Annotated in this window: 31 protein-coding genes; 24 read left to right on the forward strand and 7 right to left on the reverse strand. The window is 51.3% G+C overall.

Annotated features, from left to right (window positions below; translation table 11 throughout):
- Positions 1–799 precede the first annotated feature (799 nt).
- A complete protein-coding gene (locus AC52W5_RS02310; protein WP_495669817.1) occupies positions 800–1,111 on the reverse strand; it encodes a DDE-type integrase/transposase/recombinase in 312 nt (103 codons plus the stop codon).
- Positions 1,112–1,498: 387 nt separating this feature from the next.
- Between AC52W5_RS02310 and AC52W5_RS02315 the strand changes: the two genes are divergently transcribed.
- From AC52W5_RS02315 to AC52W5_RS02430, 24 genes are all read left to right on the forward strand, one after another.
- Positions 1,499–2,086 (forward strand): Pvc16 family protein, encoded by a 588-nt coding sequence (locus tag AC52W5_RS02315; RefSeq protein ID WP_495669818.1) that lies wholly within the window; start codon positions 1,499–1,501, stop codon positions 2,084–2,086.
- Positions 2,083–2,742 (forward strand): hypothetical protein, encoded by a 660-nt coding sequence (locus AC52W5_RS02320; RefSeq protein WP_495669819.1) that lies wholly within the window; start codon positions 2,083–2,085, stop codon positions 2,740–2,742. Before AC52W5_RS02315 ends, AC52W5_RS02320 begins: the two co-directional genes overlap by 4 nt.
- 16 nt (positions 2,743–2,758) lie before the next feature.
- Positions 2,759–4,378: a phage tail sheath family protein gene (locus tag AC52W5_RS02325; protein ID WP_495669820.1), complete on the forward strand. Its 1,620-nt coding sequence runs from the start codon at positions 2,759–2,761 to the stop codon at positions 4,376–4,378.
- A gap of 61 nt (positions 4,379–4,439) precedes the next feature.
- Complete coding sequence (locus tag AC52W5_RS02330; protein ID WP_495669821.1) at positions 4,440–4,904, forward strand: phage tail protein; 465 nt, start codon at positions 4,440–4,442, stop codon at positions 4,902–4,904.
- 36 nt (positions 4,905–4,940) lie between these two features.
- Positions 4,941–6,527, forward strand: coding sequence for a phage tail sheath subtilisin-like domain-containing protein (locus AC52W5_RS02335; protein ID WP_495669822.1), 1,587 nt, complete (start codon positions 4,941–4,943; stop codon positions 6,525–6,527).
- On the forward strand, positions 6,524–7,045 hold the full coding sequence (locus tag AC52W5_RS02340; RefSeq protein ID WP_495669823.1) for a phage tail protein: 522 nt from the start codon (positions 6,524–6,526) through the stop codon (positions 7,043–7,045). Before AC52W5_RS02335 ends, AC52W5_RS02340 begins: the two co-directional genes overlap by 4 nt.
- Complete coding sequence (locus tag AC52W5_RS02345) at positions 7,045–7,233, forward strand: putative phage tail protein (RefSeq protein ID WP_495669824.1); 189 nt, start codon at positions 7,045–7,047, stop codon at positions 7,231–7,233. Before AC52W5_RS02340 ends, AC52W5_RS02345 begins: the two co-directional genes overlap by 1 nt.
- On the forward strand, positions 7,233–7,895 hold the full coding sequence (locus AC52W5_RS02350; RefSeq protein ID WP_495669825.1) for a CIS tube protein: 663 nt from the start codon (positions 7,233–7,235) through the stop codon (positions 7,893–7,895). Before AC52W5_RS02345 ends, AC52W5_RS02350 begins: the two co-directional genes overlap by 1 nt.
- Positions 7,896–7,899: 4 nt before the next feature.
- Complete coding sequence (locus tag AC52W5_RS02355) at positions 7,900–9,045, forward strand: phage late control D family protein (protein WP_495669826.1); 1,146 nt, start codon at positions 7,900–7,902, stop codon at positions 9,043–9,045.
- Positions 9,045–9,590 (forward strand): phage baseplate assembly protein V, encoded by a 546-nt coding sequence (locus AC52W5_RS02360; RefSeq protein WP_495669827.1) that lies wholly within the window; start codon positions 9,045–9,047, stop codon positions 9,588–9,590. The genes AC52W5_RS02355 and AC52W5_RS02360 overlap by 1 nt, the downstream gene beginning before the upstream one ends.
- A gap of 16 nt (positions 9,591–9,606) precedes the next feature.
- On the forward strand, positions 9,607–10,374 hold the full coding sequence (locus AC52W5_RS02365) for a hypothetical protein (RefSeq protein ID WP_495669828.1): 768 nt from the start codon (positions 9,607–9,609) through the stop codon (positions 10,372–10,374).
- Positions 10,371–10,787, forward strand: coding sequence for a GPW/gp25 family protein (locus tag AC52W5_RS02370; protein WP_495669829.1), 417 nt, complete (start codon positions 10,371–10,373; stop codon positions 10,785–10,787). Before AC52W5_RS02365 ends, AC52W5_RS02370 begins: the two co-directional genes overlap by 4 nt.
- Positions 10,784–12,988, forward strand: a complete 2,205-nt coding sequence (locus AC52W5_RS02375; protein ID WP_495669830.1) for a baseplate J/gp47 family protein — start codon at positions 10,784–10,786, stop codon at positions 12,986–12,988. Before AC52W5_RS02370 ends, AC52W5_RS02375 begins: the two co-directional genes overlap by 4 nt.
- Positions 12,985–15,012, forward strand: coding sequence for a putative baseplate assembly protein (locus AC52W5_RS02380; protein ID WP_495669831.1), 2,028 nt, complete (start codon positions 12,985–12,987; stop codon positions 15,010–15,012). The genes AC52W5_RS02375 and AC52W5_RS02380 overlap by 4 nt, the downstream gene beginning before the upstream one ends.
- Before the next feature lie 416 nt (positions 15,013–15,428).
- Positions 15,429–17,039, forward strand: a complete 1,611-nt coding sequence (locus AC52W5_RS02385) for a phage tail protein (RefSeq protein ID WP_495669832.1) — start codon at positions 15,429–15,431, stop codon at positions 17,037–17,039.
- Between the two features lie 59 nt (positions 17,040–17,098).
- A complete protein-coding gene (locus AC52W5_RS02390) occupies positions 17,099–18,523 on the forward strand; it encodes a hypothetical protein (RefSeq protein ID WP_495669833.1) in 1,425 nt (474 codons plus the stop codon).
- Between the two features lie 157 nt (positions 18,524–18,680).
- Positions 18,681–20,699 (forward strand): hypothetical protein, encoded by a 2,019-nt coding sequence (locus AC52W5_RS02395; RefSeq protein ID WP_495669834.1) that lies wholly within the window; start codon positions 18,681–18,683, stop codon positions 20,697–20,699.
- Positions 20,696–21,844 carry a hypothetical protein gene (locus AC52W5_RS02400; RefSeq protein WP_495669835.1) on the forward strand — a complete coding sequence of 383 codons (1,149 nt, stop codon included), beginning with the start codon at positions 20,696–20,698 and terminating at the stop codon, positions 21,842–21,844. The genes AC52W5_RS02395 and AC52W5_RS02400 overlap by 4 nt, the downstream gene beginning before the upstream one ends.
- Before the next feature lie 23 nt (positions 21,845–21,867).
- Positions 21,868–22,401 (forward strand): hypothetical protein, encoded by a 534-nt coding sequence (locus tag AC52W5_RS02405; RefSeq protein ID WP_495669836.1) that lies wholly within the window; start codon positions 21,868–21,870, stop codon positions 22,399–22,401.
- Between the two features lie 103 nt (positions 22,402–22,504).
- Positions 22,505–24,328, forward strand: coding sequence for a hypothetical protein (locus AC52W5_RS02410; RefSeq protein ID WP_495669837.1), 1,824 nt, complete (start codon positions 22,505–22,507; stop codon positions 24,326–24,328).
- Positions 24,325–26,445, forward strand: a complete 2,121-nt coding sequence (locus tag AC52W5_RS02415; protein WP_495669838.1) for an ATP-binding protein — start codon at positions 24,325–24,327, stop codon at positions 26,443–26,445. Before AC52W5_RS02410 ends, AC52W5_RS02415 begins: the two co-directional genes overlap by 4 nt.
- 333 nt (positions 26,446–26,778) lie before the next feature.
- Positions 26,779–33,582: a hypothetical protein gene (locus AC52W5_RS02420; RefSeq protein ID WP_495669839.1), complete on the forward strand. Its 6,804-nt coding sequence runs from the start codon at positions 26,779–26,781 to the stop codon at positions 33,580–33,582.
- A 24-nt stretch (positions 33,583–33,606) separates the two neighbouring features.
- Entirely contained in the window at positions 33,607–34,620 is a 1,014-nt protein-coding gene (locus AC52W5_RS02425; RefSeq protein ID WP_495669840.1) for a hypothetical protein, read from the forward strand.
- Positions 34,621–34,636: 16 nt separating this feature from the next.
- On the forward strand, positions 34,637–36,202 hold the full coding sequence (locus tag AC52W5_RS02430; RefSeq protein ID WP_495669841.1) for a formylglycine-generating enzyme family protein: 1,566 nt from the start codon (positions 34,637–34,639) through the stop codon (positions 36,200–36,202).
- A 12-nt stretch (positions 36,203–36,214) separates the two neighbouring features.
- Here AC52W5_RS02430 and AC52W5_RS02435 read toward each other — a convergent pair whose 3' ends face one another.
- From AC52W5_RS02435 to AC52W5_RS02460, 6 genes are all read right to left on the reverse strand, one after another.
- Positions 36,215–37,255: a sigma 54-interacting transcriptional regulator gene (locus AC52W5_RS02435; protein ID WP_495669842.1), complete on the reverse strand. Its 1,041-nt coding sequence runs from the start codon at positions 37,253–37,255 to the stop codon at positions 36,215–36,217.
- Positions 37,256–37,424: 169 nt separating this feature from the next.
- Positions 37,425–37,943, reverse strand: a complete 519-nt coding sequence (locus AC52W5_RS02440; RefSeq protein WP_495669843.1) for a hypothetical protein — start codon at positions 37,941–37,943, stop codon at positions 37,425–37,427.
- Positions 37,936–38,919: a hypothetical protein gene (locus AC52W5_RS02445; RefSeq protein WP_495669844.1), complete on the reverse strand. Its 984-nt coding sequence runs from the start codon at positions 38,917–38,919 to the stop codon at positions 37,936–37,938. The genes AC52W5_RS02440 and AC52W5_RS02445 overlap by 8 nt, the downstream gene beginning before the upstream one ends.
- 1,101 nt (positions 38,920–40,020) lie before the next feature.
- Positions 40,021–40,680, reverse strand: coding sequence for a LuxR C-terminal-related transcriptional regulator (locus AC52W5_RS02450; protein WP_495669845.1), 660 nt, complete (start codon positions 40,678–40,680; stop codon positions 40,021–40,023).
- Positions 40,681–41,493: 813 nt separating this feature from the next.
- The gene (locus tag AC52W5_RS02455; protein WP_495669846.1) at positions 41,494–42,906 is read right to left on the reverse strand and encodes a tyrosine-type recombinase/integrase; all 1,413 of its coding nucleotides are present in this window, start codon (positions 42,904–42,906) and stop codon (positions 41,494–41,496) included.
- Positions 42,907–43,207: 301 nt separating this feature from the next.
- Positions 43,208–43,957: a site-specific integrase gene (locus tag AC52W5_RS02460; RefSeq protein ID WP_495669847.1), complete on the reverse strand. Its 750-nt coding sequence runs from the start codon at positions 43,955–43,957 to the stop codon at positions 43,208–43,210.
- Positions 43,958–44,090 lie beyond the last annotated feature (133 nt).

The following is a 44,090-nucleotide window of genomic DNA, read 5'->3' on the forward strand; positions in this document are numbered from 1 at the left end:
GCTCAACACCGGTTACTACTTCAATACGTTCAAAACCCGAAGCACTATGCATAGCACCAGGCATATGCCTATCTCCTGTCATCAGTGCATCTGTGTCCGGTTCAATTGGGGGCTACTACAAACTCATCGTATTTATAGCTTTTCCGAGAGTTAATTTCAGGAGACAGTTTTCGTAGGTGTTTTTAGTCAGGTTGGGACTAAGCCATCCCGTTTTTCAAGCTCTCTGAAAAACCACCGTTTACGGGAGGTTGACGAGGAATGACTCGATAGGGCCTGGAAAAATGACTGTATCAAGAGCCAGGCTTACTGCCGTTGCAACTATGCTTTCAATACCCACAAGGTTTTCATTGCCTGCTCTGCAGGCTTGACTGTCGATTCTTGACTGTCGATTCTTGACTGTCGATTCGCTTATCCGCCGCACGAGCAACATGCTTTCGAGGCAATACGTTATGACACGACGGGTTATCTGGATGCAGCGTAACAACAGATCAATGGGGATCGTGCCAACGCAACGGTGTGTAGCCTTATTTGGTACGGAGATGGCGTTGGCAGGACTGAGGCGCTGATTCAAACTTTTATCGCAACTACCGATGATAAACTTCCTGAGCTCAAGGCTTATTAATATGACTAGTGCTCAAGCACCATTGCTAATTTCTGAGGATGTTACCCCCGCCAATGGTGGTATTTGGTCTTCCAGTCGTTGTAGCGCCATAACTATTGGGTAGCGGTTGCTGGGCATGTGCAATCGATTGGAAGATGGCGTGATCGCCATTCTTGTCGGACTGTGCATTGACCCACTCTACATGGCATTTTGCGCAGGCTCGACGGGTTGGATAAACCATAACTTGATACCCCGGTCTTCGATCCACTGCCGGAATTGATGGCTGATGTATTCCGACCCGTTATCCAGCCGTAGCGCTTTTGGCTCTTCCAATAATGTGCTCAAGAGGCTGGGTGGTTTGGACAGAAAGCAACAATACATCAACCTCGATTCCCTAAGCCCCTCGCGATTGAAGTCATCGATCACGTTAAAAGCGCGAAAGCCGGCCATCCGATAAGCGTCGTGCATGAAATCCATCGCCAGCCATGCCCCTTGCCGTTGCGTAGCCACAGAAAACACAATCCGAATCCCCAAGTGCGCTGCACATAGGCCAGGTGCAACAACCAATTCTGAAGTCTTGGTTCTTCGCCAGCTGCATCTTGCCAACGAGATGCTGCTCACTAAAATCAGGTGTACCTCCTTGATGAGGTAGCTAATCAACTGCCGAATCTGCTGCTCATCCAAGAGTGATTCCTCAGTACTTGCAAATCCGTGCTAGCCCCTTTCAGTTTCGGGATCCAGGTTCAATTAATCCTATTTTTAGGATGCAAATCTCCTAATTATTTTCGATGATGTTTTAAAGAAGACGTAATAGCAGGAAACATAAGCATATTTATTGTCAGTATTCTTGGCATCTTTCTTGCTCAACATAAAGTGTTGATGTTCTGGATGTGAAAAATGCCTGATTCATCTGTTATCTCAGACGTTTCCGAAACTTTGCAGTCCGTATTGACTGATGCTTTGAGCATTCTAGTACCTGCCCCATCCCCTGTTGCCGAAATCCACGACTTACAAGGCAGTATCTCTACGGCACCCGCCCGAATGACGATTTTTTTATTCGAGGTTGTCGAAGATGCTACGTTAAGAAACAGGCCTCCGGTACGTTCTTATGTACCCCCGGATCTGACAATGACTCGGCCGGGAATCCCATTGATATTACGTTATCTGCTGACTCCTTGGAGCGGTGATCGGCTTACTGACCACAGGATCATGGGGCGAGCTTTGCAAGTTTTATATGATGACGCAATATTAAGCGGTCCACAGTTACGAGGAGGATTGGCGGGCACGAGTGAAGCAATCAAATTAAAGCTCGCGAGATTAACTTTGGAAGAGCAGACACGTGTCTGGCACGCTGTGCAAAGGCCTTATCGGCTTTCAGTTACTTTTGATGTTCGGGTGATCAATATCGACTCCAATGCTAGTGAACGACGCATTCCGATTCGGTCTCGAAATTTAATACCGGCAGCAGGGGAAGTAAGCATATGAGGTGGCGCTCGATCCCCAAAGAGCAATGGCTTTTGTACAGCCACGTCGGGCTTTTCCTAATAGACGAATTCACGGGTAAACCGCCTCAATATCCGGTCTATTCGGACCTGGAATACCAGGACGGATCTGCCGTTTGGCATCTGCTGAAACGTGATCCAGTCGTAACTCCCGGCGGTGTTATTTCTTACCCAGCTCTGGGACGTAGTGCGCAGGCGACAACTCAAGGGATTCTGCGCCACCGGATTCTGTTGCGTTCCAGCTTTTACAGGCCTGAATACTTACGGAGTGGCGATGGTATTGAATTTGATGTTCATCCCTATGACGATTCCACGCCGGCAGCGGTAGTCCCGACGCACCCACAAACCGTGTTGATGCTACCTAGCGCAAACTACAACTACTCAAATCATGTGCGGGTAGTCCACGGGGTTGTGCGGGATGCTGCCGGTGATCCGGTTGCTAATGTAGAGGTGAGCGAGGGAGTGCGTGAAAGGGTGCTAACCGATGAACGGGGAGTGTTTTCCTTGCCGCTGCGGTGGCCGATTCTAACCACATCCGTGCTGCTGGACGCTCTAGATTACCGCACTGCTCGGAGCGACAGTATCACGATTAATCTACCCGCTGATTTATCAAAGAGTCATTTTTTCACCATTATGTAAGCGCGAGGAAAATGCCATGCAAGAATATCTAAGTCCAGGTGTTTACGTTGAAGAAGTCCCAGCGGGGCCCCGCCCCATCCAGGGTGTCGGTACAAGCACCGCCGGGTTTGTCGGATTAACGGAGCGTGGACCTACCACGCCAAAACTTACTACCAGTTGGGGTGATTATGTTCGGTGGTTCGGCGATGTCATAGACGAAAGCATTTCATTCTTGCCCTATTCTGTCAGAGGCTTTTTTGAAAATGGGGGCCAACGCTTATTTATTTCCCGTGTCGCCCGCAGTGATTCCACCATAGCCTCTATGGATTTTCCTACTACGGACGCAGGACAAAACGTGCGTATCGCCGCTAACGGCCCCGGAGTTTGGGGTGATAGGTTATACGTACGAATAGAGGATAGCACCCGCACCGATTCGGCCGGAGCACCCGTAGGTTTTAAAATTACAATCTTGTATTTTCGTAAGGCCCCCAACCCGTTTGTCGATCCACTCCATCCCGATAACATTGGCAATCCCAACCGAGTTGACCCGGATATCATTGAAAACTACGACGACCTAACTTTCGAACCAACCGACGGCAATTATTTCATCAACCGCATCACCGCCAATTCCACACTGGTGACGGCACAGTGGACAGCGCCAGCAGCAGCGCCTGCCCGGCCCAATAATGCCGCCTTCAGCCGTTTAACCGGTCAGGCGGGTGATGACGGCTCCAACCCGATAACTGCAACTGAGTATGAAGGTAATCCTGCTTTAACACCAGATCAGCGCACCGGTCTTGCAGGGCTTGAAATCATCGATGAGATCGCTTTGCTCTGTGTACCAGACGAAGCACATCCTGTATTGGACGCGGCCAACCAAAACCGATTGATGAATGCGGTTGTCACACAATGCGAACGTTTACGCGACCGCTTTGCGATTCTACAGTACCCCAGCAGTCAGGGTAATGTGCAAAACATTTTTCCACCGCGAGATACGTCTTATGCCGCAATTTATTATCCATGGGTAAGAGTATTCAACTCGCGAACACGGGATACTCTGCTGGTGCCACCAGGGGGTCATGTGGCCGGCATTTTTGCGCGCACCGACCGTGAGCGAGGTGTGCATAAGGCGCCAGCGAACGAAGTAGTGCGCGACATTATTAACCGCGATATTAACAGCACCCGTAAACCACTCGAATTTACCGTCGACAAAGGTGCACACGATATTTTAAATCCTCGCGGGATTAATGTGATTCGTGACTTTCGCGCCGATCGCCGTGGAATTCGTGTCTGGGGCGCCAGAACGCTTTCCAGCGACCCGCTATGGCGTTACATCAACGTGCGTCGGCTATTCCTTTTTGTCGAGGAGTCCATTGACGAAGGTACCCAGTGGGTCGTTTTCGAACCTAACGACTTCTCCACCTGGGCCAGGGTGCGGCAGGTGGTAACCAACTTTCTCGTCACTGTTTGGCGCAGCGGGGCCTTACTGGGCAACGCGGAGGAGCAGGCTTTCTTTGTGCGCTGTGGACCGGAAACAATGACCCCTGCGGATATCGATGCCGGACGATTGATTTGCGAAGTGGGCATCGCTCCGGTGAAACCTGCTGAGTTTGTAATTTTCCGTATTCAACAAAAAACGGTTGAATTAACAACCTGAGATTTTACGAAATGGTTTATTAAAGGCTCTTTTTTTAAAGACACATCATGAGGAGTTAACGATGCCTAACATTATTCGTCCCGATCCTTACGGGGGTTATAACTTTCTTGTCACCATCAGCGGGGTCAATAACGACGGAAAGGATATGCACGGTGCCTTCAGCGAAGCTTCTGGTCTGGAGACAGAAGTAAGTCCCATCGAATACCGCAATGGCAACGAAGATATCACCGTACGCAAGATTCCGGGGTTGAAAAAATTTACTAATATCACGCTCAAGCGGGGTTCCACTGGCGATCTCCGTTTTTGGGATTGGATCCGTACCGCAATGAAAGGCGAAGTGCAACGAACTGACGGCAACATAGCACTGCTTGATGAAAAAGGCGATGAGGTGATGCGTTGGAATTTCAAAGACGCCTGGCCTTGCAAATACACGGGTCCAGGGCTCAATGCTTCCAATAATGAGATATCCATGGAAACGCTGGAAATTTGTCACCAAGGTTTGTCCATCGATGGAGAGAAGAAATAAGGAAGGCATCCCGGGCTAAGATAAGAAAAATTGCATATGGCCAATATCGATTTAAAAGCGCCGGGTCTGTATTTCGAATCCACAAAAACGCCTGCGGATATCGAAACCCTCCGCACCGATATTGCCGGTTTTATTGGATCGACTCTGCGCGGACCTGTTGGTCGGCTGACCAGGGTCGAGGGATGGCGCGACTACGTGAATCAATTTGGTGGTGAAACCCATGCTTATGATACACCCTTCTGCCTGCGGGGCTATTTTGAAAACGGGGGAGAAATCGCTTATGTAGTTAGAGTACTTGGAGTTCGGAATTCCAGCGCGAGTGCAGTTTGGCAAATCGGCGATCTCGACCCAAACACACACCAATGGCTGCCCAGCGCACCGGCAGCTGCAGGGTTTTTGTCTTCTCGTTACATCATTGAAGCCAGCAGTCCGGGCGAGTGGGCAAATGGTTCGCGAGTGACTATCAACTATCTGTTGCGTGGGCGACTAGGGAAACCCGAGTTAACTATCAAAGTGGAGTCACCGTACGGTTTGCCAGAATATTTTTCGAACGTTTCACCAGCTCTGCTGCAACAGCAAGTAGCGGAGAGATCGAATCTGATCCGTATAACGGCTGTCCCCGATAATAAACCGATACCCACTCCACACCAGGGACCTGTGCGGATGACCTGGGGACCAATCGAATTACAAAACGGCAGTGAACAGCAAGCGGATTTGAACCAGTACCTGACAGACGTGGAGCACTTGCTGACTGAGCCAGAAGTTGCGTTGATCACGCTGCCTGATATGTACCGATTGCCAGACCCGCCCAATGATTCCTATCGTCTGCTGGCACAAATCGCCGCACGCGCCGACGCAGCTCTGGATCGTCAAATCATTGTAACACCTCCATTGTCCGAAGTGGGTATGAACGCTGCCCGCGGGTGGGCAGAACGTCGGCGCGCACAACTCGCTTCGGTCAGCGCCCGCTCAGTTGCGGTTTATCAGCCTTGGTTAGATGTTAAAAATCCTACGGGCGGAGTGATTGAACCCTTACGTCGAGTGCCGCCGGTAGGACATGTTGCAGGCTTGATCAGCCGGCTGGATCGCGAGCGTGGCGCCCATCATACACCAGCAAATGCTGCTTTGTTTGACGCTGTCGACACCAGTCAAGTCTACAACGCTTTTGAACAGGCGAGTCTGGTAGAAAGCGGGTTAAATCCTTTGCGCTGCGGCCAGGGGCGTGGGATGGAAGTCTGGGGTGGACGTACCCTCGCAGACCCGAAATCCAATCCTGAAGGGCTTTACCTAGCGCATCGCCGTTTGATTCATCGCTTGGTGCGTTCGATTCGTCGGGTAGCGGATCCCCTGGTGTTCAGCGACAACGGCCCACGTCTATGGCTAGTGCTAGTGCGCGCGATTACCACCGTTTTACTGCAGGCCTATCGTGCCGGCGCGTTAAAAGGTGAAAGGCCGGAACAAGCTTTCCGTGTCATCTGCGATGAGTCCAATAACCCCGTGAATTTACAGGATCTCGGTCAGGTGCACTGCGATATTCAATTGGCGCCAGCCGTACCCATGGAGTTTATAACTCTACGTATCGCTATGAGCCGCGAGGGCCGCCTGGAGGTAATCAACCCGTGACGGATTTACTACCCGTATTTCGGTTTATTGTCACTCTGGATAAAGCCGATGCTTATTTACCTCCGCAACAAGCGCGTCTGTTGCCGGAAGTTGGCGCCGGCGCATTTCAGGAAGCCAATGGGTTGGGCGGAAAACTGGAAGTTACCGCTTATCCGGAAGGGGGTGTTAATGACTTTGTACACCAATTACCGCTGCGCCATAGCTGGAACACCATCACTTTAAAACAAGGTTTTATGCGCAACCCCATTTTGTGGCAATGGTATCAAATTGGCTTGAGCCAATCACTTGGCGCGCGACGCGACGGTTCGATTATTCTGCTAGATCACCATGGAGAGAGAGTGATGGCCTGGGAATTTCGCGGCGGACTCGCATCCGGCTGGAGGGGTCCGGATCTCAATGCTATGGAAAATGGGGTAGCAGTGGAAAGTCTGGAAATTGTGCACCAAGGATTGACTCTTGCCGGTGGCATCTTTGATATCGGCAATGCAATAGACACAGTCGTGGAGGTATTCAGCTAATGATTTCCATAGAAAATCTGGAAGTGCAATTTGATGTAAGTGGCGAGGACGATGCACAGGTTTTCGCACGATACTTTGCTCGCTTTATCAATGAATGGGCTCAAGCTCAGGAGCAACAACAAGCTCTCAGGCAGCGTTTGCGCCGGGATCAAATGTTGGGCGACAGCTATCAGGAAGGAGACTTGTGATGTTAACACCGAGCAATAGTACGGGTCCGGATAGCGGTAAAGCGATTCTGGAAATACTCGTACCCAGCGGTGAAGAGGACCCGATTATTCCATTACGCTTCAATCCTACCGAGTACCAGCTGCAAAAAACCAACAATTTTGCCGATATGGTCATTCCCGGGTTGGAGACTCCACCAATTCAATACGTACATGGCGCAGCGGAAAAACTGAGCGCGGAATTAATAGTGGATACGTCAGACACGTTGGAGGATGTGCGTACGCGATATACCAATAAGTTGCGTCATTTGATGAACATCAAAAGTGAAACACATGCGCCGCCTATTGTACGTTTTGTCTGGGACGGAGAAATCTTTAAAGGCGTTGTGGAAAGTCTGAATATCACTTACGTGCTATTCACGGCCGAAGGTATTCCAATTCGTGCAAAACTCAATCTGGTATTAAAGGAATATCGCACTGTGGAAGATCAGGTATCAGAGCGGCCGAGATTTTCGCCCGATGTGGAAAAAAGCCACGTGGTGCGGCGGGGGGATACCCTGGCCAGTATCGCCGCTCTAGCTTACAACGATGTGACCCGGTGGCGTGAGATTGCCCGCAATAACGGAATTGAAGATCCCCGCCGTTTGGAGCCGGGTCATGTATTGAATCTGCCACGCTTGCGTTAATCCAATGCAGACGCCCATCCAACTATCCGGACTACCGCATACCGACTATTACGCACCCGGTTTTCACATTGAAATCGATGGGGAGGATCTGTCGCCTCAAACCATTGCCGATATTCTGAGCATCAAAGTGAACATGGACATGGACAACATGACAAGTTTTGATCTCACCATTGCAAATCCGGACCAGGGCGTGCTCGGTTTTAAACACAGTGACAACAGCACGTTCGACATGGGTCGGCAGGTGCATATCAAAATGGGTTACGCGGACCGTCTGGTATCCATGATGAGTGGTCAAATTACCAGCATGGCACCAAAGTTTCCTCAGCAAGGTGCTTCAACGGTCACGATAAGCGGCCTGGACGGTATGTTCCGATTAAAAAACCGGCGACCTGAACAAGGTGAAGAAACAAAATATACCAATAAAACGGATTGGCAAATCGCCGAAATTATTGCTTTGCGCAACAACCTCAAGGTTGAGGTCACTCGTGGGGGCGAAACTCATGCCGAAGTTGTGCAGAAAAACCAGGATGACGCCCAGTTCCTAATGGAACGGGCGAAACGTATTGACTTTGACTGTTTCCTGCTGACAGAGCCGGAGTCTTCCGAAACCACTCTGTATTTCATTCGACCTACCGATGGTAGAGATAGCGGCAGGGTTAGAAATTTTGCTTTGCGTTGGGGCGAAAATCTAATGAGTTTCATGCCCACCATCAATGTTTCTGAACAAGTGGGCAAAGTCACTGTACGGGGATGGGATCCGGCCACCAAGCAGGCTATTGTCGCCAGTGCGGGTCCAGATGACCTGCCACGAAATGCTCTAGCTGGAAACAGCGGCCCTCACGCATCACAACGATCCCAGCAGAAAAGTGACGTGGTGGTGGATGCGCCGGTTACCAGCCACCAGGAAGCTTTTGAATTGGCAAAAAGTTTACTGCTGGAGCGGGCCTATCGCTACATCACTGCAACAGGCCAGATTATCGGCCTGCCGGATTTGCGTCCCGGGGACAACCTGGCGCTGTCTGGTTTGGGATCGCGATTTGACGGCGACTATTACGTGAAAAAAGTTGAACACAGCCTTGACAACAACGGTTTCAAAACGCAGTTCGAGGTGCGGCGTATGTATGAAGGCCTCAGCAGAGGGCAGGCATAATGAGTAATCAGCCCCCGCGATCACGTAGTACCGATCGGCGCTTTTACGGCGTTGCCGAAGCTCTGGTGACTGACGTGCGGAACGACGGCATGGTCAAGCTCACCTACCCGTGGTTTAACGACCAAATGGAAAGTGAATGGTGCCGTGTTCTGCAGTTTTTCGCTGGCCCGAATCACGGTGCTTTTTTTATTCCGAAAATTAAAAGTGAAGTATTGGTTGCATTTATTCACGGTGATATGCGTTTGCCAGTGGTTTTAGGGGGCCTCTACAACGGTCAGGACAAGCCACCCGGAACCGGCACTGATCTGGATACCCATGTTCGGCATTATCGGATTCAGACACCCACCGGACATCGCATCAGCATGCTGGACCCTGAGGATTCTGGGGCGGTAGGTGCTGTTGTGGTGGAAAACTCCAATGGCGATTCCATCACCCTCTCCACCAACGGCACTATGTCTATCAAAACCAGCGGTGTTCTAGAGCTGGAAGGCTCGGTAATCACCATAAATGGACGGGTAGTGGCACCGAACCCGAATACGATTTAAACGTCAAGTTAACGTTATGGCTAATGTAGATATACCGGTACCTGACAAGCTGCGCGAAACCCTTAGTGCGCCGAAGTGCGTGGACCTAAGGTTGCCGGAACCCAAGAAATTAACCGTGACATTACCATCCGGATTGACTTTATCGTCATTAAACAATGCCGGACAGAATATTCCCAATGATTGTTCGCTCACATTTAGTCTGATGCTGCAGGTCGCACCACTGATGGGCAGCATGGAGTGTGTGCTTAAAATTCTTAAACTCCTCAAACCTCTAAGTGACGCGATTACCAGTCCGCCCCCGACGCCGGCGATTATCAAAGAAATCGTTGAGGCTGTGGCTGATCTGGCTCCTTGTTTTTTAATGCTCACGCCGGCCGGAATGATTCCTTTTGTCAGAGATATTCTCTGTTTAATCCTGAAAGCTTTGAATTGTTTAATCGGGTCACTGAAAACCTCTCTTGAATTGATGAGTGGCCTCAGCATCAAGTTGGAAAAAGCGAAGGCCACTGAAAATCCTAATCCTGAATTGATTACTTCTCTGGAATGCGCCCAGGAAAATGTATTGACTTCTATCGGCCATTTGATGCAAGGCTTCGAACCCCTTCAGGCAATTCTGGATTTGGCCGGACCTTTTATGAGCATCGCGGGTGTCCAGGCGATTAAATTACCAGCGCTGGGGAATGCAAAAGATACGGAGGCATTGAATCAGACTTTAAGCACTTTGGAAGAAGTCGTTGCCACCGTGCAGCAGATTGTTGACGGGCTGGGAGGATGTCCAGAATGAGCGCGAATTTCCTTGGCCGCGGTTTTGCCTTTCCGATTCAGCCAAATGCCACGGGTGGGATAGGGTATACGGAAGGTGAAGCACATGTCGAGCAGTCACTGAGAATATTGCTTATGACTGTATTAGGTGAGCGAGTAATGCGGCCGGGTCTGGGGTGTAAGGCTCCGAGTTTCGTGTTCACGCCCGGTAGTATTAAATATCTCCGTTTACTGGAAACCAGCATACGTGAAGCCGTACGCGATTGGGAACCGAGAGTTGAATTAACAGCCGTGGCGGCAGAAGCAACGACGGGAGGCGAGAATCGCATTGTGGTCAATGTTGCTTACAAAATTCGCGGCAGTAATGCTCGAGGTAATTTGGTCTTTCCTTTTTATCTCGGTATTGATTTTGCCTCAGAGGACCGCTGGCTATGAGCCTGCAACCACTGCAACTTGACGATTTCACGTGGTCCCAAATGGTTGATACCATTCGCGCACGTATCATTGCCGACTCCAATGGGGAGTGGACAATGCATGGACCGCTTGACCCCGGTGTTACCCTACTCGAACTGTTTGCGTATCTATTTGAACAGCGCCTGTACTGGCTGGATCAGGTTCCGGATCCGCTGATGCGGGCCATCTTGGCGTTGCTTGATGATGCACCGTTCGCCGCAACCAGCGCAAATACTTTGTTGGCCTTTCACTCCATGGAAGACGGTTTGCCACGGCAAATAAGCGCTGGAACCGTTTTTTTTCCTCGCGATCACGCGTTACTGTTGCCCTTTACTACTATGGAGCCCGTTACGGTGCTACCTATTGGTGGCGCGAAACCGAGAATTGAATTAATTACCGCGTACGATGATCGCAGCGCCGATTTACGTGCGGGCCGCCTGGTATCCCTGTTTCCAGCGAACGGCCGTGCCGCAGAACTGCAACTTATCCTCTGGTTGGACCGGCACTTGGTAGCTGATGAATTCAATGGCAACTTCAACGTGTTTCTTGATTTGGATACTGATACAGCCATAGCGCCTGAATGGGCACCTTTGCCGAATGATATTCAGTGGTTCGATCGAACTACGCAGACAGGTTACATACGCGGTCAGATGAGTGGAAAGGGCTTTGTGGATGGCAGTTGCGATTTGGCATGGGTTCAGATTGATTCGGGAGCCGGTCATTCAGATAACCGTGCGCAATCGAGTGAGCCGCCGATCTGGATCAATGACTTCATTGCTCCAGAATGGAGTCGTCGACACCTGCTGGCGGAGGTGCCAGCTGTACTTAAGTGGCATTATAGTATCGGTGGCGGTTCCAGAAAAGCGTTCGGCTCCGAGCAGCTTGAGGATGGCACAGGTGGTCTACGGCGTTCCGGATTGGTACGCATCAAGATCCCTGCGGATTGGAAACCGATAGCGACGTCGGCAAGCGGCTTAGGCTATGCCATTTGGGTTACCTGTGAGGCCTGCACCTATTCCGCGCCACCACAGTTGCGCCGCATCATTCCCAATGCAGCTCTTGCTCGACATGCGCTCTCTGTCGAGATGGACTGGTCGACGATAAAACCCCAATTGGCTAATTGGCTACGATTGCCCGGTCAGATTCTGCAACTGCCCCTCGACAAACCGGAGCCGCTCGAAAAGTCGGTGCGTCTGCGTTTCCGCGAGAATGCCGATGAGTGGCATGAGTGGCGGCTCACGGATCATTTTTATCACCATGGACCCGAGGACCGGGTATTCGTAGTCGACAGACAGCGCAAACGGCTATTGTTTGGCGATGGTTTGCGGGGACGGATACCAGTCCTTGAGGGGGGTATCGAGCCTTGGGCTCAATTATGTTATTCGGCTGGGGGTGGTAGCCAGGGTAATGTCGGTGAATTGATCTGGGTTTCACCGGCAACAGATTTTCAGCCTCTGAATCCAGTTGTCGGTATTGGCGGCACCGAGGCGGAAACCCTGGCAGAAGCCAAAGCTCGAATGGGGCGCGATCTATGGCGACCCGAGCGTGCGGTAACATCCGAAGATTTTGAATGGTTAGCGAAGACCACGCCGGGCATTGCTATCGCCCGCGCACATGCGGCTGTTGGTTTTCATCCAGGTTTTCCTTGTCATCCAGTTGCCGGTGCCATCACCATTTTTATAGTACCGCGTGTGCCGCGAAACACCGCCCTTTTTGCAACAGGGGAAGCGATTCTGGCACCGCAAACAGACCCCGGCGCCTTAGCCGAAGTAGCGCGGCAAATTGATACCCGGCGTCTGCTCACCACTGAAGCATATGTCCGTACAGCGCCTTATCGCGCTGTACGATTACTGGTTGAATTCCAGGGAATTTTTGCCAGCGAGGCGGATTTGCAAACGAATATGGCGCTAAGGCTCACCGAATATCTGGACCCCTTGATCGGGGGTGATCAAGGGGATGGCTGGCCGTTTGGTGGCACCTTGCGCCCCACGGCTTTAATCAAACAGATTCAACAGCAGCTCGACGTCGGTAATGTCGTCAAGCGTGTCGCGATTGCCCTGGATTCAAGCACTATTTTTGAAGACTGCCGCGATGTAACTATCGGAGCGCACGAACTTGTATATTTACAGCAGGTATCGTTCAGCTTCGACCGAACCCCGGCGATGCAAGGAGGTTTGAGATGAGCGCGGTGTGGTGGGGCCGTGAGTCGATCAATACAATACTCCCCGGTTCAGCGAGGCCGCCTTTGTTGTTGAAAGGAGGCCGGCTTTTTATCCGTCAGGATGTGGCCGCCAAAGTAGCGAACTTCACATCGGAGTGGACCAATATCCAGGAAGGAGATGCTGGCTTCGCATTGCTAAAACTCCATGCTGAGCTGGCTGAACCGCTGGTTCATCGGCTTAATCGGCTGCCGGAAAAAACCTTGATCGAATATCTGCGTGTGGCGGCAATAGCGCCGACACCGGCCCGACCCGCACGCGCGTTATTGGCGTTTACCGTGTCCGATGCTGCGCCGCAGTCCGTATTGGTAGCGGAAGGCTTTCAGGTTTCCGCCAGCCCCGCTGATAGCTCGGGCGCGACCGTTATTTTTGAAACAGAGCGCAGTCTGTTTGCCGCGCCGGGTGCGATTAAGCTTAGTTTTGTACAAGAGGGTAAGCGCTTTTATGAGGTGGAGCTAGGTGGTAGCGATCCCAGCAATGCAGAACTAGCCTTCGGCGCCAATCCCAGGCAGGGTTCAGCCTTGTTGCTGGGCTTAAATATGGGTATCGAGCCCAAACCTAGTATCTCCCTCGGAATTCAATTATCTGCGCAATCGGGCGCACCATCGGCAGTTGCTACGGGTGGGGTGGAACCTGTTACGGGTTTGCCACAGCCATTTTTACGGTGGGAGTTTTTTGACGGCAGCAGTTTTGAACCTGCTGAAGTGATCCAGGATGAGACCAATGGCCTGTTGCAAAGTGGCATCGTAGAGTTGCGTTCTCCCAAACGCTGGCGAGCTGGCACCCCTGCTGGATTGCCCTCGGATAAGCCGTTGCGATGGTTACGTATAAAAGTGGTATTTGGTGAATTTCCCTCCCCGCCAGCAATCGCCTTTGTACGTCTGAACTTCGTAGCGGCTGTAGCTGCCAGAACCATGCGCAACGAAGTCCTGGAATATGTCCCTGACAGCGGTGGGCGGCGGCTCCGACTCAGTCAAAAACAGATACTGGCTGGCTCCTTGCGACTCACCGTTAGGGAAAGTGAAGTAAATTCCACAGCGCGACCAAGTTCCGGTGAACCCACCGTCAGCCCCATACTCTGGCAGCAAGTCGATAACATTAACGCTTATGGTCCCGATGATCGGGTGTATGAGCTGGACGCCGTAACAGGTGAATTGCAGTTCGGCGATGGGATACATGGCGCCAAATTACCTAGGGGGTTTCGCCATGTGGTGGCAGAACGTTACCAGGTGGCAACCGGGCTTGCTGGAGCGGTGGATGCGGAACAAATCACTGGTCTGGTTTCTTCCGCTCCATTCCTCGTGGGAGTTAGCAACCCATTACCGGCCAGCGGCGGCCGAGACCAGGAAAATCTCGAACAAACACTTCTGCGCGGGCCACAGCAGATCCGCGCCAGAGGGCGCGCCGTCGCCACTGCGGATTACTCGCTCTTGGCGCTTCAGGCTCCCGGAGCCGATATTCGCCGTGCGTATGCGGTGTCCGGTTTGCACGCTGGCTTTAATAGTGCGAGAGCACCTGGCACGGTCAGTGTTTTTCTCCTGGGGCCTCCACGTGTCGAAGGACCGCCCTATCCAGACCAAGGCAGCCTCGATGCCGTTAGCCGTTACCTCTCTGAATCTCTTGCCCCGGCGGGCATCGAAGTAGTAGCGGCGGCCCCCCAGTTCCACCGCGTCGGCGTCCGGGCATCCCTGGTAATTGCCCTCCTTGCCGACAAAGGCAATGTGATTCGTCAGACTCTGAAAGAGCTGGACGAATTTCTCGACCCGATTTATGGCGGTGAGCAGGGGCAGGGTTGGCCATTTGGTGGCACAGTGCATCACAACACCCTGACGCGGCGTTTGCTCATGCGGGTAGATGGTTTGGAAGCTGTGTCTACACTCAACTTCATCGTTGATGGTGAAACCCTGCCGGCCTGCACCGACTATTTGACGCCTCTCCATAGTTTGCTCTGGCCGGACATTCATGAGTTGCGGGAGGCAGTCTTATGAACTGCACTCCAAATCTGTCTCGATTTCGTCTGCTCAATTACCTCGTTGGTTGGGATGAGGAGACGGTAGAAGGGCTAGCTGGATTAAACTCGGTTACTGGCTTGCAATTGCAACCAGTCACTAATGCGGATGACAGTCTCAGCGAGTCTGCTCTTTCGCTATGGTTTCCGCCATCGCGGTTGGCAAAAAGCTGTGGCACTTGTGAATGGTATTTGGTAACGCCCGGTCCACCACATTCTCGTTTGCTTAAGAGAGGCGTATGCGAACCCTGCTGGGCAGAGCCCCAACCGGGCGCTCGCACTGGACTTCAATATGCCCGTGCGTTGGCCGTCTCCCCTCACCGTATTGCCGTTACTGACAGTACCGCCAGATCAATCTTTTTCTTTGCGAACGGGGACTGCCGGCAACTTGGTCAGGTGCCATTCAGTCAACCTGGTGCCATTGCCTATACCGGCTGGGGCGAATGGCTAGTGGTGGATGAGCAGATGGGAATTTTACGGTGCCTGGATCTGGCAGGAGTTGATCTTGGTCCCTTTGGGGTGGCTCTGCCGCCTGAGGCACGCGGAGCAGTCGATCGTTTGGCGGTGGATGAAAAATATCGTGTCTGGATCGCTGTTAAAGGGCCAAATGGGTATTACAGACTTTGGTGCGCGAATCAGAACGGCAGTAAGTTCAACAAGGCAACACTGGCTGAATTACAGCAGGCTTTCAAACCAAGTGGACTTGGACAGGTAACAGATGAGGGTTTTTGTTTTGAAGATGACAGGGATCCAGATAATAAACCGAGCTGCGGCACTTGTTTTTCCTGGTATGGCCGTCCGCTGGATTCGCCGCCTATAGTTACTATATCTCCGCTATTTGTCAAGCAAGGCCAGATTTTAACTTTGGCCATAGATAGCGGCATCCCGCGTTGTCGGTGGCATCGGGTACGTATGGATGCGGACATGCCTTCGGGTACCACGGTAGCCATAGCGGTTTCCACCAATGAACAATCGAATCCTACGCCGCAGGGAGTGGCGGCAGGGGAGTGGAGTACCTTTGCTCCCGGAGTGCCTCACCCCGCGGACTGGCAGGAAGCGGTACTGAACAGCGACGATTTTCTGGTCCGGCAACCGCCGGGGCGCTATCTGTTTCTACGCATCCGCTTGACGGGAGACGGTTTACGAACCCCGCGTGTACAACGGCTACGCTTCGATTTTCCCAGACAGACCAGTCTCGACCAATTGCCTTCCATTTATCGAGAAAACCCCGAAACAGAGGATTTTACGGAACGCTTTTTGTCCCTGTTTGACGCCTTTCTTGAAAATATCGATAGTGCCATCGAGCGATTGCCGGCGTTGCTGGACAGCGACGGCGTGCCTGAATCCCTCCTGCCATGGCTAGGCCTTTTTCTCGATATCGCAATGGATCCGAGCTGGGACGCCGGGCGCCGCCGGCGTATTCTGCAAGCTGCACCAAAACTTTACCGCATGCGCGGCACTGTCGACGGTATGCGCACGGCTATCCACTTGGTTTTTGATGTGGACCCGATAATTCAAGAACCGCCGCTCGAGCGACCTTGGGGAGCGGTTGGCGGAATCCGGCTGAATGGTGGAACGCGCTTGTTCGGCCGCTCCGTCTGGCGTTTTCGTTTAGGGCACTCCCAGTTATCCAAGGCTCCGCTGCGAAGTTTTGGCAACCCCGACCGGGATCCGTTTAACGCATTAGCCCATCGCTTTATTGTGCTCGTCCCCATGGTACTGAATACCCAGTCCGTAAAACGCCTGCAACAACTGATCGATGCACAAAAACCCGCTCATACAGTGGTGACGCTGCGAGGAGCTGGTAACGCTTTTATTTTAGGCAGACCGATCAGCCTGGGCATCGACACTGTCTTTAAACCCTTTGCGCCTTCCGTATTGCCAACTGGCGAGCAGGAACTTAGCCTGGGGCGAGAAACAGTGTTATCAGCGGCGCGAGGGGAATCTGGCCAAGGGTTAAGGTTGGGACAGGGTGCGGCAGTGAGTGTTAAGGGGACATTGAGATAAATAGTCTGAGAATTCTCTGCGACGCATTCAGGCGGGATTAAAGTTAATTGGGAGGAAGCATGAAGGATATGACCGCACGATCATCAGCAAAGACGCAAGCCTGTACTTCTCTGCCGAATTTTGAACGACTTAATTTTTATTTTGGTCAGGCGTTAGGTGTTGCCGATTTTCAAACTGAACAGAGTTATTTCCGGGAAAAATTGCGTCTTCACAACCGCTGTTTTCATGGCTATGGCATTGTCTGCGGTCTGGAAGTGGAGCCGCTGCCCAGTCAGGAAGATTGTGATACCGGCATCCACCGTCAGCGAGGGGAAATGGAAGAAGCCGTAGCCGCTATCGATGGGGAGATCGAGCGCTTACAGCCCCCCCAGAAGCAAGAAGAGAAGGATGAAAATGCTCAGCCAAAATTGAAACAGTTACAGTCGGAAAAAGAATCTTTACAACGTCGCTTGGAGCAACTGCCAGACTGCTATCCCAGAGACGAACCGGTCCCGGCCCAAATTCTGGTCAACTGCGGTTGGGCAGTTGACTGCGAAGGACGCGAAATTATCGTACACCAGCCGCAACGACTTGATCTATGGTCACTGTTATCCGCGGAGCAGATGGGTCAGATCAGGCAGAACCACAAGGCCAGGTGTAATGACATCTTGGTGGAACTTGCCCTGTGTTACTGCGAACAGCCAACCTACCCCTCGCGTCCCATGATGACGGACGCCTGCGCCCCAGTTTCCAAATGTGTGTACGGGCGTACGCAAGAAAGCTTCAAATTCCATATCAGTCTCACGCCTCTTGAACCGGATAAGCGTTGTAACAATTGTTGCGAGACTTGTGAAAATTGTTGCGTCGTGCTGGCCCATATCCACTGGGATCCAACTCGTTCCATCACACTTCAGGATATCGACTGGCGCCCAAGGCACGGCCTCAGCCTTTATCAGGCTACCGTGATTACCGGGATCAGCTGGGTACACGGCGCCACTTACACCTCGGATAAAGCCAAAGACGTCCTCGGCACCAAGCGCTATAGCAGCTCCGGCAGCGGGCGTACCGATGGCATAGAAGTGACGTTTTCAAAGCCGGTTTATGCGGAAACACTCCAGCCCGGTGTGGTAGATATTTTGTGCTACCGAGGCGGAAGCGGCCTACGGGGGGCGATTACCCATATAGAAGGTAGTTTTGTGGACAAACCAGACGCCGGCTTGATCAACTCTTTTAAATATCGTGACGATTCTGGCGAACACCTTGACAGAGGGGATCGAATACTGATCCTTATCCGCGGTAATTTTATTCTGGATTCCTGTTGTCGCCCGATCGATGCCGAGCATGTCGGGGGACTGGTGCCTCAACTCGAAAATTATCGAAACCAGGATATCGCCCCATGCAACTTGCCACCAACTCTTCCATGTGCAGAAGCCCGCCATCAACTCTGGACATCGGGTAACAGTCGCCCCGGGGGGAATTTCGAAAGCTGGTTTTTCATCGAGTAAAGCGAGGGAGAGCGTTATGACTAGGCAAACATCAGTTGTAAACACCAAGCCTTGCGCAAACAAGTCGGACGGTAGGAGCATTGATTATGGTTGCAGTAGCGGCAATTGTCATTGTGGTTCAAGCAATGGTACTTGTGGGTGCAATGAAGGCCTGTTAGTGCAACCGCATTTCTTTGCGGGGCAACTGCTAACCGACGCGGATTTGCAAGCATTGACCAATTACATGGTCACCAAACAACGCCTCCATAACCGCTTCCTGGTCGGCAGTGGTGTCAGTTGCGGGTTGGCCGTTACCTGCCATCCTTGCGGTCAGGGGAAGGTCATCATACAGCCCGGTTACGCCATCGACTGTTGTGGCAATGAAATTTTAGTGCCCTGCGCGGTTGAACTGGATATCAACACCATGGCGCGGGAATTGAAGTTCAGGGGCTTAGGTCACGATTGCGGTGATCCCTGTGCAGATACCCCCGCAACAGGTCGCGCGGGAACTCGCAAAGACCGCCGTGATTCTGCCGATCGCTATTGCCTGTACCTGCGTTATTGCGAGCAATCGGCAGATCCAGTAGCCCCCTACATTCAGGATGAATCCTGTAGCACCAACTGCCAGCCGAGCCGGCTGCGCGAGGGCTTTAGTTTTGAGCTCCGCTGCCCCGATGAGGAAGATTGCCCACCCAGTTTTGTGGATCGCATTCGCTGTTGCATCGGCGATCTGGATGAAGCGGAATTGCAAGCTAGGAATTTTGAGCGTAGTCAGTTATATCTTCAACGCGCTAAAACCGGCTTGCGCGCCTACAGCCTGGACCAGATGGCAACATTTACCGATGATGATGTCATGCTGGTTTCCGTCACGTATAAACAGCTAGATGATTTCCGTTCATCACCGACTAAAGATATAAGCGATAAAAGCGAAATAAGCGGAGAAAAAGCTCTACGTCGGTCCCTTGACAACGTGCAAACCCTTGGCTCCGCTATTGCTCGATGGAAACTGCTGGATAAAGATAAACAAAATGATTTTCTAAAAAAGAACAAGGACCTACCTGATATTATTAGAAGGAGTCCAAATTTACTGAATGAGGTTGAACAGAAAATCCGTAAACAAGCACGAACGTTTTCGACTTCGATTGAGCTGGCTGCCGCAAATGCAACGCTTGACAATACGTTGCAGTATATCGACCCGAAGCTGCAGAAGGAAGATCTCCGAACCAAGGAGGCGGTTTTATACACCTATAACAGCAGTACAAATCGGGCATTGAACAATGAGATCAATAAAGCGCTGGAAAACTTTAAAAACTGGCTATTGCGCAAAATGCACCGATGCCCTCCTACCACGGAATGCAGTCTGATAAAAGAAGTCACCGCAGTGGCAATTCCCATGGACGACACGATCAGTGAAGCGACGATGATCGTCCAGGAAACGCTTGTGCGCGCTTTCACACGCTATTTGCTGGATTGTATCTGTTCGGCGTTGATACCTCCCTGTCCCACCTGTGAAGACCCGGCGGTCAAGCTGGCGTGCCTTGAAGTAAAAGACTGCGAGGTGGACAACGTCTGTAATCTGGAGCGAAGCTTCTTGCTTACCCAGCACAATTTGCGATATTGGCTACCGTTCCTGCACTGGTTTGGCGAAGCACTTGAAAAAGTGTGTTGCGAGTTTTCAAAATCGTTTGATTACCTCCCCACTTATCAGCCTCAATTGAACCGCAACACAGATTACTTTGTTTTAGGGCAACAAGTGTCCAAAACCATTGCAGCGGAACCTGCCTATCATCATATACTCCGAATCACCGGGTTATCCGGCGCTTCGGTCAACTCCACCATTAACCTGGGTAACAGCCTAAGTAATGTTTTGGTACACCAACCTCAAATCACCGGATTGTTTGAACCGTTTATCCGACAACCGCGGGTTAAAGCAGTGACTCCGGCAGAGACTGAAAACGAGTTCCGTGAGATAGCAAAGCTAGCCAACCGCATTGAAGTAGCCGAGGATGGGCAGGAGCGCTCGAATGCGCGGCTCAAGAAATTGGAAAACGTCGTGAGCAGCTTGCCCACGACCAGCAAACTCGCATCAACCACTGTGATTAGGAACTTGCAGGCATCGCTGCATGCAGTGACGGAAGCCAACAAGGAGTTGCGCGAGCGTCTGGAAAAACTTGAAAAAGAGGACCGCGAAAAATGAGTACACAGGTCTTGCGTCCGGTTTTTAGTGAGAACCAGATCCTTAGCGCGGCGGACGTTAACAGTATTGTCAACTATTCGAGGGATGCACGCGCCCGTCACAACCGTTATCTCCACAGCTGGGGTATTGCAGAAGGCCTGCAATTGCAGGCAGAGAATCGGGAAGATACTTCAGGCCCTTACGTAGAAGTCAATGTAACGCCTGGGGTGGCGATTGATGGTAATGGGCGAGAAATTGTGGTGATCGAGCCATTTCGCCTGAGCGAGGACCTATTCGATCAGTTAAACGTGGCTGAAAGTGCCTTTGATCCAAACAATCCTCCGAAATATCCGGTGTTTATCTTTGGCCGTGATCAACAGCAGCAGGGCGCGGCAATGGGAATATCGGATTGTCTCAGTAGCGAACCTACCCGTATAACGGAAGGTTTTGATATCACCTTTGGTCGTGTCGGTACAGCCGCTGAATTGGATACTCAGGCTGGTTCTTTGCCCGGTCAGGGAATCTCAGTATCAGCTAATGGCGCCTGGAAAATCCTGCTGGGGTATGTGGAATGGGATGGTAATCACTTCAGTGCCGTTGCTAAAGAATACGCTGGTGTTAGACGTCGTTATGTGGGCGTTAAGGCCGAAGAAGTCAGTGCGCAAAACGATAGGCTGACACTTCGCTCCGCCGATCGCAATATCGGGGATAAAGCAGCACTAGCGATTGATAATGAAAACGGTGGTGAGATGCGCTTTGGCCTGCAGGATAGCAATGGAGGTGTAGTACCCGTCTTTACTGTAAACGCTAAAGGCGATGTCAAGGCGGAAGGAAAGATCCTCGGGGCCATTGCCGGCGGTGTGCAGATCGATTCCGGCGTGATCACCGATGGCGCATTGGTACCACTACCAGCCGGTATTACCCAGCAACAGCTCGATAGTGGCGAGGCGAGTATCCAGGTCCATCTTAGTCCCAGGTATCAACAACCGGCTTCCTTGCCTCCGATAGGCAATGAATACTGGCTGATGCGACCGCTGGAGTGCTATGTGCAAGGCCGGAGGGTAGTATGCCGAGTACGCTGGGAGGCCACCTCCCCTGTCCCCCCTGCGCCGTTTGTGTTGCCCGGCGTGTGTGACTACCAGGTATTTGGTTTTGTCAAAGCGTAAGGAGGTACACGCTAATGGAAAAAATGAGTGTGATTACCTTTTCCAGGACGGGCCATCTGCTGGGGGTGGTAACCCGGGCCAGTCAATCGCAAGCTGCGGTGACGGTAGCGCAGGTAGCGGCCGACGGCTTCAGGTTGCGCGGCAGTTATAGCGGCGCAGCCGCCGATAACAGCACTGTCGTTCTGGATATCCCCGAAGACGAAATCAGCGTGACTTTGGTGGATTACGATACTCGGGTGCTATACCGTCCGCACCTGTTTGCGTTGTCGGAGGGTAAACCCGAGCAGAAAGAAGAAGGCGCCATTTCCATCGGGTTGGATGGAACCAGGATTACAGCCACTTTGCCCATTAATGTTTCCGATTCCACCGCTGTTTGGTGTCAGATATCCGGTGGCAGTTTAACAGAACCCATTGTTCGTTCCGTGACAATACCTGGAACCAGTGATAATCCCACAAAAACGGGTACCGAGGCGCTGAGTCTCTCGGCTGGAGAGTATCGTGTGGCAATGTTTGCACCTGGGTACGCCCTCGCCGTGTTTAAAGCCACAGTTCCGTAGAAGACTGGTCGTGGTGGATCAAATACGCATTCGCCACTGTAAATTGCATCTGCGTCGTACGAGCGGGTGGAGTTGGGGGCCTGATCCGAATCACTTGCTGCAAATGGCAACCCATGCCCTTCCCGAGTTGATAGCTCGCAGGTTGATGCAACTATTGGCTGATCAACAGGAACCCCTGATTATCAATCGGCTGAGCATCAAAGTTCCAATTAAACTATCAGAGTTAACCGAGTTTACCGCCGTCCCTGGTAAGGACAATCATCTTTCATCTTTATCCGACCGGATTTCACGGCGACTTGAACAAGCGCTTACCGTGCAGGCAAACATCGGCCTCTCATCAACTGTTGACCCAGAGATCGCTGGGAGCAGCAATAAAAATACTCTTCGCCTAGCGCCTCCGGGGTACAAAATTGAGGTTATCAGTCTGCTCGTCGAGTGGTATCGACAAGGAACGCTTGTACCACGACTGAGACATTTCAGCCATCAGGCACTGATCGACTGGGAAATGCTGACCTTTAAGTGCCTGCCGGAACGTGTGCCCGAGGGGGGCGATCACCAGCTCTTAGCCACAGAGGTCGATCAGTTTTGTCAAAACTTGTTGCGATCGTTAAATAAATTAACAGAAGCGATGATGAAGCGTTTGGTGGTACTGGCTGCGCTATTGCAGCGGTACCCGGAACGACTTTCAAAGCAAAAACTTCTGAGTCTACTCGAGCGCTTCGTACCCATTGATATGAGCACGAGCAGCATCGAAGCGCTTCACCAACTCAATGCAGGCAATAGTCCCGCTATATCGTCATCAAACTCTGCGGTTAAAACGGAAATTGACGACGTGCTGTTTTCTGTTCGAAGTCGCATTCCGGTAACCGTTGGAAATAGAACGCAAACAGCCCGGTCTTTCGAAGTGCATGTCAGGTCGATTTTGCCGTTTGTGTCGGTGGGCATACTGTCGCGCCTTGGCTACTTTGATGTACTGGCAGCCGCCCTGAAAGCCGGCGATGCTGAACTGAGTAATCATTATTTTGCCGTTGCCTTGGCGTATAAAATGCTTGCTGCCCCACAGCGAGGCTGGCACCGGGAAGCGGTAGATCTGCGCACAGCCGCTGCTGTCGCCGGTTTGGACCAGCCAGTTCACGCTGAGGAGATGGACTATTTTGCTTTTAACTGCCGCCATTGCCTCTCTCCTCTCGACGCACACTTAAAACTACTGCTGACTCAAGGCCATGACCCCTCCTGCGCGCTTTTGATTCACCCCTCCAAAGTGGGGGATAAGCTGGTTTGGTCATTGATGGATACACAAGGATGTTTCTCTCTCGGTTGGTTTTCAGATTGGTTATCTTTGTTGGAGGCACTGGAAGGTTTTGCTGGCAATACCTTTCTAATCAGCGATGCTGCAACAACCCCCACGTTGTTTGCCGAACTCACATCGCGGCGCTACAGGTTTGTCACCTCGCTGCCGCCTTCCCGTGCCGACAAATGGCGCTCCATCGACCGGCGCCGGCAGTTTTGGACAAATGACTTTGAAGCTCAAACCCGCTGGTTGCTGAAACAAAGCCAATGCTTGCCAACAGTCACCGCAACAGCCAATCAAATTACGCAAGCACTCATACTTGAACGACCAGTTTTGCCGACACAATCGCAGCAAGCCTACTCACTACCATTTGAACAAAGCCTTGCTCTGGCCGCATCTTCTGCTTTGGGCACGATTGCCTGGCAGCTTTGGGGCGACAAAGAAACGACAGACCCGGTGCTGACATTGCAGCGTCTGGGGAATCTGGAAGGCCGAGTAACCATCAGCAGTGAAAAAATAACTGTACGCCCATTCTTGGGCCGGCGTTATCAGGATTTGTATCGGCATAACTTTCTTGTAGACGTGATCAATCTTCCCTGGCTGGGAGGGCGACGGTTGGAGTTTGCTGGCTCATGAACGGACAAAAATTAGCAGTTGAACATCTGCAGCTTAATATGCGCTGGGTCAACCGTTACCTCCGTAAGGCTGTTGCTGCTCAGGCAAAAATAGCGGCAGCCTTGCAGCGTCACGACGTGACACCACTATGTGTCAGCGATGAACAGGTTGAGCAATTGCTGCAACAAGTCAATAACGAACTTTGCTATCTTGTCGACCATTCTGATGTCTTAAGCCATGAGGAATGTGAGCTTGAGCAACAGCTTCGCGAACAGGCAGCTAAACGGGGTACAGTATTACCCCTGGATGCAATGACGGAACAACTACAACTCACAGAATTTGAAAAATGTACTGTGCTGTTATGTCTTGCTCAGGAGCTTCACCGTGGTTATGGTCGGATTTTTGCCTACATTCACGATGATTTAAACATTCAGGCGCCCACCATTGGATTGCTGTGTTCGCTATTGGCAGCAAACGAGGAACAGTGGCTGCAACACAGAAAAACGCTGTCCGTATACGGACGTTTGCGCCGTCTAGGTCTGCTCCTCACCCAAGGCAATGTCAACCAGGAACAACAACTGGTCTGTCGATTGGCATCAGGCGTGCTGGAACGATTGCAAACCGATGAGCCTTGTAACTGGAACGACCAGTTTTATGATGCGCACGAAGTAATCTTATCCCCTGTTAATTTTGAGTCTTTTCCGGAGCGTCAGCAACTGGAGCGTGCTTGCGAAGCATTGCAGTCTGGACAAATCAATCTTTTAGCAATATGGGGAGAAGCCGGCGCCGGTTTGGAGTCTGCTGTTCAGGCAGTAGCGGCAAACAGCGGTAAACAGCTCAGGTCGTTGCCATTACAAATTAATGCCATTCAGGAAGCCTTGTCTACTGCCGCACACCTGGAAGCGATAGTCTGGATCAATGTAGATCGCTTGCAGGAGGATGATAATCGCCACCTGACCTTAGAAATTTTGCTGCATTTGCTGCGTGTAACCATCCCGCTGATTGTCAGCGGTCAATATCCCTGGCGTCCTACCGAATTGTTGGCACGAAAAAATTATGCCGAAATCTGTTTATCTTCTCCTGATGAACAGGTGCGAATTAAAAATTGGCAGCAAGTAATACCGGAACTCCCCCGTCAACAGGCGGAACAACTCTCACATCGTTTTCGTATCACGCCACTGGCCATGGAAGCAGTCAAACGGGCCGCAGAGATACAGGCAAAACTCAAGAGCAACGGTGCACGTTGCTCCCGAATCGAGCAACTTGATGAAGTTTGCCGCTTTGTTACCCAAACTCATGCTAGCCGGTTTACCAAAATCATCACACCGAAACGCAAACCCGAAGATCTGGTGCTGTCCGAGGATATGCATAAACAGGTTCTGGAAGTGGCCAGTTTTTATCAGACCCTGACTCAAGTTAATGGACTTTGGGGATTTGGCCGGCTATCCACCGGAGCCGGTGGTATTAAAGCGCTGTTTGCTGGCGACAGCGGAACCGGCAAAACGCTTGCAGCAGAAGTGATTGCCAGCAAAATCGGTTTACCTCTACTGAAGATCGATCTTTCCCAACTGGTTTCAAAGTGGGTGGGTGAGACAGAAAAAAATATTGATGCCGTCTTTTGTGAAGCCGAACTTTGCCATGCCATGTTGTTCTTTGACGAGGCTGACACCTTATTTGGCAAACGGGGTGAAATTCAACAGGGTTCCGACCGTTATGCCAATCTGGAAGTAGGTTATCTGTTGCAGCGATTTGAACAATTTCCCGGTCTCGTGGTATTGGCCAGCAACCTGAAGGACGAAATCGACGAGGCCTTTACACGGCGGTTTCAGGTGGTTTTGCACTTTCCCAGGCCTCAAGAACAAGAGCGTTTGCGTCTATGGAAGATGGCGTTTCCGCCCTCGGCGCCACTCGATAGCAGTGTGGATCTCTCCTGTCTGGTGCATCTGGATATGACTGGCGCAGGGATTTTTAACGCCTGTCATACCGCTGCCTTAATAGCTGCCAATGAAGGCAGCGGGGCGATTTGTCATCAGCATATTATTGAAGGCATTGCACGGCAATTTCATCGCGAGTCGCGGGTGATCGGCCCGAGGGATCTGCAGCATTTTTCGCAAAAAAAATTCAGTTCGATAAATTGACTTTCCAAACACCCGAAAGGTTGATCTGTGAATTCCTTTCGTGACAGACGCCGAAGAACAGTATCAGCTATTCCGCGAGCGGATATAGAAAGGCGCGTCTCTGAAGCCTGGCAAGTCCGTGCACCGGACCAGCTCAACCTCTTGCCGTTGCAGGGGGTTTCCAACACTGATCAAAGTCGGTATCTGAATAATGATGATGATCATTGTCGCCTGAGATACCAACTATCTGCGCACCCTCAACTATCAAACGCCGCCGTCAGTAATCATCTAGCCAGTCGTCAGCTGTCGAGCCATGAACCTGGTAGGGGCAATATTCAAACATATGCGTTTCGCATGGATGAATTGCGGAACGAAGGGCAAAACTCGGAATTTTACTCCGATTTCATGGGGTTCAAGCAAAGTGCAGTTGAAATGGATTTGGATTTGCCAGAAGCAAATGAAATGGCTAACGAGCAAGCGAAATGCGATAGCGATGTGATTGAGCTTGAGGAAGAGATAATTCGAGCCGATCTTGAGAGTTCAAAGGATAGAACGCAAACGACTGCTGCCCCGGGGTCAAATTGGACCTTCGATGCACGTCCTTCGCCATCTCCCACGCCGGAACCGGAACCTCCGGAAATGACAGAGTCCGCAAGAACAGAACGGATACAGGAAACTGCTTATCAACCACGGTCAGAGGTAACACCGGATTACAGGGAAGAGCCCAGTGAAGAAGGTGGGGTGACTGAATCAGACCTGAAATCACGAGGTGATACAGAACCAGCCGCTATTGAGCCAGAAACAATCTCGAGTGAAGAGGCACAAGAACCGATATCGCGGGACGAGACAGAATCACGCCCTGCAGATCTTGTTGAGGCGCCTTCTACGGAAACTGACATCGACTCGGCTATAAAAAGGGAGACGATTGAAAGCACCTTGGATCTGCGAACCTGGCGGTCGCAAGTAAGTACGGCTACCAGTGAGATTCCGGCACCGGATCTAGCTAATGCAAGAGAAGGTCCGAATGAAATCAGACAAAGGGGTTCCATATTACGTCGAGCTAGAGAGCCTATCCGGAATCGTATTCCCACTGATGCCCGCAATGCTATCAGCCCTCCACCCCCGATAGAAGAACAATTGCCACCACCGGAACCTGATCCGGTACCGAGCGCAACCCAACTTGTTCGTGCAAAGAGTGATCGGAGATTGCCTGAGCAAAGCATGCCGGATCTTCAAGTTAGTCCCCGTGGTACACAACCAAGAGTTGGAGAGCGGCCCGTCATAGAGGAGGTCGAGCCTCATCCCTCGCAAGCAGTGCCTGCGCAAGCAATATCAGAACAAGATGGAAGCAGTGAAAGCCCGGATCAGGAGCAGGTGGATCGTGTGCGCGAGCAGCGCGAAAGGCAAGCGCCAGCCGATGAACACGAAGGGAGCGGTGAAGGTATTACCCTCACAGATGAAGGTCCTCCGCCAAGACCTGCTTTACCGCCAGCAGCAAAATCGATTGTCAGTTCCGTACTAGCACGACTGCTGGCAAATCCTCAGGCGGGCGCCGAGCGAATCCTTGAGGATGCACGCGAGGCCGCCTATCCCAATGAATCTTTGCAACAAATCTATCCAGACATTGGAACTGAACAATTAAGCAGCCTAACTGAATCGATTACCTCTGAGTTACATACCGTAGCTGAGGAAGCAGGTATTGCTGGAGAAGAACTGAACGCAGCAATAGCTGCTCGTAATCACCAACTGGAGCAAGAACGAAGCCAACTATGCAGCGAAATTGACGAAGCCAAACATTTGGAAAGAGATAGCCTTGTTGAAGCGGGACAAGAAGAAAACAACTTAGTGGCTGGTGCGCGCGAAGCTGTTGATCAGCATACTGAACAACAGCTTGAAGCTGCTAATGGTGAAGCTGACCCTGCAGTAATCAATGCAAAACGTGATCGACTCATATCAAATATCGATAGGAAGGTTGGACAGCAGAGAGTCAGCTATGAACAGGCCAAGGAACGACGCCATAGACAGCTGGATAGTGCGGAACGAGATCAAATTCTTGCTTATCAAGCAACGGCGCAACGAGATGAAAGGGCAATCCAGGATGTTTATCGGCAAGAACATCCAGAGGAACAAACGTTGCCGCTGAATATACGTTTGCAAATGATAGCAGCACGCGGTTGGGTTGATGCCAGACAACGCGAATTACGCCGCACCGTCATTCAAATGAAACAGCTAGCCGAAACATGGGTAAATGATTATCGAACTGAAATCCAAGAAGCTGGCACACAAGCTCACGAACTCATCCAGGCTTGGGCGGATGAAAAACTGGGAACTCAAACCTCCTGGTGGGAAAGATTATTGGCAAGATTTCGCAGTTGGTCTACACAAGCGCAGGCTGAAACAGAGGCGTGGGAGGCCGTGCGTGCAGGCGAAACCAGAGACAGCATCCTAACTGACTTCGTCGTAGTAACTCAATTTGCTGCTCGAGCAGGTGATAACGTTGATCTTACTAGTGAAACTGCCCTCCGAGGTCTCAATGAAGAGCAGAGAGCGGTAGTGCGAGCCTATTATTCCAATTCCCCGGATGCCCGCAACCCAATAGCTGCCGTAGCCACAGGTATACAAGTGCGATTATCGCAACAACGCCGGCCACAACTCATTGAACGATTCAAAACGGAAATTGAAAGTAAACCTGACTCTGAATGGCCTAACGTGGATCTGTTAGGTAAAGCTGAGAATGCAAGTTTCAGTGCCGATGCTATCCGTAACAACCTTTACCAGGCCATGCACGGTGGAGTTACTGGCTGGGGAACTGATGAGGAACGGGTTTTTAATGCCCTGGCAGGTCTCACACCTACTCAAGCTATTGCAGTGCGTAAGTGTTACCGAGATACACATCATCCCAGGGATTTAGATGAAGACATCAGGGAGGAATTCAGCGGTGCCGAACAAACACGTGCCGAGGCCTTACTTTCTGGCGATCAAACTTTGGCGGATGTGGCTACATTACGTGAGGCCTTGCACGGTGGTGTTACGGGTTGGGGAACTGATGAAGATGTCATCTGGCGCGTGTTACGTAATAAAACCGAAGAAGAGCGCCAGCGAATTATCCAAGAATATCGGCGCCAATATAACATCGATTTAAATGAAGAATTAAAAGACGAACTTAGCGAACATGATCTTGAACGTGCCGAAGCTTTGGTTGAAGGAGATACTGCCGGTGCCGACGCCATTGCCATTGATCAGGCTATGCGGGGTGGATGGACCGGATGGGGTACTGATGAGTCAGCCATCGAGGCTGTTTATACCCAGGTACGCCAGGATGTGGCGGCTTATGGCGCGCGCCAAAACCCGCCTTGGACTACGGCTCAAGTAGAGGCAGAAATTCAACGACGCAATCTGTCGGTAGAGAACTCTTACAATGCGCGTTACGGAGGCGATTGGGAGCCCGGTGACGAAAGTGCCTTACGTCAAGCATTTGCATCTGAATTGAGTGGACCGGAATTAGATCTTGCTGAAGCCTTGGCAGATAACGATCTCATACGTGCCGATGCCGCACGCGTCGCTGCCGAAGCTCAGTCAGTATTCGTCTCCGATGACGATGTAGTTAATGGGGTATTAAGGCATCAATATGAACGCGCTTTAGAAGAAATTCGCCGTGATGAGTGGCCCGAAATTCAACGCCGTTTAGATGCGCGTGCTCAAGAAGAAGGTTGGACACCATATCAACGCCGTGCCGAAGAGAGGCGTCTGGAGCGGGAATTGGAGCAGCGCGCCCAAGACCGTGCACGCGGCTATATGAGGCAGCTTGAGGATCGCTACGGCGCTGATTATCCTACCTGGCATGGCGGTGGATTGCGCACGGTTATCGAACTTAACATGTCGGGCAACGAGCGGGAAATGGCGCGTGACTTGCTGGCGCAGGGCGGGTATCTGTCACCTGCCCAAGAAATCCACTATGCCGTTGAAGGTGCCGGTACAGACGAAGGTGCTATCCGCCGTGCCTTAACCGGTCGCTCGTCAGAAGAAATTGCTGCTATTCGAGCCGAATGGAACCGTTTGCATCCCGGTGAAAGCATGGATGACCGATTGGAATCAGAGCTAGGCGGGCGCGATGAGTTCGACACACACATGCTGCTGCAGGGCGAGCCGGAAAAGGCCGAACAAGAATTAGCGCAAATACGCGAGCGCGGAAACTGGGAACTCGAAAATTCTTCAGGTTTTCTGGCTGGCGAACAAGAACGTATCCTGCGCGACCGTATGAAGCGTATGGAAGAACAATATCGTGTGCTAAACGATCCAGAGGCTCCTGCCGCGGAACGCGAATTGGCCATGAGACGGTTTAAGCAGAGCACTGGCAATGTCAGCACTGCAGTGGAAGGTTATCGTGAACAGATGGACGCGGCTGCAGATGCGCTGGCCACCACGACTGCTATAGCCGTAGCTATCATTGTGGTGATAGTGGCCACCGCCTTAACACCTGTCACCGGTGGGACTTCCGCCGCAGCCGGCGCGGGAATCCTTGGAGCTCTCGGAGGAGCGTTGAGCAGCAGCATTGTCGCCGCAACTGCCGCCGTAGCCGCGGGCGCCGCCACCATTGTCACCAAACGCCTGATGCTGGGGGGCGCGTACAGTGAAGAGGATCTTGCCCTGGATATGTTGGTAACTGCCGTGGACGCCTTCGCTGCCGCTGCCACAGCCGGCATTGGTGCCGGGTTATTGAAGGCCGCGCGTGGCACAAACCTGGCTCGTATGGCCGCCAGTTCCTCGCGTATGACCCGTGTTGCCGCTCATGGTCTCGCGGAGGGCGCCGAGGGATTAGTCGGATCCCTGCCTGCCGCTATCACCGGAAATTTGCTTAACGATCAAAACTGGGAGCACGGCGATCCATTTACCAACATCATGACTGGTATCACCGTAGAAGCCGGCCTTGGCACCATAGTGAGCGCCGGCATGGGCGGTGTGGCTGGCATTCGCCAAGCAGCGTCTCCGCGTGGACGCCCGGCGGGGGATCTGTATGCTCATCGTGGCACCCCGCGCGAGCGTCTTGCCCAGTGGCGCGCCCACAAGGCAAATCATCCCGATGCAGATATGAGCTCCTGGTTGCGCGAGTTCGATGAGGGCGTTACGCAAAAATTGTCCCGGGACGCTGCTGCGGATCAGCTGCAGCGCCGGCTCCGTGGTGAGCTATTAAGCGGTATCCCGCCGGCACAGCGTCGGCAGTTTGCCGATGCCACGGTAGAAGTTTTGAGTGACGCCGATTTCACCCGGCTGACACGTAACGCTACAGCTCCGGCGGTTACCATTGTTGAAGGCGGCAAGGCGCGAGTGCTGCTGCGGGACGGCATTGATCTGCATGCCCTTCGAGAAGAGGGTATTCACCTATTGCAGAGCATCGATCCGCGCACCCGCCGTGCGGTACGTAGTCTCGACGAAAGTCGTATGGTTCGCTGGGATGATCTGAGTATTGATGAACAGATGCGTCTGTACCGGAATAAAGTTGGACTGGAAATTGACGCACAGCAGCGGTTGATGCGTAGTTTGGATGAGGACCTTTCCGCGATGGGGCGTGAGACGGCGTCGCAACGTGCTTTGCTCACGCAACGCGATATCGCTGAAGATAATCTGAGAAATCTGCGTCATCGTTTGAGGGAATTGGATAGTATCGGCCCGAAGCAGCGCCGTCGTATCGCGCAGGGGTTTACGGAACGCCCTTCATTCCTGGCAAAGGAGCCTCCTCGTCTCTTTTCGAAGGGCGAAGTCGCCAAAACGCGCAGCTCGTTGACAAACGCGATAAGATCAGAAGATGATGTGAGAGAGGTCCGCCGCACCCTTGCGTTGATGGGTGAGCGAGCGAGCAAGGACCCTTCCATACGGCCAACGTACCGCCGTATGATTGAAACCGCCGAACGCATTAGTCGCGTGGATCCGATTGCAGCACGCCAGTATCTCGACGCGGCGCGTGAAATTTTAACCATCTCTCCTCCACGAAGAGCTGCCCGAAATATAGCGCCGTTTCTTGATGCCGCTGCGCAGATGCCGGATCCCCATCTATTCCTGCGGCAAATACGCGAGGTTGCCGCCGAAACTCGGATCCGAGGTTACAAATTGCGAGAGTTTGGGGAAGCTATCGGCAGAATGAATCTGCAGGATGCCTCCGAATTCGTTCGTCGCTTGCGGGATGCCACCCGCGTTTCAAAGAGTGACGCCAAAGCTCTGAACAACTCCATTGAAGCCCTTAGGGAGTTCGCCCGTGGCCGCCGTGGCATTCCGGTTCGTCTCGTGGAAACCATAGCTGAGGAACTGAACCGTACCCGGAGATGGGATTGGGGCATCTTCCGTTCCAGTCTCGGTGCCAAGTATCCGAACAGCAGGGGCTTTGGCGCCTTGGAACACATTATCTCCAAGCGTACTGCGACAGGGTGGAAAGCTGCAGATATTGGACCGATCCGGCATTGGTCGGATGTGTTGCAGAGCTTGCATCGTGAACTAGGTAATGTCGCCGATCAAAAGGAGCTGATGGATGCGGTTGATAATCTGCTACGCAGTTTGGGGAGCGGTTATTCCAGCGGCCAATATCGGGAATTCCGACATCTGATTCGGCACCGCATTCTAGACTTTGTCATGGCGGCCAAGCCTACAGGGCTGCGCAGTTCTGCTGAACAACTTACTATCCTACGGCGTTTTATGGCAGAGATGCAGAATGTGGATTCTGCTTCGAAGGGTGCTCTATTCACTGAATACCGACGTCGTCTGCTAGGCCCCGGAATTACCAGAGTAGGCGACTTCAGTGCTATTACGCATCTCCCCCACAAATCACTCAAGCTCCCCAATGGCAAGACTGTCGACGGCGTCGTGGACGTAACCCGCGATATAGGCGCCGGCAGACCAAAAAGGGGCCGCTATCTGGTGGATGACAAGGCAGGCCGGGAAGCCTTTGATCAGGATCAGGCAAAGCGTTATTCTGATCTTCTCGACGCGGGTAATTTGACAACCACAGACGGAAATAGCCGCGGCTTGATTTACATTTTTGAGGATAGCCAAGCCGCACGAGATGCTGTCGTTCATCTCCGTGCGAAGAAGCTTAACCCAAATATTTTCGTCGCAACTTTCGATGAAACGAGTGGGCGCTTGAAGTTTATAATTCGAGACCCTATTTAAGAGTACTTAATTCAAGTTGAAACAATGGCCATTGTCCCTAGTTCGGTTGTTCTAGATTGTATTATCACCGCCCAATCATTTGAGGATGCGGTGAACCGCTTCTTCGCTGCTTTCACCCAAGCCGGTATGCCTGCTATTGAGCGGTGGTCCATACCCTCTGAGGGAGCCCGAAAATCAGGCACGGCAGAAGATGCACTGAGTGTCCTTGCTAACATTGCTAAAGATGCGCCAGCCAATCCCGCTCCTGTAAACGGCATATTCGAAATGGAAGGCGATGTCCTACTCGGGATTTGGCATGATCATGGGGATCGTTATCATCTCGATACAAGAAAACAGATTGGTTCAGCCCGCTACGATGAAATGCTGGAGTTTATCTCCAGAGCAACTGAGGTTTGTCGCTTTTTGTTGCAACAGGGTTACTTGTTAGACGCCGCCCTAATTCGGGACGATGGCGGTTTGAGTTCGAGCCCTGATGTGCCCCTGGTGCATAGCGTCAGCCATGTGACCGTGGTCACGGAGCAGCAGGTTCGTGATGCCTATGATAACCCAGAAGCATTTTGGCAGGCGGGCTGGGATGTTATCGAGTCTCTAGGTGAACAGCACTTCCTGGTTCGTGGAATTGATGTCCTGGAGGGGCCGGATTATCTTGCCAGAATACTGCCTCACCAGTGGGCGATGGCGCGCGCTGCGAAGCCCGGTTTGACAAAATATTATTTGCCCCAAGTGGAACCTGAAGAGTGGGAAATATATCACGCCGGTAGTGCCACACTAGGCATTGTCGGTTATCTGGCCGGAGAAAAATTGGTCGAATTTACTTGCGCCCTAGAACCGGGCCAGCATATCAACGGCTGGGAGATCTTTGACCTCTGGGACTTGCTGCAAGCCGGCGAGTTGCCTGATGGTCGAAAAGTGGAGGTAATACGCGTTGTGTTTCTTGAATGCGCCACTGCAAGGCAAGAAAAACGGCCGTTGCTGGATATTGGTGCTAAGGTATTCTGTTACAACGATGCGGGTGACTTGATCGAACTCAGCGATTAAACAAACGGGAGCCTTTGTGGGAGAGAAAAGGGGTGCTGCGATATCGTTGGTTCTGCAGCCGGCAATCGACTTCGAAGTCATCAGCAAATGTCTGGCAGATTTACGTTGGCAACCCCTAACCTGCAACACCCGGCAGCCCTTGATCCCAGATGAGCCGGAACTGGCAAGCTGGTCGCGGGCGGATAGCGACGTACGTTTATCCTATAGTTTCAATCCAGTGGTGAAGCTCCGAGTACTTTCCTTCGTGGGAAAGGAGACTCTTACCGTCAGCCAGGATATTGCAAAGTGCTTGCCAACGTTGCGGAAGGATGACCTGAGAGACTTGATGGCATCTGCCAACGTGCGCGAACTATTGCTGGCAATCTTCGCCTCTGTCGAATTGAATGCCATAGAATTGCTACCCCAACTCAACCGCTTGCGGACCCATCAAGACAGTATGGTTGCCCGTGCTGCTACTGATGCACAGCACCGCTTGTCACAGCACTTGGTGCTACTGGGTGTTGAGCAGCTTGCCAGCGAACAGCAGTGCAAGCCGGACCGCTCAGTTCTATTTCCGAATTTAGGCAATGTGCGAGAGCGCCGCCAAATGTTGCGCTGGTTTGGACAAGATTATAAGCAGGCCAACGAGGAAATCATCAAGGTCTTGCGCACCGCCCTTGAAGATGATGACTGGGAAACCCGGGTGACGGCAATGTTGGTTGCAGTGCGCTTACATGCTGTTAGCCTGGCTGATTTAATCGCTTCGATCGAATTGCCAAAGGAGATAAGCGAAGGAATCAATCAGGATGAAAGACGTCTGCTCCTTGCGGTTAAACAATGCGTCATTGATATTTTGAAAGGCAAGCCTGTGCCGCCGCAATCGGTCCAACCGCTTAACAGCAGTGAATCGATGCGTAGGCATATTATCCGTTGTATTCTAGGGCTCCCTGTTACATATCACGATCACACTTTTCTCTTTATTACGGCGTTTTGCAACCCTTTGCCTGCTGATTATCCTATGCCAGAACTGCTGCCAAAAGGCATCTCCGAAGATGATGGCAGATATAAACTCGAATACAACGACATTTCGCTGGTATGGATTCCACCAATACCTCATTGGCTTGGGGAGCAATTGCCGAAAATGTTCATTAAAAATCCAATAAGGCAACAAATGCCAGAAAAAGGGTTTTTTATTGGGACTGGTTTATTTTGCCATTCTTCCGGGAAGACAAGCGATGACCAGGAAGTTCCAGTTACCTGTTCATACCTTGAGGCGCAGCAAATATGTGAGAATTTATCCCATAAAACTGGGCTTAAAGTAAGGCTACCTTCAGTCGATGAGTGGGAAATGGCTGCCCGGGGTCCGGATGGGCGACGATTTCCCTGGGGGAATAACGCTAACTCTTTTGGCAGTGATTATTCCCCGTGGGGAGTCAGCGATGCTGTCGGTAAATTGGCACAGTGGACAAACACGATGCTAGACGAGGATGGCTTGATAGTTTGTGGCGGTAAAAAACAATGGGTCTGTGCACAAAGAGATTTGCAATCTGCTTCCTCAACCAATGTTGGCATGCGAATTGTGGTTGCAGTTCATGAACATTAACATTGATCGTGATCAATCTTGCGCGCAATCTTTCCTTTGCGGCAGTGAGATTCGATAATCAGCCGGATTAATTTCATGCTTCCGTATGAGTTCAAATAGTGCTCTTCGGTTTTTTCCAATCATACGTGCTGCGGCGGAGATATTGCCGCTGGTTGCATCAAGAGCTTTTTGGATACGTTGTTTCTCGAAGTTAGAGATCAATTGTTTTTTAGTAGTTTGAAAGTTTTCGCTAATATCGTAGATTGTTGCCTGATGTCCGTAATTGGTTTCAGCGCCTGTAGTGTCTATTGTATGAATTTCTTGTAACAAAGGCAGATCGTTGTGTTCTACTGCGCGCTGAAGTTGCAGGCAAGTAAGGTAGTTCACACAATTTTCAAGTTCCCGGATATTGCCGGGCCATTCGTAGGTTTTTAATCGTTCGAGCGCAACATGGTTAAAGGTTATGGGGGGGAGACTGTATTTTTTTGCGGCCCGCTGGATGAATGTCGTAAGCAGCTCCATAATATCTTCCGGTCTACTACATAATGGTGGAATATGAATTGGTGCAACACGTAGGCGGAAAAACAAATCTTTACGAAAATGATTCTGAGCAACGGCATCCTCTAAATTGGCATTTGTGGCAGCGATAATGCGGATATTGGCTTGACGTAAGTAATTTTCACCCATTCGGCGATATTGCTTATCCTGAAGAAATCTCAATAACATAATTTGGGATGGCATGCTTAAAGAATCCACTTCATCAAAGAATAGCGTGCCGCCCTCCGCTGCTTTGACCAAGCCCTCTGTCTGTGCTCGTGCACTGGTAAAAGCCCCTCCCACATGACCAAACAGCTCGTTTTGCAAAAGCTCATTTAATAAGCATCCGCAATTTATCGGAATAAATTGGTTTGATTTGCGGTTGCTATGCTCATGAATATACTTGGCGTAAAGCTCCTTGCCAACACCAGTAGGGCCGGTTATTAGAACTTCTGCATCAGTAGGCGCGATTTTATTGAGTTTTTCTAGAATCGCCAGATGGCTGCTGCTGTGACCGATTAACTCCTGGACGCTCATCGTTTAACCCCCTCATCGTTTAACCCCTTTGAATACTTCTTAAACGATAAATGCTGAATGATTTTAGCCTGAGTGAGTAGATTGTTCTCCCAAAACTAGCCAGCCATGAGGAAAAACGTTGCGGAATGTCCATTCTGGTCCTCGGCCAATTAGTTTGATGTATTGGAGGTCAGGGACCTGATTGCACTGGGATTCTCGCGGTGGGCATATCCACGTCCACGAATACCGGGTGACTGACCAGCGGAATCGGGCCGTAGAGAAAGTACTTGAGCAGGATCAGACATACCCTCACGTCAGAAGGCATTGCTGGATAGCACTTACGATGATGTTCCAGGTCCATCACCAGGTTTATATCTTCGCCTTTGATCGTCAGCGTAGACTGACCCGATTCGCTTGCTGGCAGCGATGGGCTGCGGTGTGATTGCCCATCCGTCAGCACATTGGGCAGGCCATCGAGTATCGCGACGATGATGACGCGAATCTTTGGGTCGAATACCTCGCCCGCAAGAGAGTGCGATTGATGAGAGATTTTTTTCCCACACCCTAAAGGCCAATTGAAATCCCCTGGCCTATCCAGCGATGGACCATCACCTCCACTCCGCCCAGAGTGTCGATAACTGGCTGGGAGGCTTGGTGCCGGAATGGCTGGGCCGATCAAAAGTGTTGTTGTTTGAAGCTCTTTAAGCATTCGACATCCCCGGTACCCCTTCGGGAGCGAGGCGCTCGTCCCTGACCTGCGGCGCGGAACGATCTATTTGCGGAGGCGGACTCCGCGTTCCATCCCCATCTTTTGGCGTGTAGTTTTCGCAATCAAGCGGAACCTCAAGGCTAAGCTTAAAATCAGTCGCCAGCGAATTTTTTTTGCTTTCGATATCCTTCTGCGCTTTGCTAATGTCGTTCACCGTCTGCTGAAGCTCAACCTCTGCCTGGGTTAGAGCCCGTTTTGCAGGACTATACCGCTCAATGGTCAAACAGCAGAGGACCTCAAAAAGTTTATCTACTTCGACCAAATAAGGCTTGGGGCCGATGATTTGCCCGAGAACGGTGGGTCGACCAACATCGGGACCACAACAATCATCTGGCTCTGAAACATAGCAACTGCAAATATCCACATACTTCTTATCGATCTGTGATTTCACGTTGCGAGGCCTTATTGCCCAATGCTTTGGCAGAAGCCGCGTAAACAGGTCGTAAAGTGCTTTGGCCGGATCACTTGTCATGATCATGTCTATGTTTTTAATGTCCGCATCGTTCTCCTCAAGCACCTTCTGAAGCGCCTGAGCAGGTTTCTCCCACGCTGCCAGCACTGCCTTAATGCGATCCAAGACCTCTTTCCTCGCCGCCACATTACGCTCTTGCCAGTTGCGCAGGTCATACAGCGAGTAGATCTCGGTTGTGAGGGTGCCAGTACCGTTCAACCTATCCTCGAGCTCCTGAATAGAATAGAGAAGAGGACAAAGCCTGCACTCAATCAGGCATTCCCAGCATGGGACATTACAAACAAGCTTATTAACTAATTTCATAATCCGCTCATCAGCGCTCCTCCATTTTCCGACTAAGGATTCGCGCTTCTCAACGGTATACTCTTGCTGAGCGACAACTACTTTTTTCTGGATATCCTCCAGATCTGTTTTGAAGTTTTTCGCGCGCTCCGCCTCAGCCAACAGCCATTCCTGGTCCCTTATCAATTCATCAAAGCAGGTGGAGGCGGAGGTGCTCGATGGCCGAGGAGGACAGTCACAACGTTGGGGACAGGTCTTGGGAGGAGGAAGGCATGGTGTATCGGGAGCTGGGGGCAATTCCTTACATTTCCCATTGGGTGGCTCGGTAACGGGAGGTATTGGCGGCGTGGGGTTACAGGATTGCTCGCTTTCTCGTCCTTCATAAGGAAGTTGCTGGCCTTGCGTTTGGTTCTGTTCATCTGCCATCGTCTCGTGCTCCTGAGTGTGTTGAGCAGCGCCACTAGTACTCCAGCTCACAATCGAACCCCGGAGGCGACACCCCTCCACGCGTAGCAACTAACACAGTGGGTTCAAGCAAGGACTTAACTTGCAATCGCGGTAAGCTTGTAGCGCAAAGAATGGGTCCTTCTTCAATATATTTATTGCACAGTGATCCACCGCTATCTATGGACCATAAGAATCGAAAAGGATTTAAATCCTGAGGTTGAAGTAGATCTAATACCAAAGTTTGAGCCAAACACCTTCTGCAAGTGTGGGGATTAGGAATGGGCAGTGGTATGATGAATCTCAACAAAGCTACAGCAAGAATTCAGGTTTTCAGGGCCACAGGGAGGGCAGGGAATTTCGTCAGGGGCGACATGTAGTTGTCATGTAGTTTTCCGAGCGTATCAAGTCAGTCCCGTTCGCACGAATGGAAAACGATTGAAGCCTGCACGAGGAATTTACGAAACAAGGATCTAGGACCTGATGGGGGGCGTAGCTCGTGAGACACCAGGAATGAAGCCGAGTCCAGCGTCCCATTAGTTCTCTACATGGTGACGTTGCAGCACTTGGGAAATCCCCTTCCGCCGCTCTTCGCCGATATGATGTTAGTGCCGAGTTTTCCAAAATCTCTCATGCCCTCAGCCGACCAATTCAAGATAAGTGTTATGAGGTGCCTGACCACGACCGAGATTTGGGCTGCTAAGGGATTTTCTTAAAAGTTGAAGGAGGCAGAACAGGAGCTCGAATCCTTACAGTAAGGCACTCAAGGGCTCACCGACGATTTCGAATCGATACTCTTCATTTCGCCGTCTCCTTCACTTATGGGGTCCCTCCAGAGGTGGATCCAGTGTAGGATGCACCTGAAAAAAATCGCATTGCTTGTGTGCGGCGTTCGAGCTTCAGCTTACGCAACAGGTTATGGACATGGTGCTTAACTGTCGCCACACTTAAAGAAAGAGTGCGCGCGATTTCCTTGTTCGCCAACCCTTGTGCCAGAAGTTGCAATACCTCACGCTCGCGCCGAGTCAGTTGGCAATCTAGTTCTGATGGCTGGGATTCCTGTTGCTGAACGTGAAATAACGCACGCAGAAGATGACCGGATATCTCTGCAGAGCAGGTAAGACGCCCCTGGACTACATCGGAGAGAGTTTGGTGAAGGTCATTAACAGTGGCTTCCCGCCCAACATAGCCAGCAAAACCAGCGCGGCCGCATCTGATGACCTCTTGCTCATACTCGGGAATTCCCAACGCAACCAGAGGCACATACGGCCACTCCTCTGCAAGAGTGCGAACATCGAAGAAATTAATGCCTTGTGTCGCGTCTACCAGTACCAAGTCTACTGCCGCCGTGTTTAAAGTCAGGCGTAGGCTTACAAGATTGTGAAGCACGGCGCGGACCGACATTTCAGGAAATCGGCACAAGGAGGCGACCAACCCATCACCAAATAGCCGTATAGGAGTCAAAATGATAATTTCCATGTTTGAATTGTTTATCTGAAATTATTCTTAGTCCCTCCTGAGGCATTCTTAGACTAGATTACATCGTACCAGCAGGAGTGTGTTTTTTCAGAAGCCACGTACAGTGAGGGAGGGCTTCAGTAGTCGAAGGCTTAAATGCAATTGATGCAGCATTCCTGCCTCCGCCACAGCTTTCATTCTGGCTTCCCCCTCTATTGCTTTGCAAGATTTGTGCCTAATGAGGACATTGAAAAAGCGCTTGATTCCAAAAACTTTTAATTAACTGTTAGGGGACCCCCGGGTCGTTTTCTACCCGGGAAGAGAGAAAAGGCTCAGAGGAAGGACGTGCGCCGGTAAACATTGTTAAACAAGGGGAAGCAATGGTGGGAGGCCTTTCAATGGAATCTATGCTTTCATGTCGTAGACATAGGTCCAAATTGACCCGGACCGGGTAATATTCTACCCACACGTAAGGAAGGATCATTCACTTCGCGTGATGTCACGTGCCCGTCTATCTTCAGTAGATAACTTGATGTTACCGGTTGGGTTCGGCTCAAACTGAGCCAGATGTTGGGTGATAACTCGTGGTCGGTGCCACGTGTCGCGCTTCATCCTGTTGACCTAGCAAAATGAGAGATAGGCTGTCTGTAATGAAGAGCGTTGGACAACCTGTTGAGAGATGGAACCAGAGGAGATGCTCGGCTTTACTGATGCTTCTCTCTACGAGAGCTACCGGCACTATCGAGTGGACGGCGTCTTGAATAGTTTCATTCACTTAACCCAGCTAGGCCCAGCTACAAGTAAAACGGGAAAAAATACGGGTAAAACTTGTTTTTAAATCCATACTTCGTGTTCATCGCACCTTAGGATTGCTTCCAATCTATTGCCCAACTTTTCCCATGCCTCACATTTTTCATCAGCATATTCGTCAAGCAAATAAACCCGGTCAACTTTCGAGCCAATTACATGATTCTGGCAGAGGTTAATAATGTCGCGGTTGATTTTGAGTTTTTGCATCATGGTTGACCCCGTTCTTCGCAAATCGTGAGGTGTCCATTCTTCATCACCGAGCACGAGGCCGTTGTTTTCAACTCGACCTTGCAGTTTGCGGCTGCGTTGCTTGAATTTTACCTGCCTATCACCCACCTGCTTACTGACAGTTTTTTCGCATACATGCCCCTCTTTGTTGCGAGCGGGAAACGCCCAATTGCTGTGCCCCGTTAGAGCATGTAGTTGTTTGAATCGATCAAGTGTAAAGTCGGATAGGTAAACAAGCTGGTCGCGTTTTCTACCGTGTTCCCCTTTGGTATTTGCTGCCGGAATAAACCATGTTCGCTGCTCAAAGTTGACATGCTTCCATTCAGTCTTCAGCAGTTCGCCAATACGACAAAGAGTTCCCAGGCACAACCAAAGCGCAATTTGCGATTCTTTCTTCAAACGGTGTTCGGCGACATATTTTTGAGAAGCTTCCGCATAGTTTTGCTCTTTCCCATCGAATATCCTTTTCAGTTTAACGATTTCTTCAATGCTTAGCACCCGTTTCCGCTCTTTGGTGTAGCCCTTCGGGACAAGTTGTTTGATGTCCACCAACTCTGAAGGATTGCCGTCGATCAGTAAGGCGCGCCAAGGCTTGCGCTTTTCCGCCCACCGCAACATTTGCCCAATGTCTTTCGATAACTCGACCGCTGTTGCTGTCTTTCCAGCAGCAATGATGCGCCGATAAACATCACGCAAATGATTTTCGGTTAAATGTCGTACCTCGATGCTGTCTAGTACTGGAATGGCATGCTTGCCAAATGATTGCCTAATATATTTATTGCCGTCGCTACGGCTCACTCCGTCTCTAATCCAGATAGCGTACAGATCACTGAAGGTGAGGGTTTCAGCGCGTTTTTGCTCCTCGGCACGAATGACTTCCAGAATAGCGGCTTGAGCTTCGATTTTGAGTGCGATTTTGTGGGCTCGGGGGTCAACTCCAGACTTAACTAAATCACGTGCTTTATCGCGTTCTTCGCGAATGATTGCCATATCAATAGTGGGGTAAGTGCCACAATAATGCCAGGCCACTTTTCCTTGCCACTTGAAAGCGTAGCGAAAAACAATAGAAACACTCCCGGAATTAACACGAACTTCGCCAGATAGCCCACCACCATCATTTAATGTGTCGCCTTTCCATTCCGCCTTCACCGCATCCAGTTCTTTAACTGTCCACTTGCTACCTTTTTTGCCTCTCGGATATTTTGTCATGCTTGTCCATTAATTTCTCATGGGTAAACCCATGGGTAAACCAAAAAACGGCTTTTATCGAATTTCTTCGCACCGTACTGGACGAACTATATCCCTAAAACGGATATTTAACAAACGGAAAATAAAGGAGATATTGGTTCTAGCAAGTCCATTAGTGTCCAAAGTCGTTTATCAATTTGACTCAATTTAACTTGCTAAGAACCAAGGGGTAGTGGGTTCGAATCCTGCCGGGCGCGCCAATTCATGCGGTTCTTCACAGGACCGCATTTTCTTTTTGTCCTATAGATTCGAGTTGTCCTATTCAATCCCCGGTTTTATGACGTCTTAATGGCTTGACCCGTTCTGGTTTGCGACGGTAAATAGCCTCAGTTGTTCTGGCATCCGCGTGCGAAAGCAGGGCCCGCGCATGCTCCAGGGACTCTGCATCCGAGGCACATTTGGCCCGCAAATCACGCTCGGTGAAGCGCTCGGTCACCTTCGTTTCTTTCAGAACACGGTCCATGAAGCGTCCCCACATGCTGTCCCAGCCATGGCACAGGCTGGTTTCTTCATCGATATAGCCTTCTCCCTTCCGATTGCAGAACAAGTACGGTGAGAGTACTGGACGTGCCTGTTTTGCCATTTCCACCGCTGTCCGCAGCTCCGGCGTCCATTCGTAAATGGTGCGCTTGCCCGTGGATCCTGCAGTCTTGTGTCGCTGGATGTGGATACCATCCTCTCTGATGTTGGCGGGTGTGATTCGCAGCAGATCGCTCCTGGCCATCCCAGTCATGAGCTTCAGGCGCATATAGGCATGGATGGCATGCACGCTACCTTTCTTCTGCCGTGACTCAAGCGCCAGGCATTCGACGATTTCCCAGTCTTCCACGTATCGGGTACGTGGTTTCTCGCCTTGTAGTCGCACCTCGCCTTTAAATGGGTGCCGAGCAACGTATCCCCACTCGACAGCTTTGGTATACGCATGGCTAAGCACCTCGATCTCCCGATGCGTCACTGTCCCCGAGCGTCGTCTTGCCAACTCCCCCCTTAGTGTTACCACGGTCAGTATCATCTTGGTGTCCTTTTGACCCGCCCCCGAAATCAGTACCGGTCTAAAATGGAAAATTCCGGCTCCTGACCCGCCCCCGAAATCAGTACCGGTCTAAAATGGAAAATTCCGGCTCCTTTGGCCTGCCGGACAAGGT

Source organism: Nitrosospira sp. CT (genome assembly GCF_059489795.1).

Excerpts from the sequence above, each read along its gene's own strand:
- AC52W5_RS02315 (WP_495669818.1), top strand. The coding sequence starts at position 1,499 with ATGCCTGATTCATCTGTTATCTCAGACGTTTCCGAAACTTTGCAGTCC.
- AC52W5_RS02320 (WP_495669819.1), top strand. The coding sequence starts at position 2,083 with ATGAGGTGGCGCTCGATCCCCAAAGAGCAATGGCTTTTGTACAGCCAC.
- AC52W5_RS02325 (WP_495669820.1), top strand. The coding sequence starts at position 2,759 with ATGCAAGAATATCTAAGTCCAGGTGTTTACGTTGAAGAAGTCCCAGCG.
- AC52W5_RS02330 (WP_495669821.1), top strand. The coding sequence starts at position 4,440 with ATGCCTAACATTATTCGTCCCGATCCTTACGGGGGTTATAACTTTCTT.
- AC52W5_RS02335 (WP_495669822.1), top strand. The coding sequence starts at position 4,941 with ATGGCCAATATCGATTTAAAAGCGCCGGGTCTGTATTTCGAATCCACA.
- AC52W5_RS02345 (WP_495669824.1), top strand. The coding sequence starts at position 7,045 with ATGATTTCCATAGAAAATCTGGAAGTGCAATTTGATGTAAGTGGCGAG.
- AC52W5_RS02350 (WP_495669825.1), top strand. The coding sequence starts at position 7,233 with ATGTTAACACCGAGCAATAGTACGGGTCCGGATAGCGGTAAAGCGATT.
- AC52W5_RS02355 (WP_495669826.1), top strand. The coding sequence starts at position 7,900 with ATGCAGACGCCCATCCAACTATCCGGACTACCGCATACCGACTATTAC.
- AC52W5_RS02360 (WP_495669827.1), top strand. The coding sequence starts at position 9,045 with ATGAGTAATCAGCCCCCGCGATCACGTAGTACCGATCGGCGCTTTTAC.
- AC52W5_RS02365 (WP_495669828.1), top strand. The coding sequence starts at position 9,607 with ATGGCTAATGTAGATATACCGGTACCTGACAAGCTGCGCGAAACCCTT.
- AC52W5_RS02370 (WP_495669829.1), top strand. The coding sequence starts at position 10,371 with ATGAGCGCGAATTTCCTTGGCCGCGGTTTTGCCTTTCCGATTCAGCCA.
- AC52W5_RS02375 (WP_495669830.1), top strand. The coding sequence starts at position 10,784 with ATGAGCCTGCAACCACTGCAACTTGACGATTTCACGTGGTCCCAAATG.
- AC52W5_RS02380 (WP_495669831.1), top strand. The coding sequence starts at position 12,985 with ATGAGCGCGGTGTGGTGGGGCCGTGAGTCGATCAATACAATACTCCCC.
- AC52W5_RS02390 (WP_495669833.1), top strand. The coding sequence starts at position 17,099 with ATGAAGGATATGACCGCACGATCATCAGCAAAGACGCAAGCCTGTACT.
- AC52W5_RS02400 (WP_495669835.1), top strand. The coding sequence starts at position 20,696 with ATGAGTACACAGGTCTTGCGTCCGGTTTTTAGTGAGAACCAGATCCTT.
- AC52W5_RS02405 (WP_495669836.1), top strand. The coding sequence starts at position 21,868 with ATGAGTGTGATTACCTTTTCCAGGACGGGCCATCTGCTGGGGGTGGTA.
- AC52W5_RS02410 (WP_495669837.1), top strand. The coding sequence starts at position 22,505 with ATGGCAACCCATGCCCTTCCCGAGTTGATAGCTCGCAGGTTGATGCAA.
- AC52W5_RS02415 (WP_495669838.1), top strand. The coding sequence starts at position 24,325 with ATGAACGGACAAAAATTAGCAGTTGAACATCTGCAGCTTAATATGCGC.
- AC52W5_RS02420 (WP_495669839.1), top strand. The coding sequence starts at position 26,779 with ATGGATGAATTGCGGAACGAAGGGCAAAACTCGGAATTTTACTCCGAT.
- AC52W5_RS02425 (WP_495669840.1), top strand. The coding sequence starts at position 33,607 with ATGGCCATTGTCCCTAGTTCGGTTGTTCTAGATTGTATTATCACCGCC.
- AC52W5_RS02435 (WP_495669842.1), bottom strand. The coding sequence starts at position 37,255 with ATGAGCGTCCAGGAGTTAATCGGTCACAGCAGCAGCCATCTGGCGATT.
- AC52W5_RS02440 (WP_495669843.1), bottom strand. The coding sequence starts at position 37,943 with ATGCTTAAAGAGCTTCAAACAACAACACTTTTGATCGGCCCAGCCATT.
- AC52W5_RS02450 (WP_495669845.1), bottom strand. The coding sequence starts at position 40,680 with ATGGAAATTATCATTTTGACTCCTATACGGCTATTTGGTGATGGGTTG.
- AC52W5_RS02455 (WP_495669846.1), bottom strand. The coding sequence starts at position 42,906 with ATGACAAAATATCCGAGAGGCAAAAAAGGTAGCAAGTGGACAGTTAAA.
- AC52W5_RS02460 (WP_495669847.1), bottom strand. The coding sequence starts at position 43,957 with ATGATACTGACCGTGGTAACACTAAGGGGGGAGTTGGCAAGACGACGC.